The following is a 55503-nucleotide window of genomic DNA, read 5'->3' as shown; positions in this document are numbered from 1 at the left end:
CCTGGCGGCGTCGCTCAACACCGGCTGGGTTCACGCGTCAAGGGCCGAGTTGGAGGCCTTGGTGGCCAGGTTCGGCCTCAGATTCAGAATCTCCGTCCGCGAAGGCTTCCGTGTCATCCTCCTGCGGACTTCCACCAATGACGCGCTCCCCGGAAGCTTCGTGAAGCCCGGCATGGTGACACCCGTGTGGTGCACCGGATCCGGCCGCGCACTGCTCTGGGACCATGAACAGACGACCATTCAGGACCTGCTCAGCGACGTCAACTTCATAGGCGTCGGCGGCCCGGGCGCGGCGCATTCGCCGGCTGATGTCTGTGAACTGATGGAGCGGGACAGGCCCCGCGGCTTCATTGCGGCGGCTGAAGAATTCGAGCACGGCGTCTATGAACTGGCGGTGCCCGTCCGCAACCCGCAAGGAACGATTCTCGCCTCGCTCAGCGTCCTGGGCGCCCGGCCCCAGATTGAACCAAGTATCAAGCGCCTTGCCAAGGCCCTGACGGAAGCCGCGGACCGGCTGGGGTCCTGTGACCGCATTACCCGGGACAATGCCGGCCAAAAAGCGTTGCCCGGCTAGGCCTGCTCCTGCGGCAACGCGTGACCCAGCGCCGACTCAAGCCACTTTCCCCACGACACAAGAGCCGCGGCGCACAGCTCACGCCGCGGTGCCAGGCGCGTTTTGGGCCCGACGACCTGCAGCGCAGACACCACGTCGCCCTTGAAATCCCGGATCGGAACGGCCAGGGAATAGAGTCCGGGCTCGGCCTCCTCATCGACGATGGAGTACCCCCGCGCCCGCGCGTCGTGCAGCCGTGTCAGGAAGTCCTCGACGTCCCCCGGCGTGTTGGGTCCGTGGCGAACGAATGAAGCGGCCGCGAGCACGGTCCGGACCTCGGCGTCCGATGCCTGCCACAGAAGGGCCTGGCCGGCATCACTGCAGTAAGCGGGGTACGGCCGGCCCAGCCACGAGCCGACCATGTTGCTGCTGGCCGGTACGCGTTCGCCGATAGTCACCGTGCTGTCTCCGCTGAGCACCCCCAGGAAACAGCCTTCATCCGTCTCGCCGGCAAGGCCCTCCAAGGCGGTAGCGCCGTCGGTCTGCAGCCGCTGCTCCGTCAACATCTGGGCGTCCGTAAAGAGCGACCAGCCCAGTTCGTAAGACCGCTGATCCCGGCGTTCCAGAAAGCCTTCCTCTTGCGCTCCCCGCAGACTTCGCGAAACCTGGCTGCGGTCTTTGCCCAGGTCGGCAGCTATGTCAGCGACTGTTCCGCCGGGAAGGCCTCTTGCGTTGCGGGCGCCAACCGCAAGGACGGCCATAATTCCGCGTCCCATACTGGATGTCTTGGACATGGATCCGATTCTAGCCGCCGGACGGACCCGTCTTAGGAGATGGCAAAGACCCGAGCAGGAAAGCCGCTGCCCTGCAGGGGCTTCGGCCAAGTCGCAATAAGTGCAGCTCCCGCTTCGGGAAGTCCGTCCAGGTTCGCCAGCAGCTCGATCTGCCAGCGGTTCTTCGCCAGAACGTAGGTCTCCAGGCTGAAGTCCTGGCGGGAAGTGGCCAGTCCTGGATCGGTGTCCGTCTGTTCATGGCCGACAGCCGCAACCGACCGCTGTTCCAGCAGGAAGGTAAGAACTTCCTGGGACCAGCCCGGAGTGTGGCTGATGCCCTCGCCGTCCCTGTTTGCCATGGCGTCCGCGTCAGGCCAGCGTCGGCTCCACCCGGTCCGCAGGGCCACAAAAGAGCTGGCCGGGACGGTGCCGTTGCGGTTCTCCCACGCCTGAACATCTTCGATCGTGGGGCTGGCATCGGCATCGGCGCTGACTCGGTCCGTGATGTCCAGGACGACCAGAGGCAGGACCATGTCCTGCACGGGAATCTGGTCCAAGGTGCGGCCCCCGCGGATGAAGTGCGAAGGGGGATCAACATGCGTTCCCCACTGTCCGACGATCGAATAGCGGTGGGCGGTGAAACCGTCGCCCTTCTCGAGGTCGTACACGGCTTCCCGGATCTCGTCCGGGAAAGCCGGGAAGTGCGGCTGGCCAGGATGGAAAGCGTGCGTCAAGTCGGTAAACGTCCGTCCGGCAAGTAGCGGCTGCAGGTCGGCCCAAAGTCCGGTCGTGGTGGTTTCAATCATGACGCGGCCTCGTTCTCGAAGGCTGCCGCCAAGGTGGTGCTGGAGACGCCTATAGGGCCGGACAGTTCGATGACCGGCACTTCCCAAGGGTGGATTTCCACAATGCGGCGCACGAACCGGTCCACTGCAGCGTCATCCAGGGCAGCGTCGAAGTAGGTTGTGAGGACGAAGGTGGTCGAAATGGTCCGCTGGCCCACCTGCCCCAGCGTGGGATTGGCTCCCTCCGTCACGGTGAAGCCTTCGAAGCCCACGCCGGACTCAAAGACGTGCCTGTAATTTCCGAAATCGCCCAATTCCGGGGATGCGGCCAATGCCTGGAGCAGGGCCACGATGCCCTGGTCATCCTGGAAGGCCTCGGTTTCACCCTTCGCGAGCCGGGCAAAGCTCTCTGACGCTATGGGCCAATGCACGCGCAGCTTGCGTACGGACTTCATCTCAATGTTCAAGGGAATGCCTCTTCTTTGCCGTTCTAGCGGATTGTTTGACTGCCATCGTGGCATATAGTGATGATCATTACAAGCATTTGGAAATGCTTATTATGACCAACATAAAGGACTGGAGAATGCCCAGCAACGCAAAGCTGTCCCGCGCGCTCAACGCCGGTGAAGACCTGGTGGCGGACGGCGCGCTCGCCACTGAGCTTGAAGCGCGCGGATGTGATTTGGCGGATCCGCTGTGGTCGGCCAAGGTCCTTTTCGAACAGCCGGACCTGATCAGGCAGGTGCACCGCGATTACTTCCGCGCCGGCGCGGCTGTCGCCATCACGGCGAGCTACCAGGCCACGCCCCAGGGATTCAAACAGCGCGGCATTGGCGAGGCCAAAGCCCTGGAGTTGGTCGCGCTAAGTGTGCGCCTGGCCGACGAGGCGCGCCGCGAGCACCTGGACGAAAACCCGGATGCTGGCCCGTTGTTGATTGCCGGGTCGGTGGGTCCCTACGGCGCCTACCTCGCGGACGGATCCGAGTACCGGGGCGAATACGACCTCGGCAAGAGCGGTTTCATGGATTTCCACCGTCCCCGGATTGCGGCGTTGGTGGAGGCCGGAGTCGATTTTCTGGCGTGCGAGACGCTGCCCTCGCTTCCGGAGGCCGAGGCCCTCCTGGGCCTTGTGGAGGAGTTCGACGTCGAGTCGTGGTTCTCCTTCACGCTCCGGGATGGTGGGCATATCAGTGACGGCACGCCCCTGGCCGGTGTCGCCGGGCTCTGTGCAGGGCACCCGCACGTGGCAGCCATCGGGGTGAATTGTGTGCCGTTGGAGTTGGTTACACCCGCACTTGGGGCCCTACGGAGCGCCACCCGGACGCCACTGATCGCCTATCCGAATTCGGGGGAATGCTATGACGCGGTGAGCAAGACGTGGGATCCGGCCCCGGCGCCGGACGGCGCCGCGGGCTCCGGTAGCAACCAGCTTCCAAGCCTTGCGGCAGAGGCCCGCGCCTGGCGTGGCCTCGGTGCCCGGATTGTTGGAGGGTGCTGCCGGACGACGCCGCGGGACATTGCCGCCGTGGCAAGGCTGTCAGCGGTTCGCGTCAGTCGCGAAGTGGCGACCCCATAACGTTGAATCGAAACCCTCCGAACGTACCGGACAGTAGCGGGCGTGCGACCGTGATGGATGCCTGGACCTCCGGCAACGCGAGGGAAGACTGATGCGCCTCCTCGTTCTCCCACAGTTCCAGTACAAACACGGTGTCCGGGTCGTCGTCGTTCACTCCAACCTCGTAAGCAAGGCAGCCGATCTGTTGGAGGGTCTCGCTGCGCTGAGTCAGGTGGCGCACCAACTCGTCGCGCTTACCTGAGACAGCGCCGAGCGTTCCCACATTCGCAAAGGTCATAGCCCTACCGTAGTAGGACGCTGCGACTTTCACTCTGCCCGCAAAGCCGAACGCTGAGCGGGCAGAAACGTCAATCGTGCAGTCCTATTTCGGAACTTAGCGCCAATTCGGCTGCGTGGGACGGCGATCTACGGCTCCGGCACCCGCAGCACCCCCACGGCCGCCACCAAATACGGCGCCGGATCCGGATCCGTCCCGGCGGCCCACTGCATCCAGGCCTCGAACGTCGCCCCGATCAGCGCGGCGCACAGATACACAGCAACGTCGTCGCGGACGCCGGCCGAAACCAGATACGCCCGGGCCCGCTCCCGCTGCGGCGACAGGGACTCGTAGCTCCGGCTGGCCAGCTCGGGGTGTTCGGCGATCAGCCTCAGCCGGCCGCGCGTGACGGCCAGATCCGGCAGGACAGCAACTCCGGCGACAGCCGCCTCCCGCAGCGCTGCCAGGATGTCGCCGTCGGTCGAACCATCACCGCGGGCTGACGCCAGAACCCGGCCGGAGGCCTCGATTACCGGTTCCATGCCGCCCCAGACGAGTTCGGCCTTGCTGGCGAAATAGCGGTACAGGCTCTTGCGCCCGATCCCCGCTTCGCGCGCGATGTCCTCCATGGAGGTCTGCTCGTAGCCGCGCTCGGCGAACAGCCGCAGCGCGATGGCGGCCACGGCGTCGGGATCAATCGTCGCCGGCCGCCCGGCGGGGCGCGGAACGGCGGTCTTCACAGCATCCGAAGGCATCCCACCAGTATTCACCCTTCCATAATGACACAGAGTGTCATAACGTGGACCGCATCACCGTCAGCAACGTCTGGAAGGGCATCATGGGCACCGAAGCATCATGGCAGGAAGCCACCACCAACGGCCGATTCGCGGGCAAGATCGTCGTCGTCACCGGTGCCGCCTCGGGCATCGGCCAGGCCACTGCGCTGCGCATCGCCAAGGAAGGCGGCCGCGTCATTGCCGCCGACATCAGCAAGGAACGCCTGGATGACCTCGTGGCCGAGAACGCGGGCTTGGACCTGGTTCCCGTGGCCGGTGACATCTCCACCGAGGAGACCGTCGCCGCCGTCGTCGCAGCCGCCGGCGGACGGGTGGACGCCCTGGCGAACGTCGCCGGCATCATGGACAACTTCGCCCCGATCCACGAGGTGGACGACGACCTCTGGGACCGCGTCTTCCGGATCAACGTCACCGCTTTCATGCGCCTGACCCGCGCCGTGGTGCCGCTGATGCTGGACGCCGGCACCGGCTCCGTGGTCAACGTCGCCTCCGAGGCCGGCCTGCGCGGGTCCGCCGCCGGCGCCGCCTACACCGCGTCCAAGCACGCCGTCGTCGGCCTGACCAAGAACTCGGCCGTCATGTACAGGCCCAAGGGCCTGCGCTTCAACGCCGTGGCCCCCGGCCCCACCATCACCAACATCGTGGCCAACTGGGGATCCCAGCTCGCGGCCGAACGCCTCGGCCCGCTGATGCAAGCCACCGTCCCCACACCCGCCACCGCGGCGCAGCTCGCCGCCTCCATCACCTTCCTGCTCAGCGACGACGGCACCAACATCAACGGCGCCATCCTCGCCTCCGACGGCGGCTGGTCCGCGCTGTAAGCACCGCGCCAAACGCAAGCGGACGACGGCGGGAAGCCCCGCCGTCGTCCGTTACGTCCTGCCTCGGAGGCTCAGGGTAATTCGGGCATGTCCTTCAAACCTGTCGTGCTGGCGCAGCTCCAAATGGCGTGGTCGAGTTCTTTCTGCCCAACGCCGAGTTTCTCGGCAGCCGCCTTGACGAGGGAGGCGGCAAATTTTGAACTCACTCGTCGCTGGACCGCGCGCCCCACGAACTCAGTGATCCAAGTGTCTGCCTTCACGCCATCATGGCTCAGAAGCATTGTGAAGTATTCCCACGTAACAGGGCCGAGGCCCGACACTCCTGTGTACTGAGTCCTGTGATTAGCGTCGTCGGGACTCAGGTGCGCTGGCTCGGTGACCCCAATGGCAGCGAAGCGCTTTGCAGATTCCACGATGGCAAAAGCCTTGGTCTTTCCGGCATGCACTTTCTGGCGATTCAGAATCTTTTCGAGTGCAACCGGGTCCTGTCCCGCCAGGTGGCGCATCCGCTCTGAGGCGGCGACGTGCTCCGAGTGCTTCTCGTATCGCAGAACGGCGCCCCGGGCTCCCGTCCAGGACCCGTCTTGACGTTCCCTCCCGTATCGGAAACGGATCGACATGACCGCATCGACCAATGCCGAATCGATGCGCTTGTAACCGCCGGGCCATTTCTTCCAGGGCGTCGGCATAGCCGCGATAGCGATGAGGAGCCGGTCGAGGTCGGGAGCGGTCGCGTTCACAGGTAGCTCTTTACGCTCGCGCGGAGGGCTTCCGTGTGCTCGTAGATCTCTTCCAGCGAGCTAATGGGCACCCGTGTCTCTTCTTTGTTGTCGTCGAAAATGCCGATGTACTTCTGGGTACGGTTGAAGTGCAAGCGCGCGATCGGCTTGCGGTTGTTGTCGTCCAGCAGGACCGCGAAATAGGACTTTGCGTCCCTCTGCACCACCCGAGCGGGCTTGACCTCGCTGCAGACGATGGCCCGCACGATCTGATATCCCTCGATTTCCTCCAGTGTTGTCTCCAAGCCGTCTGCCTCGGCCAGATCCGCTTCGGCCACAGGTGCGCTGGTGACGGTGGCAGCCACTGTCACGTCCTCATTTTGCGGGAAGGCCGCGCCGCCGAGGGCCTTCTTCAGCCGCTCGTTGACCTGGTCGTTCAGGAACTGCTTGGACGCTTTGGTCACCAACGCGGTGAACTGCTCGCGCACCTTCTGGGTGTAGGGACCCGAATACACGCGACCGGTGAGGAACTTAACCCATTCGTCCTCCGGCTCCTTGAATTGAGCCGCCAGGGTCCTCTTGAGTTCACCGATGTATTTCAGTTCGCCGGCCGCGCTGATGATCGAGTCGAGATCAAATACGTCCTTGGACAGTTTTTGAAGCTCGGGTATGAGGGATTCGTCGATGTCGCTCAGGTCGAGAACAAGGAACGGCTTGGCGTCCATGCGGTTCGGAGCGTCGAGGTCTGTGAAGAACTGGTACACCTCGCCGTTCGTCAGGATTGCGATCCTAGCGTTAGTCACGGCAAAGTACCGGAAGAGCTGGGATGCGTGCTCGATTTTCACCGGTTCCGTGGACTTCTTGCACTCGATCAGGATCTGGACCTCACCGTCCTTGACGATCGCATAGTCGATCTTCTCGCCCTTCTTGAGCCCAACATCCGCGATGAACTCCGGAACGACTTCCATGGGATTGAAGACGTCATAGCCAAGAATTGTGGAAATGAAAGGCATGACGAAGGCATTCTTGGTTGCCTCTTCCGTTTGGATCACACCCCGCTGTTGGCGCACCTTTGCTGCCAAAGCCGAAAGTTTTTCTGCAAACTCCATTTGTCCCCCTAAGAATTGACTGTGCTGCCAACCGTAGCGCAGCCCTATGCCAATTTGATGAAACTGGCCCTGGGGTGAGATTAGGGCTGGGATCCCAGCTCGCGGCCGAACGCCTGGGCCCGCTGATGCAGGCGACCGTCCCCACGCCCGCCACCGCCGCGCAGCTCGCCGCCTCCATCACCTTCCTGCTCAGCGACGACGGCACCAACATCAACGGCGCCATCCTCGCCTCCGACGGCGGCTAGTCGGTGCTGTAGGGGAGCGGCGCCCAAAACGGAAGCAGGCAACGGCGGGATTGGTCACATTCTGCCGGTGGGTACGAGCAGGGCCCAGGACAGCGCTGGGGCGACAAGCACGACTGCGCCGGCGTAGATCATCAACTGGCGGTAGACGCGTTGCCGGTCCTTCTCGTGGGCGTTGGCCACCACCAGCGCACCGTCGGTGGAGAACGGTGAGACATCCACGACGGTGGCAGCGATGGCCAGTGCCGCTACCGTTCCGGAGGCGCTCAGCGAACTTGTGGCCAGCAGCGGACCGGCAAGCGGGATGAATGCGGTCAGCAAAGCCGTGGAGGAGGCGAAGGCTGAGCCGACGCCAATCACGTAACAGAGGACGAGTGCCACCAGCAGCGGTGCCCCCAAGGCCAGGGCTTGCTCGGCAAGTGTGTCGATGACGCCCACGTGCTGAAGCAGGGAGACGTAGGTGATCATGCCGGCCACCAGCAGGACCGTGGACCAGGAGATGCCGCCGATGAACGTTCGGTGTTCCTTGATATTCACCAGTGCCAGCAGGAGGCCGGCGCTGAGGGCGACAAATCCGATCGGCATGTGGAAACCCAGGGTGCACACAAGCATCACTGCGATCAGCGCGAGCGTGAGGACCTGCTGGCCGTGGGGACGACCGGTACGAGCAGCGTCCAGATCGACATGCTGGCCGCTTTCACCGTCGCGCAGCCTGCCCAGAAGGGCGAACACGACGATGGTCAGCCCGGTGAGGATGAGGTTGAGGGCGAAGCTGGCGGTGAAGAGTGCGCCTTGAGCGATGGGAAACCCGTTTTGCAGTGCGATGTCGTGTACCAGCACGCCGGCCACGGACAACGGAGAAAAACCGCCGGCGTGGGCTCCATTGATGATGAAAGCCCCCATGAGCACGGGATGGATGCGCGACTCGTAGGCGAATGTGATGGCCGCAGGTGCCAGGAGTGCGACGGCGGCGGGGGAGAAGGTGCCCATGGCCGTGAGTGCGGCAGCTAGCAGGAAGAACACCCAGGGAAGCAGCAGCGTCTTGCCCCTGACGAGGCGCACGCAGGCCTGGACGATGATTTCGATGGTGCCGTTTCGCTGGGCCATGCTGAAGAAGTAGGTGACGCCGATGATCGTCACAACGATGCTGGCAGGGAACTCATTAAGGATCTCCCTGTCGGACATTCCGAGCATGAAGTAGCCGACGCCGAAAGATGCCACCAGCCCCATCACCCCGATGTTCAGCGGCCATTTTGTGGCGACGACGAACATTAAGACGAGGATGACGAGCGGGATGATCTGGATAGCGGTCATGGTCGGCTCCGGTCGTGTGGTGGCCGCCGGGTTGAAGATGTCACCGCCCAGCAGAAGGGCGGCCAGTCCCAGGATCGCGAAACCGGCCACCGCCATCAGTAGGATACGGCGACGGGCACGACGCTTGGGACCCTCGTCCCTGGTCTCGCCCACCGGGGCAGTGGCGCGGTGCGCAGTCTTAGTCATGATGGTCTCCTGAGAGAGTAGCTCCCGCGAGGGAGGCGAGGGAGGCGTTTGAAACAGCGGGGCGGCCGTCGTTGCGATGAGTCGGCGATCCGGGTGACCGCCTTGGCCGCCCCGCTGCAGTCTGCGGGATTTAGCCGATGTAGCCGAAGATCCGGTTCCAGGTGGCCTGGTCTTCCTTACCGTGGTGGGCCAGATCCTCGGGCAATCCGCGGTGGGGGAGCCCGGTGTTCATGGCCGGCAGCTGGACATCCATCACCTTGGGAGCCGGGGCGGTCGAGTCGGCCGGGTATTCGCCGATCTGGGAGAAGACGCTGGCTCCGCGTTTGCTGAGGTTCCAGTTCATGAACAGCTGGGCAGCGGCTGGGTGCTGGGCCGTGGGGGTCATGCCCAGGAAGTAGTCGTAGAGCGCGAATCCCTCCTTGGGGACCACGAACTTCACTGGCGCGTTGTTGTTTGCCGCGATGTTGACGCTGCTGACCACGGCCGTGGCCACCTGGATTTCACCGCGAGACAGGCTTTCCTGCTGTGCACCGGAGGAATCGAAGATCCGTGGCTGCTGGGCTGCGTATCCCTTGAGGTAGTCCTCGCCGAGGGCGTCGAGTTGGAAGCGCACCAGGGATGCTGAGCTGCCGCCGGCGCCGACCTGAGTGGTGCCGATCTTTCCTTTCCACTTCGGATCCAGCAGGTCCTGCCAGGACTTTGGGGCGTCCGCCTCGCTGACCAGGGCTGTGTTGTAGGCAAAGGTGAAGGCCGGGTCGAAGACCCGGTAGAACTTCCCGGCGTCGTACTTCACGGTGGCATCCAACTGGTCGAAGTTGGGCACCTTGTGCGGCGTGAAGGCGCCGGCCTTGTTCATGGCTGATACCGACGAGAACTCGGAAGTGCGGATGACGTCGGCCCCCAGCTTGTTGGCGCCCTGTTCGCTGAGAACGCGCTCCAGCAAACGGTTGGGTACCAGCCGGACCAGGTTCACTTTGATGCCGGTGTCCTGCGTGAAGGCCTTGATGACTTCCTTCTCGCTGTTTTCCACGTAGCCGCTGTAGAGGCTGATGGACCCCTCGGCCTTGGCTTTGGTGAACAGCTCGCGGTCTGCCACGGTCTGCCCGTTGATCACGAGTTCGGAGGTAGTGGAGAGGGATTCGGCCTTGCTGACCAGGGTGACGGTCTTGGGGGCGCTGCAGGCACCGGCGGTGACCGCCAGTGCGGCGGCGGCCAGCACCGACGTCGTCGTCTTGAGGATGTTTTTCATCGTGCTTCTCCGTTGGTTGCGCGGGCGCCGAAGGCCTTCGCGATGACCACCAGGGCCAGGATGACCAGGATGTAGAGCAGGCTCGTCGATGCTGCGGAGCGCAGCGCGCCGTTGTCGTAGTTGTCAAAGACCACAATCGCCAGGAGCCGGGTGTTGGAGGTGAAAAGGAACAACGCGGCGGACAGTTCCCGCATCGCCAGCATCAGCAGCAGCAGGACGGTGGACATCACGCCGGTCTTCATCAGCGGCAGTGTCACATAGGTCACCGCACGGGCCCTGGTGGAGCCAAGAAGTACTGCGCTGTCCTCGAGGTCCTTGTCCACCTGCAGGATGCTGGCGGACATGCCCCGGTAGCCCTGGGGCAGGTAGATCGCGATAAAGGCAATGATCAGCACAACGATGGTTCCGTACACGGGAAGCGGCAATACCAGCCAGGTCCACAGCAGGCCCAGGCCCATGACGATCGCCGGGATGGCGAGCGGCAGCATTGCCACGAACTCCAGGCTCTTCCGGCCGGGGGTCTTGGTCCGGTACACGAGGTAGCTGAGGTAGAACGCCAGCGCGGCACCCAGGACTGCGACGCAGACGGCCACCAGCACGCTGTTCCGTGCCGCGTCCAGGAATGTGGCGGACTGGAGCGTCTGAAAGAGCGACCAGAAGGAAAGTGCGTCTTCGCCGAAAAGCTGGCCCAGGTTGGATACGTAGGGCGAGGATTGCAGTGAGGCCAGTAACAGCGCCACCACCGGCAGCACGATTGCCAGGGCGAAATACACCACAGCGAATGTCAGGCCCACGCCGCGGAGCTTCCCGATGTCCATCATTCGGGGCTTCATGCCCTTGCCGGAAACAGTGGTGAAGTTCCTTTTCATCACCACGCGCTGCTGGATTGCGGTGACGGCGATCAGGACGATGGTCAGGACGACGGCGACCGCCGCGGCCTCGTTGCCCCTGGCCGGTGCGGAGTTCATCAGGCGGTAGATGAAAGTGGGAAGCGTTTCAATCTGGCCGGGAGTGCCGATCATCTGGGCGACTGGAAAGTTTTCCATGGTCAGGGCAAAGATCAGTACGCCTGAACCGAGAATCGCCGGTGTGACGAGAGGGAACGTTACAGTGCTCAGGATCTTGCCGAGAGAGCCGCCGTGGACGCTGGCGGCTTCCTCCAGATCAGGGTTCATGAGGGCCATGGCGCCGTGGATGAGCAAGAACGCATAGGGGGCGTAGTACAACGCCAGAACGAAGACCAGGCCAGGCATCGTGTAGACATTGAAGAGGTTGCCCAGGCCGATGCCGCGGGTGAGCAGGTTTAGGTAGCCCGTGGCGGGTCCGGCCAGGAGCGACCAGGCAAGTGCGCCCACCAGCGAGGGCAGGAACATCGGTGCGATGCCGATGAAGTAGATGATGGCTTTGCCCCAGATGTTGGTCCTGGCCGCGAGGAAGGCCAAGGTGCCCCCGATGAACATGGCCAGCACAGAAGAGGATGTTGCCACCACCAGGGAATTAGTCAGTGCGACCATTGACTGGTGGGACGAGAGAACCTTGAAGTTCTCCAGCGTCAGGCCGCTGAGTCCGATCGAACCCGGCCGGGGTGTGGAGCTGCTGAATGCCGAGAAAAGGATCAGGGCCACGGGCATGAGGATCAGGATGGTCAGCAGGGCCAGCATCAGCCACGTGGGCATGGACTTCCTGAACTGGTGGCCGAGCTGGCCGCCCATCCGGCGTCGGGGCTGCGGGCCGGGCTTCACGGGGGGCGGCGTGGCCGGCCGCTGATCTGGCCGCTTGCGGAGGTCTGTGGTGGCGGCGGACATCAGGCCACCTCGGCGGGCAGGACCTGGATGTCGGACGGGCTCGCTGTGACCCAGACCCTGTTGCCTTTTTCGGCTGGCGCGCCGTCCCGACGGGAAACGAGGGCCTCGATGGCGGGGCCGCCGTCGAGCTCGATCAGGTAGCGCACGTTTGAGCCCTGGTAGCTGGCCACCGAGACCTCACCGGCCCAGTTGTTGGAGTAAGCGTCTGGCCGTTGAGCGGAGACAATGACGTCCTCCGGGCGGATGCAGGCCTTGACGGCGTCGCCGTCGAGCGTGTACTCGACGGTGGACAGTTCGAGGCTGTGCTCCGCCATCTTGTACGTTCCGGGGTGGCCGTTCTTGAGCACCGGGAAGATGTTGGTGACACCCAGAAAGTCCGCGATTGAGGCGCTGGCCGGGTTTTCGTAGATTTCGCCGGGGCTTCCCACCTGGGCGAGCTTGCCGTTCTGCATGAGGGCGATCCGGTCCGCGAGGGCCAGGGCTTCGCCCTGGTCGTGGGTGACGTAGACGCAGGTCAGGTTCAGCTTCTGCTGCAGCGCGCGGAGTTCGATCCGCAGGCGGTCCCGGAGCCGGGCGTCCAGGTTGGAGAGGGGCTCGTCCAGCAGCAGGACGCTGGGGCGCATCACCAGGCTTCGGGCCAAGGCCACTCGCTGCATCTGGCCGCCGGAGAGGAGGCTGGCGCCGCGTTTCTGGAACCCGTCCAGACCCACCAGGTGGAGTGCCTCATCGACGCGCTCTGCAATTTCCTTTCTGCCCAGTTTCTTCATTTGGAGCGGGAAGGCGACATTCTCGAAGATGGTTCGATGCGGCCACACGGCGTAGGACTGGAACACCATTCCCACGTTGCGTTTGTGGGAGGGAACATTGATGTTCTTTTCGCTGTCGAACACCACCTGGTCCCCGATGGTGATTCTGCCGCGGACAGGGGTTTCCAGTCCGGCGATGCAGCGCATGGTGCTGGTCTTGCCGCAGCCAGACTTGCCCAGCAGCACCAGGGAATGTCCGTCCTCGATTTCGGCGTTGACGCCTTGGACAGCGTAGGTATCGCCGTATTTCAGGTCGATGTTCTCCAAAGTGACTTTCATTGTCCGACTCCTTTGTCAGGTCTATTTGTGCGTAGTTAGGCGCTGGCCCGCACGGCGGCGGTCGCGCGGGTAAAGATGATGGATTCGCTGATGACGCGGGCGGCCCGTTCGAGTCCGATCCGGGCAGGTCGCCCGAACGGGTCGACAGTGGCGACGGTGGCGATGATGCCGGCCGCAGTGCCGATCCGGAGGTGGGTAACGGCGTCGGGAGCGGTCTGAATCGCGCCGCCGGCCAGGGCGGCGTTGACTACAGTGCCTGCGGTGATGGCAGCGGTGGCGATGCCGACGGCGGACGTCAGCCCGATTGCCGGGTGGGGGGCGTGCATGGACAGAGTCCGGATCGAGACGTCGTAGGCCGAGCCGCTGATGTGCTGGCCACTGGTGGTGAGGAAGTCCGCCGCGGGGCCGACGATCCCCACCTTGGGCACCGCATGGTCAACCGGGGAGCCGGCGGCCCGGAGCCCCATGCGCAAGGCGGCAGCGCTTCGGATTTCGGTGAGCAGGGGCACGAACTCTGAGAGTTCGGCCAGGCTCTCGGTTCCGGTGAGGCCCAGGGACTCGGCCGCCACCAGAACCATCGGTGCTCCGGCGTCGATCATGGAGACCAGATAGTTTCGGCCGTCTACGGAAAGTTCTTCGCGTGCGTGCCGGGTGGGCAGCGCAGAGCCGGTGCTGCCGCCTGCGGGGTCGAGGAAGGCCAGGGTGACGGGCACCCCTGTGGCCAGGGTGCCAGGGACTTGCGCCTCGCCAAAGACTGGCAGCTTTCCGTCCGGTGTGGCGACGTCGGCTTCGAGCCGTGTGCCGGTATTCAGGTTGCGCATGCGGACGAGGGTGGTTCCCGGTGTGGTCCGCACAAAACCGTGGCTCACCGCGTAGAGGGCAATGGCCGTCGCGCAGTTGCCGCAGTTGCTGCCCCATTCGACGCGGCCGTCGCCGATCCCGACCTGCGCGAAGAGGTAGTCAACATCAACGTCGTCATCGGGGGCGGCCGAGACGATGGCCGCCTTGGAGGTGGTGGACGTGGCCCCGCCGACACCGTCGATCTGGCGGGGGTCGGCGGCGTTGAAAGTGTCAATGAGGAGTGCCTCGACCTGGTCCCTCGACGCCGGGACGTCCTGGCCGTCGAACAGCCAGCATTTGCTGGTTCCGCCCCTGACCAGGGTTGCTGGGATTCTCAATGGATTCTCGATTCGAAAGTAGTTGTGGTCCGGGCCGTCCACGGCGCCTGTGTGGCCTCGGTCATATCTACTTTCGGCTCCTGCAGCGTTGAGCACAATGTTCATTTTCTTTATGTGGCTTAACTTCAACTACACTCTTGTCATGGAGCTTGATGTTCGCCGCCTTTTCCTGCTGGCAGAAATTGCCGAGTATGGATCCCTGACCGCGGCCGCCGAGGCGATGATGTACACGACGTCCGCGGTCTCCCAGCAAATGCGCCGGCTCGAGGCCGAGGCTGGGCAGACCTTGTTCGAACGGCATGCCCGCGGCGTGGTTCTAACGGACGCGGGGGCTGCCCTGGTGGCCAGGGCTCGGTCCATCCGGCGGGAGCTGGCCGGCGCCCAGTCCGATCTTGACGCACTAAGTGGGCTGCGAGCCGGCAGCCTGCGGATCGGGTCCTTCCCCACGGCCTCCGCCTCCATTCTGCCGTTGGTTCTGACCCAGTTCGCCAGGGAGCATCCGGCCGTTTCCGTGTCAGTTAAGAGCGCATTGAGGGACCCCCTGCGCGAACTGCTGCTGATGCGCGAGGTGGAGCTGGCCCTCCTTTGGGAATACGACTGGAGCCCATTCACGGACCCGGAAATCGACACCGAAAAGCTCGTGGACGATCCCACCGTCCTAGTCGTAGCGGGGAGCAGTGACGTGGGGCGCAGCGGCCCGGTGGATCTCAGCTCCCTCGCTGCGGCCCGGTGGATCATCCGTGCGGACGGGCACCCCGTGGCGGACGTGCTGACCAGAAGCTGCCACGCGGCAGGGTTCGCTCCAGACATTTCCTATGACGCCCACGACTATCAGGAAGCTCAGGCAATGGTGGCGGCAGGACTCGGTGTGGCCCTAGCCCCCCGGCTATCGCTCACAAATCTGCGGGACGACGTCAGGCTTGTTCCGCTCGATCCGCGGATTCCTGTCCCGGTCCGCCGGATTCTGCTCGGACAGCTTAAAGGGCGCACGTCGACGCCAGCCATGCTCGGCTTCCAGCAAACCCTGCGGGAGGCATCTCGTGCGATGCCTCAGACCTTCGGCCGACCGGGCCAGCTCGGCTCGGTCAACATCTGAATTCAAAAGCGGAGCGGCACCCAATGTACGCGGACGACGGCGGGACGTTCCGCCGTCGTCCGCCAGCTGTGAACCTACTGCGCCGGGCGTTCCTGGGGGACGGGGATCTCGAGTCTCACGATAAGGCCGGAGGTAGCTGCATTCTCTAGGGTGACGGTGCCGTGGACTGATTCTGCGGCGGCCGCGACGATTGCCAGACCCAATCCCGAGCCGGTCGCGGTGCCGCGCACGCTCTCGTCCCGCGAGAAGCGGTCGAAGGCGTGGGGGAGGAAGTCCGGGTCGATGCCAGGGCCGGTGTCGGTGATGACGGTGATGATGTGGGAAAGTTCCTGCGTGATGGTGGCGGTGATCTTTCCTTTCCCGTCGACGGCGCGGAGGGCATTCGAGAGCAGGTTATCGAGCACCCTCCCGTAGAGAAGAGCCGGCATCGGCGTCGGTGCGGCACGGTCTGTGTGGTCGGGTGTGATCAGCTCGATTTCGACGTCCCCACCCATGGCGCGGAGCCGCGCCCGATCGATGGCTTCCCCGGCCTCATCGACGAGGTCGCCCACGACGGTGGCCGACGTTGGCGGGCGTCCGGCATCCAGGCGCGAGAGTTCCAGCAGGCTTTCAACGAGTTCGGAGAGCCGGGTGGTTGCCCGCTCGGCGCCGAGGATATCGGAGTCAATGCTGCTGCGGTCGCCGGCGCGGAGCAGCTCAAGTTGCGCCTGCAGAACTGCCAGTGGTGTGCGTAGTTCATGGCTGGCGTCCGAGACCAGCTGCCGTTCCCGGGAGGCCGAAGCCCGGAGGGTCACTATGAGCCGGTTGAGGGTCGCGGCGAGGCCGGTGATCTCATCCCGTGCCGGACCCACGGGCAGCAAGTCCTCGGCGCCGGCCGCGACGATCGCTTCCGCGCTTCGGCGCAGTTGCGTGACCGGGCGGAGCGCAGCTCCTGTCAGAAGCCACGAGGCAGCGCCGAACAGAAGCGTGAGGGCGCCGAGGCCTGAGATCACCCCCGTAGTGAGGTTGTTGAGGACGAGATCAGATTCCTGCTGGTTGCGGGCCGAGATGATAGTCCAGTTTCCGGCGCCGGTCGGGACGGTTTCGACGGCGACCAAGTAGGTGGCCTCACCCGCAACGAGCTGCTGCGGGCCGGTGCTGGCTCGGTTGATAAGTGCCATATTCGAGGTGATGGCGGCCGGCAGCGTCGAAACCTGGCTGGTTCCGGCAGGATCGATGACTGCGACGAGCTGACCTTCACCGGGATGGTCGCGAGGTTCGTTCGGCTCCTGCTCAATGGCCGTTTCGAACTGGGTGGCGTCGCTTTGGAGTACTTCGAAAGCGGCGTTTTGCATAATGCCCTCGACCTGCTGCCGCACGACGAGGCCAACGGTACCGAAGAACAGGGCGGCCAGCAGCAGCGTGCCCATCGTGATCCGGGTACGGATGGAAAGCCTGGAAACCGCCTTCACAGCTCGCGCGCAAGCTGGAAACCGATTCCTCGTTCGGTGCGCAGGCTCACCCCGGTCGGGAGGGGATCGAGCTTGCGGCGGAGGTAGCTGATGTACTGATCGACGATATTCGAATCTGCGCGCTGAAGCTTTCCCCAGATCTCCGACAGAATCCTCTCCCGGGACACTGTCTCATCGACGTGTTGGGCCAAAAATCGCAGCAGCGCGAATTCCTTGGGGCTCAGCGGAACCATCTTCCCGCCCGCTCGGACGAGGTGGTTGTGGCCGTCGATGATCAGCTCACCGACCTCGATCCGGGGACTGAGCGCCAGGCTCTCCCGGCGACGGAGCGCCCGCAGACGCGCTGCGAGCTCGTTGAAAGCGAAGGGTTTGGTGAGGTAGTCATCGGCGCCGGAGTCCAGCCCTCGCACGCGGTCGCTGACGTCGTCCCGGGCCGTGAGCATCAGGATGATGAGCGCGGGAGACGCCTCGCGCAATCGGCGGCAGAGTTCGAATCCGGACATCCCCGGCAGCATCACATCGATTATCGCGACGCCGTAGTCCGTTTCCTGTGCTGAGATCAGGGCTGTCAGGCCGTCTTCGATCCAGCGTGCGTCGTAACCTTCGACGCCGAGGCCGCGGGCGAGGAGGGGCCCAAGTTCAGTGTCGTCTTCGACGACCAGCACTCGTACGGGACGGTCACAAGGTTCAGCCATGGAGCCATTCTCGCCGAAACGGGCACCGCGTTGTTGCCACGGTGTCCATCGACGTGTCTGTGAGGATTCTCAGACAGGGCACCCTTTTTCGCAGTTTCACCGGAGCATCGAATGGAAGGGTGCAGTTCATGAGCACCCGAGAGATGACATCGCCGCCCCCAACCAAGCTGCTGAGCAAGGTTCCTGAGATCACGATCTGGTTCTGGATCATCAAAGTCCTCTGCACGACGGTCGGCGAGAGCTTCGCCGACTTCATCAACGTAGCCCTGGGAGTAGGTCTGGTTGAAACAGCTGTCATCTTCACCGGAGTGACCGCCGTCGTACTTGCCGTGCAGATGAGGCTCCGAGGCTATCGCCCGGACGCGTACTGGCTCACGGTGGTTCTGCTGAGTATCACCGGAACGCTCTACACCGACCTGCTCACAGACCAGGCAGGCGTGCCACTCTGGATCAGCGCCAGCGTATTCTCAGGGATGCTGGCTGTGGTCTTCACCATCTGGTTCGTCAAAGAACGGACCCTCTCCATCCACAGCATCACCACCAGGCCCCGCGAAGCGTTCTACTGGCTAGCTGTCCTCGTGACTTTCGCCCTCGGCACGGCCCTGGGCGACTGGACGCTCGATCTCACCGGATGGGGACCCGGCGCGTCGATTCTGCTGCCCCTCATCCTCATCGGCATCGTCACCGCCCTCTGGCGATTCGGGGCCAACCCGGTACTCGCCTTCTGGATTGCCTACATCCTCACCCGTCCCCTGGGCGCGAATGTCGGAGACTGGCTCAGTCTCACAGCCCCCGAGGGCGGCCTGGGCCTGGGCACGCTCACCACGAGCATCATCTTCCTCTTGGCCATCCTCGCCACGGTTGTATATCTCTCAATCAGTAAAACCGACACAGTCGAACGCGCATCGGGCACGGCAACGCCTCCAGTGACCCCCGGACGTCGTCGGACCGCGTTGGGAATCCTGGCAGGTGTCGCGGTCGCCACCATCATGCTCCTCGCCTACACCAGCAGCCTCCCGCACAAGAGCGCTCTTGCCGACGAAGGCCCTGCAGCAGCCTGCCAGGCCGGCTCCGCCGCGCCGACCCAGCCCGAGGCCCAAGCGGCGGCGCAGGCAAACTTCCCTGCCTCGAACATGGCCGAGTTCCGAACCATCACCTCCGACACCCTGGCGTTCGTCAAGAAGGGCGACCAGGCCGCAGCCGCGGCCCGGGTTACCGATCTCGAGACCGCCTGGGATGACAACCAATCTGCGCTGAACGCTGCCGACTGCACCGCGTGGACCTACATCGACAAGCAGATCGATCCCGTCCTGTCCGCTGTCCGCTCGCCCAACCCCAAGCCGGCGACCGAACAGACTGCCCTGAAGAACCTCCTTGCAACGCTCGGAGGTGCCTGAGCAGCCCGCCGGTCCCCACGGGACGGTTGTGGCACCCCGGACCTGCGCCCGATCAAGCCCACCGTCCGGCCCTACCGGGATAACGCTGGACGGCCTATCGTGGTCCCTGCCATCAGCCCGAGGGAAAGGAACGACGATGTTCACCCTGCAGATTAGCTACCCGGTCCGGGACTACGACGCATTCAAGAAAGTCTTCGACACCGATCCCGCAGGCCGCGCCGCCTCGGGCGCCCGGTCTGTCCGCTTGTTCCGGGATGCCGAGGACCAGAACAGCGTGGCCGTGCTCCTTGACTTCGACACCAAGGACGCCGCGACCGGCTTTCTGGACAAGTTGCGCAGCCAGGTGTGGGACAAACCCGAGGTGATAGGGCAGCTGATGACGGCAGCGCCGACCGCCAGGATTCTGGAAGAGGTGGGCCGCGAGGGCCAGGGCGCGGGCTGACCGCCGACTTGTCCGGCCGCCGGATGAGCTAGCCGCAACTTCATGCTGTCCCAGGACGACGGCGGGACGTCCCGCCGTCGTCCGATTCCATGACCTCATTCCGCGCCCCGTCCGTGCCGTCCCCTCTGGGGGCCTTGAACTATATTCGGACAAGCGAAAGGATCGGACTGCCTTGCAGGCACAAGGAAGGCGCACATGGAAGGCGGACTTCTGAATGGCGGGAATGCCGCCAGCCACGGTGGACGTGAGTAACGCGGTAGTCCAGCGCCTCGTCTGGGACCAGCGGCCCGACCTCGGCGATTGTCCGATAGCGCGGGTTGCGAACGGCTGGGACAACGCAACCTTCCGGCTCGGTGACGGCCTGGCCGTCCGGCTGCCGCGCAGGGCGGAGGCCGTTCCGCTGGTACTGCATGAGCAGCGCTACCTTCCCGACATAGCTCGCCGCTCCCCGGTTGCGGTTCCGGTCCCCGTTCATGCCGGCAGGCCGACGTCGGACTTTCCATGGCCCTGGAGCATCGTGCGGTGGGTCCCGGGAGCTGCTGCGGCCGACGTCGGCCCGGCAGGCCGAGGGCCAGCGGCTAAAGGCCTGGCCGATTTCCTGCTGTCCCTTCACGTGCCGGCCGAAACCGGCGTCCCGGTGAACCCTTTCCGGGGTGTGCCGCTGACAGAGCGTGACGCTGTGCTGGTGGAACGGCTCGGGGACCACGAACGCTACCCGCAGGCGGCAGCGCTGAGGGCAGTGTGGGCGCAGGCCTGTGCCGCCAGAGCCTGGGATGGTCCGGCGATGATGCTCCACGGGGACCTCCACCCCGGCAACATCCTGCTGGCGGACCGCGGCTCCCTGGCGGGCGTCATCGATTTCGGCGACGTCGGGGCAGGGGACCCGGCTGTCGATCTTGCGGTGGCGTGGCTGATGTTCGACGCCGGCAGCCGCCGCCGCTTCATGGGCGCCTTTGGCTCCGCGGTGGACGGGGACATCTGGATGAGGGCGCGCGGTTGGGCCCTCCTCCTGTCCACCGCGATGCTGAGCAACTCCGACGACAATCCGCGGATGTTCGCCGTAGGAAAGTTCGGGATCAGGCAGATCCTGGCTGACGGACTTAGCCTGCAACTCTGACGCCGGCGTTAAATGTCAGTGGCTCCCATCATGCTGGGGGTATGGACGGCAAAGCAGCTGCACAGACATTGGAGGCCATGGAGGCCTCCCTTGCCAGGTTGGCTGCATTTGCCGGTCGCGGAGCCGGGAACGCGGCCTCGGCTGGCGCTGACCCTCTTCGGGATGAAGCGGACGCGTGCCTGGACGGCATGGCTGAGGTGGCCAGCGTGGAAGCCAGGCTGGCCGCGCTGAAAGTGCACTTCGCCGCCGGGTATGCCCGCGCTTCCGCCGCCATGACGGGCCCAGCCGCCTCGCCGCAGGAGCGCACCGCCCAGGAAATGGCGCTGACAGCAGAGGTGGCCTGCGTCCTGACCGTGAGTGAAAGATTAGCGGCGGCGCTCCTGGCGGAGTCAGCCACCCTGACCACCGGGTTGCCCCTGACGTTGGCTGCGCTGCGGGCAGGGAGCATTTCTTGGCAACACGCGCGGGTGATGTGTGATGAAACGTCCGGCCTGGACCCTGCCGGGGCGGCTGCTTTGGAGGCTCATTTCCTGGACCCCGAAGCTCCCTTTGCCGCGCGCGGCTGCCCGGCGGGGGAGCTGGTGCCGGGTAGGTTCCGGGCCAAGGCGCGCAAATGGCGTGAGCTGCACCATCCTGTAAGCATCGAAGCGCGGCACCGCAGGGGTGTGGAGGACCGCCGGCTGGAATATGTGCCGGACCGGGGCGGCATGGCCTGGCTCTCGGCCTATGTGGCTGCGGACGTGGCGGTGGGTGTATGGTCCCGTACCACGGAAGCGGCCCGTGCCCTGCAGGAGCCGAATGAATCCCGGACCCTGGCCCAGCTCCGTGCGGACGTCGCCGCCGACTGGCTGCTGGCGGGGGTGGCGGAAGGAGCTCCGTCACCCAAGGCGCAGGTCCTGGTGACCGTGCCGGTGCTGTCTCTTTTGGGCGCGGCCACGGAACCGGCCACGCTGGACGGGTATGGGCCCGTTCCGCCGAGCATCGCCCGCCGGCTTGTGGGGGATGGCGCCGGATCGTTCCTACGGGTGCTGACCGATCCGCGCAGCGGAGCACCGCTGGAGATCGGACGGACCAGCTACCGGGTTCCGAAGGCGATGCACCAATGGTTGCGCCTTCGGGATGGCCGGTGCCCTTTCCCGGGTTGTAATAACCATTCCCTGGATAACGAAGCGGATCACGTTTTGGCTTGGTCCGAAGGAGGCGGCACCGGCATTACCAACCTGGGCCAGCCATGCCGTCGGCACCACCGGCTCAGACACACCACAGCGTGGAGGCCGGTTGACGCGACCCGGGACCAGCCACCCGGCTGGATCTCACCCGCGGGACGCTCCTATCCCAGCGAACAACAAGACTGGGAACCACCACACTGGCCGCAGCACCTCGGCCACGAGGATGAAGGCCGGGAGTTGGAACCGCCCGACTGGCCGGACGAACTTGCCGGCGCCGTCGGACCTGGAGAAACCGAACTGCCATTACCCGTGGATCCCTTTCCTGACTGGGCACTGTTCATCGCGGCGTAGGATCGGCGCTCCAAGTTCCTGCCGTTGCCCTCTGCCCTCCATCCACCGGGCTCCCTGGCCTGGCACCCTCCGCCGAGCCTTGGTAACTTTTGATGGTTATGAGCTAACTTAGGTATAAAACAGGCGGAATGCTTGCTACTCTGAAATCTGCACCTAAAGAGAGTGAGCAACGATGCTTCTCGAAAGAGACCTCATACAGTCCGTCGGCTTCCGCAACATAACGGACGGCGGGCGTGTAACCGGCTTTCAGTTCCGGGTCCGGATGCCTTCCTACCGGGGCATGGCCGCGTCCCTCATCGAAGGCATCGCCGTTCGCATTGGCAACATCGTCGACGTCGGACCTGACGTTCCGCGTTGGACTTTCGGTGAGCGGACCTACACCCTGCAGCAGCTCTGGGACAGCGACGGCGTGCGCTGGCCCTTGGACGAAGCTGCCGTGGTCACCGTTCCCCTCGATGGCGGCCTGCCGCAGGGCGTCCACGAACTCTCCATCGAGCTGCGGTTGCGCATGTCCTACATCCCGCTGGAGCACCAGCCCACCGTGCACCGGACCAGCCGCAAGGTGACGCTAGCGCCGGAAGGCGGCGAAGGCTCCTTCCGCTACGGCGTTTCCCTGTACAGCTTCATGGGCGACTACGGCACGGTCATGGATCTGGAAACGGCGTTGGCCGCCGTCGCGGATGTAGGCGCCACCGGCGTCGAGATCCTCGGAGAGGGCCACATCCCCAACTATCCGGAACCGTCCCCCGCCTGGATCGACAACTGGTTCGGCCTTCTGGAGAAGTACTCGCTGGAGCCCACGAACTACGGCTCCTGGATTGACACCCGTCTTCACCCGGGACGGACCATGACCGTTGCCGAGGGTGCTGATGCCCTGCAGCGGGACCTGCGGCTTGCCAACCAATTGGGCTTCGGCTTGGTGCGCCCTAAGATCGGCGTCGTGTCCAGCGACCTGGTCCCGGACCCCATCTGGACCGAGTCCGTGGAACGCTCCCTTGATCTGGCCCACGAGCTGGGGATCATCATCTGCCCGGAGATCCATTCGCCAACGCCCATCAAACACCCCGTTGTCGAGGACTACATCGCACTCATCGAACGGACCGGAACCAAGAACTTCGGACTCCTCATCGACACCGGAATCTTCCAGGATCGGCCCATCCCTCTACGCGAAGGGGAGACCCGCGAGACACGGCCCGCCTTCCTTGACGGCATCGGCGTCGATCCCGCCGACTTCGCGGACATCGCGAAGTACGTTGTGTTCGTTCAGGCCAAGTTCCACGACATCAACGAGCAGCTGGAAGACCAACAGATTCCCTGGTTGCCCGTGCTCAAGGCCCTCAAGGACACCGGCTACACCGGTTATCTCTCCAGTGAATACGAAGGCGAACGCACGCCGTGGCGCGCCATCGAGCAAGTGCGGCGCCAGCACGCCCTGATCCGCCGCGTCACCGGCGAACTCAGCTGACCCATCCCCTCTCGCAGCAAAGGGAACAACAATGCCAAACGGCCTTCTTGACGATGCAAGCCTCCGTACCCACCCCGACGGCCTCGCGCTGGCCCTGACTCTTCCGTGGTACCGGAGCCTGTGGCTCTCCTCGGTCTCCAGCCTGCGGCTCACCGTCGACGGTCATGACATCCGCGCCGAGGACCTGGCCCTGGAACTGAGCGGTGTCCGCTACGGGCTTACGGACCTGCCCGCCCAGAGCGAAACTCTCTGGTACCTCCAGGAACATCCCTTGCTCATCGCCAAAACGGAGCACCCTGTTGCCTTGGGCGAGCAGCACACCATCCAGCTCATCGGTGAGCTGCGGCTGCCCTACATGCAGATTGCCCCCGGCCAGGACGGCGGCCCCGGCATGTACGTCCCCAACTTCGTCAACCAGACACTGGAGCTGACCGCCACGGACAGGGCGGCGGCGGCACCAGCACTGACCACGACGGTCACGCCGCCCCCGCCGAAAGCCGAGGACGATCCGTTCTCGCTGGGGCTCACCCTGTACTCGGCAAGTGCCGAATTCCGGGCCGGCTGGTACGACTTTGACGGGCTGCTGAACCGTGTGGCCGAGCTGGGCATCGGCCCCGGGATCGAGATTGTGGCATCCCAGGTCCTGCCTACCTATCCCAACGTGACTGATGACTTCGCGCGCTCGTGGCAGAAGGCCTTCGACAAGCACGGCTTCACCGCCAGCTCCTTCGGTGCCAACCTGGACATGGGACGGCGCCGGGACCGTGATATGACGCCGGACGAGGAATACGAGTTCACCGAGACGCTGTTCCACGGCGCCAAGAAGCTCGGTTTCCCGCTCGTCCGCATCCAGAGCGCCAAACCCGAACTGCTTCGCCGGCTCCTGCCGCTCGCCGAGAACCTGGAGCTCAGGCTTGCCTACGAGATCCACGCGCCGCTGGGGCCCAACTCACCGGAAATCATGAAGGTCCGCGACGTTTACGCGGAGCTGGATTCACCGCTGCTGGGGTTCGTGGCCGACTTCTCCTCAACCATGCACAGCATGTCTCCCACGCTCCTGCGCGCGGTCCGCCGTGCTGGGCTTGACGACGAAGCCGTCGAAAGGCTGCAGGCCATCTGGGCCACCGACGCCCCGATGCGGGTGCGGCAGGAGGAGTTTATTGCGTACCTGCGCGGACGGGACTTCGATCCTGCCCGGCTTGGGTCCTTCGCCCACCTGGCCTTCAATATGCACGGCCACGTCAGCCCCAAGGAGTGGGCTGACATCATGCCGCAAATCATGCACGTCCACGCAAAGTTCTATGACATTGATGAGCAGGGCAACGAGCCCGCCATCGACTATCCGGAACTCGTCCGCGTATTCGTCGAAGGCGGCTACCGAGGCTACTGGTCCAGCGAGTGGGAAGGCCACGCCTTCGCCGAGCTCGGCGAGGTGGATCCGCTGCTACTGGTCCGCCAGCAGCACGACCTCATCCGAAAGAGCATGCGGACGGCGTTGGCCTCAGCCTGATCCTGGAAACCGCCTATCCCTTGGTGCCCGCCCGGTTATCCGGCGGGCATCGAGGCTTTTAAGTGGCTTCCTTCGTCGCAGCCGCTGCCACGATGTCCCCGGCCTCTTTGAAGAGGCCCCGCATCCACTCGTGCTCGGAATCGCGGTTGTGCACGGGGTGCCACCATAAAGCATTCACCAGCGGCGTGGCATCGAAGGGCAGCCGCAGGATCCGCACACCGCCCACCCGCAATGCGAACGGGACGAGCGCCGCCTGGATGAGCGCGATCCGGTTAGTCCCCACCACGAAATGAGGCAGCGACTGGAAACTTTCCACCACCACGTCCACGCGCGGCTCAATACCCAGCTGCTGGATCTGGCGTTCCGCCGAGGTCGAGGCCGAGCGGGTCTGGTAAGTCATCACCCAGGGAAGCTCGGCGATGTTCTCCATGGTGATCTGCTCACCGACGGCTTCGTTGGACGAGGAGACCACGGCCACCCACCCGTCCCGCCACAGGTCCAGGTAGGGGAGCCCGCTGAGGAACCCATGGGGAATCACCATGCCGTCCACGGAGCGGAGGCGGTTGGCCGCATCCTCCACCACCATCGGGTTGTGGAGCATGAACCGGAAGCGGACCCCTGGCGCCCGCTCGGCTGCAAGCTCGGAAGCAACCCGGCCGATGGTAGTGAATCCGTAATCCGAGCCGTAGATGGAGAACTCGCGTTCGGATTCCGTGGGCTCCCAGGTGGCTTGGCTTTCGAAGACGCGGCGTGCGGCCTCGAGCGCGGTGGTGGTGTGCTCCGCGAGCCGCAGGGCGAAGGGGGTGAGCTCGTAAGCATTTCCGCGACGGGCCAGGAGCGGGTCCCCGAAGTGGGATCGGAGCCGGGCGAGCGATGCGCTGAGCGCTGGCTGGCTGAGGTGCAGCCGTTCGGCCGCCCTGGTCACGCTCCGTTCAGTAATGAGGGCATCCAGGGAGATCAGCAAATTCAGGTCTAGCCGGGAAAGCAGGACATGGTTCGTCACGGCGGGCATTCCTTCAACGGTGAACTAGATTGCCCACTGTATCAGTGGCATCGATGCTTTGGGCGGTGCACATCATGCTCTTCTATGCAAAGAGGCTTTTGCGACCCCCGTCAAACTTATGTCTGTCATCGACAAGACTTATGTGCTTTTTCGGCACATCTCCTGCATACTGATGAGTGACCGGGGTCACGGCTCCCGGAAATTCTTCGACAATGAAGTCAGAAAGGCTGGACATGACACAGCACCGTCGCTATTCGGCTCTGAAGGTCGGCGCCCTCGCCGTCCCGACGATCGCAGCCCTCGTCCTCACCGGCTGCTCGGCCCCCGCCGGCAGCAGTTCCCCTGCAGGTGGCCCTCAGGAATTTTCCCTGTCCTTCGCCACGTCCAACACTGTTGAGAGCCCGTACCAGGTGCTGGCTGAGAAGTACATGAAGTCGAATCCGAACGTCAAGATCACGTTCAACCCGCAGCCCAATGACTCCTATGACCAGACCCTCCGCACCCAGCTCCAGGCCGGAAACGCGTCTGACGTCGTAGTGACCTCGCCGGGTTCCGGCACCGGCCGGAGCATCCTGCCGCTCGTTCAGGCAGGCTTTCTTGAGCCTCTGGATGACGCCGCAAAGGTACTTGTTCCCAAGGGCAGCGAGACCCTCTTCGGAGCCGACGGAAAGGTCTACGGCCAGGCTGCGGAAATCACGGTGGTTGGCCTGGTGGCCAACGAGACGGCCGCCAAGGCAGCCGGCATTGCAGATTTCCCGTCAGATTTTGCGGCCCTTGAAGATCAGTGCAAGTCACTCGCATCGTCCGGCAAGTCGTTCATCGCCTTGGCCGGCTCCGCTGCTCCCAACACCGGCCTGATGGCCATGTCCCTCGCAGCGTCACGGGTCTACGCGGAAGACCCGAAGTGGAACGAAAAGCGAACCGCCAACCAGACCACCTTCGCTGGCTCGGACGGCTGGAAAGCATCCCTCGAGGCAGTCACCAAACTCAATGACGCGGGCTGCTTCCAGAAGGGCGCTGCAGGTGCCGGCTTCGATGCCATCACCAAGGGCATGGCCAGCGGAACCTCGGTTGCCGGTTTCATCCCCGGACCCAGCTGGAAGCAGCTGAAGTCCGCCGCTGCCGAGTCCGATTTCGATGTGCGCGCGCTGCCGGCAGAAAAGAGCTCGGGTAAGGGTTTCGTCTTCGCCAGCGCGAACTACGCGTTTTCCATCAACGCGGCGTCTAAGAACAAGGATGCCGCCAAGGCGTTTCTCGACTGGGCGGCCCAGGCAGAGCAGACCAAGGGCTTCGCAGAAATCGATGGCGCCCTGCCGGTTACCGGCCTGGACAGCTACGACTTCAGTGGCAGTGCTTACAAGAACGTCGGCGACCTCATCAAGGATGGAAAGTACGGTCCGCTGCCGAATAGCCAGTGGTCCAACTCCGCCGTGTATGACGCGCTCGCCACCGGCGTCCAGGGCCTCATCACCGGCCAGAAGACTGCTGACCAGGTACTCCAGGCCATGGATACAGCCTGGGGACAGTAACAGTTTTCACATCACTTAAGTTCGGATGACTCAAAGGGACAAGCAAGGATAACCATGACTGCGACGATTCAAACAAAAAGCGAAGCAGCTGAAGCACCCCGGCGAGGCAGGCGCACCCCGGGGGCGGGCCCAATCGCCCGTCCCCGGGGCCGGGCCCTAGAGTTCGGACATTGGTGGTGGGCTCTGCCGGGGATTGTCCTGGTCATTGCCATCCACTACGTGGCAACGGGTGTCGGCGGATTCTTCGCCTTCACCAACTGGACAGGCATCGGCTCGTTCAAGATGGTGGGGTGGCAGAACTTCGAAACGATTTTCAAGGACCCCACTAGGCTCGGTGCCCTGCTCAATACCCTCTTCCTGGCCTTCGGCTCGGTCTTGCTCGGGAATGTAGCCGGACTCGTCATCGCCCTCGGGCTGAACCGGATCATCAAAACCCGCTACATCCTCCGGACCCTCTTCTTCATGCCCGTGGTGCTCAGTCCGCTGGCCACGGCCTACGTCTGGAAGTACATCTTCGACTTCGACGGGCCCATCAACGTCTTCCTCACCTCAATCGGTGCCGGTGACCTCGCCAAACCCTGGCTGGCGGACCCGCAGTGGGCTATCTGGACGGTGCTGGTGGTACTCGTCTGGGGCTCCACCGGCTTCGCCATGGTGATCTTTATGGCTGGACTGGCCGGCGTTCCGGTGGAGGTCGAGGAGGCAGCCGCCATCGACGGCGCCAACCTGTGGCAGCGCTTTCGGAACGTCACGCTGCCAGCCATCCGCCCCGCCGTCGCCATTGCAACCACGCTGGGAATCGTTCAGGGGCTTCGGGTCTTCGATCCCATCATGGCCTTGACCAGTGGAGGGCCGGCCGGTGCAACCGAAACGCTTGCCACCCAGGTCTACAAACAGGCATTTGCACTTGGAAACTTCGGTGGCGGTGCCGCCCTGGCACTAGTGCTCGCCGCCATCATTTTGTTCTTCGCCGTTATTCAGCAGCGGCTGACGCGATCGAACCCCGAGGACTGAAAATGTTCCGCTACACCAAGCTCACCCTGCTCCGCGAAATTGGCCTTTGGGCTCTCGCGCTGGTCTTCCTCGCACCGTTCTACTTCCTGGTGACTACCGCCCTGAAGCCCGACAGCGAGATGTACACATCGTCACCCTTGGCCCCGCCGAAGAACCCGGACTTCAGCAACTTCGTGGCTGTTCTGACGGCCACAGGTAACTCCAACGTTGTGATGGGGCTTGTGAACAGCATCATCATCACCGCGGGGAGCATCGTCGGACTCATCGCCCTTGGTTCCATTACCGGATACGTCATCTCCCGCAGCACGCGACGCTGGAGCAAGGGCGCGTACTACCTCTTCCTGATTGCCATCATCCTTCCCGGACAGCTCGGCGCCGTGCCCCTCTACATGGGTGCGCGCGCCATGGGGCTCACTGGCTCGGCATGGGGCCTGATCATCCTGTACACCGGTATGCTCCTTCCGCTGTCGATCTTCCTGTATGCCAACTTCTTCCGTGGCCTTGGCACCGACTACGAGGAGGCAGCAACTATCGACGGTGCCAGCAAGACTCAGGTCTTTTCCAAGGTTGTCTTTCCCATGATGGCTCCCGCCACAGGAACCGTCACCATCTTCGCCGGGCTCATCGTATGGAACGACTTCTTCACCTCGCTGATCTTCCTGGGCGGCTCTGCGAACCAGACGCTGCCCGTGGCGATGTACTACTACATCGGCTCCCTGGTCTCTAAGTGGAACTCGATCTTCGCGATAGTGATCGTCTCCATGATTCCCATCCTTGCCCTGTTCCTTTTCGCGCAGAAGCGGTTCATCCAAGGCTTCTCCGGCGGCCTGAAGGGCTGACCCGGGATGGGTGACAACCGCGCAGCGTTCCAGCGTTTCGTGGAGATCTTCTACACCCAAAAACGGGTGCGTGAAGCCTTCGACTTCCTTGTGGCCGGCGACTACCGGCAGCACAACCCGACCATTCCTGACGGGCCTGAGGCGGCAGTAAGAATGCTGACGCCGAAGTTCGACGGATCGCCAGACGCCCGGTTCGAGGTTCAGCGCATCCTGGTGGACGGTGACCTGGCTTTGGTGCATGTACGCGCTTCAGGTCCCGGGCGTCCGGACGCCGCCGTCGCCGACATTTACCGCTTCGAAAACGGGCGAATTGTTGAGCACTGGGACGTGCTTCAACCGGTTCCGGAGCATCCGGTCCACGACCACCCCATGTTTTAGACCACCCTTGCAACTCTCCAGGAGACACCCATGTTCCAGCTTTCGCCCAATATCGACCTTTTGTTCGCCGAAACAGGCGAAAGTGCCGCGGACCGGGTCCGTGCTGCAGCCGCCGCCGGCTTTGACGCCGTCGAGATGTGGGGCCCGACGGGCAAGGACATTCCGGCCCTCAAGGACGCACTCGAGGAAACCGGAGTCCAGCTCACCGCCCAGTTGGCGGAGCCGCGCATGCAGTTCATGATCCCGCCTCGCAACCACGAGCCCTTCTACGAGGGGCTGGACGCCGGAGTGGCGGTGGCGCAGCAGCTCGGCTGCCCACGCATCGTCGTGGGCAGCGGCACCGGCTTCGGCGGACGCAAGCGGCAGGACCAGCTTGACGAACTGATCGAGATCTTCACCCGCGGCGTCGCGCATATCGAGGGTTCCGGCATCACCCTAGTCCTCGAGCCGGTGAACGTCAGGGTGGATCACCCTGGGGCGCTCCTTGACCGGACCTCGGAAGCCGTTTATGTCGCCCGCGGCGTGAACTCCCCGAACTTCGGCGTCCTCTACGACCTGTACCACTCCACCGTCGAGGGCGAGGACGTGGCCGCCGAGCTCGCCAACGCCGGCGATCTCATCAAGTACGTGCAGATCGCTGACGCGCCCGGCCGCGGGGAACCCGGCTCGGGATCCATCGACTGGACCGCCCGGCTCGCAGACCTGCAGAACAGCGGCTACGGGGGCCCGGTCGGGCTTGAGTACTACCCGACGATCGACTCGGCAAAGTCCCTGCGGCGCATCCAGGAACTGGTGGCGGGGCGGTGAGCAGCAACCGGTACCCCGACGCCGTCGATGTGGCCATCGTTGGCAGCGGCCCGACGGCGTCGACATACGCACGGATCCTCAGCGAGGACGCGCCCGGCACTACCATCGCCATGTTCGAAGTGGGCCCCACGGTCAGTAACCCGCCCGGGGCGCACGTTAAGAACATCGAGGATCCCGAGCGCCGTAGCCTTGCCCAGCGGGCATCGGAAGGCCCGGGAGCCGGTGCCGAAACGGTGAACTCGCCCGGCGCCGTCAAAAGCGGAGAGCGCCGCGCCCGGCCCGGCACCTACTTGCTGCCGGATGGCTACGCGTTCCCCGGAGAAGACGGGATGCCCGTTGCCGCCATGTCCAGCAATGTAGGCGGCATGGCGGCCCACTGGACCGCCGCCTGCCCGCGCCCGGGCGGGCAGGAGCGCATCGCGTTCCTGCCCGATCTAGAGCAGCTTCTTGATGACGCCGAGCGACTGCTGGGGGTGACCACCAACGCCTTTGACGGTGCCCCGTTCTCAGACCTCGTCCGCGGACGCCTTGCAGCCGCTGTGGATGACGGCCGGGACCGGGCCCAGCGCGCCCAGCCCATGCCGCTCGCCGTGCACCGCCGGGAGGACGGCGGCCTCGTATGGTCAGGTTCCGACGTCGTGATGGGGGACGTGACCCGGGAAAACCCGCACTTTGAACTTCTTGACGAGTCGCTGGTGACCCGTGTGCTCGTCGATGACGACGGCAGGGCTGCCGGCATTGAAGTCCAGGACCGGCGCAGCGGTGAAATCCATCAGGTGGCTGCCCGTTACGTTGTGGTGGGGGCGGACGCCCTGCGCACGCCGCAACTGCTGTGGGCCTCTGGAATCAGACCCGCAGCCCTGGGCCGCTATCTCAACGACCAGACGCAGATAGTGTTCGCGAGCAGGCTGCGTGACGTTAAGGTCGAGCAGGGCCCGGCGGCTGCGGACGGCGCGCTCAGCGAGCAAAGCGGCGTGGCGTGGGTTCCGTACACTGACGAAGCGCCGTTCCACGGCCAGATCATGCAGCTGGATGCTTCCCCTATCCCGTTGGCTGAGGATGACCCCATCATCCCGGGGTCGATCGTCGGGCTCGGCCTGTTCTGCGCGAAGGATCTCCAGCGGGAGGACCGGGTGGCGTTCGACGACGATGCCCGCGATTCGTACGGAATGCCCGCCATGCGCGTCCACTACCGCCTCACGGAACGGGACCATGAGGTGCTGGAACGCGCCAAGCAGGAGATTGTCCGCCTGGGCAAGGCGGTGGGTGAACCGCTCGACGAGCGCCCCTTCGTCCTCCCGCCGGGATCGTCGCTCCACTACCAGGGCACAACGCGCATGGGCGCGGCGGACGACGGCGAGAGCGTGTGCTCTCCGGACAGCCAGGTGTGGCAGGCTCCCGGCCTCTTCGTCGCCGGCAACGGCGTCATACCCACGGCCACCGCGTGCAACCCCACCCTCACGGCAGTGGCGCTCGCGGTGCGCGGTGCGCGGCGGATCGCGGAAGAACTCGCAAGCGCTTTACTTATGTCCGAATCAGACAATAGACTGACTAAATAATGAAGAAGTGGCTACCGGCCGCTTCGCCTAAGTGCAGGCAAGGCATGCCGCAGACAAGGAGGTCTCGATGATCGCCGACCGCATGATCGAGCAGGGAACACTCACTACCAAGGACGGCCGCACCGCCGTCGAAGTCCGCATCCCCTGGTACCGCGCCCTTCCGGGCTCGTGCATCGCTGGAGCTGCACTGACAGTGGACGGCGTTGCAGCCCCCGAGGGCTCACTGAGCTGGACCATGAACAACCGCACGTTCAGCTTCGAGGAACTCGTGGACGAGACCGGTGAATGGTGGTTTCCGCTGGACTCTGCAGTCCTTTCCGGCGACCTTCCCGTCCCGGACAGCCAGACCGAGCACGAGGTCAGGGTGGACCTGAAGCTCTACATCCCCTACATCATCACCGACCACGGCGTGCTGCACATCGAAGAGCACGACACCAAGACCATGAAGGTGGCACAGCGATGACCAGCCTCGGCACGCCGATCCAGGGCGTCACCCTTTACAGCTTCACCCGGGCCTCCCATGCCCGGCAATACAACCTCGATGGCCTGATCCGCAAAGTGGCGGCCGAAGGCTTCGGCCCGGGCCTTGAAGTCATCGGGTTCTCCAGCCTGCGCGGCTTCCCGGACCGGATCGACGACAACTTCGTAGGGCAATTCCGCGATCTTGTGGCAGAGGTGGACCTGGTTCCCACATCGTTGGCAATCAACGTAGACACCGGCATCCGCCGTGACCGGCTCATGAACCACGACGAACTCGTCGAATACATGCGCAAGCAGATCGAAGTGGCCGCCAGGCTCGGCTTTCCGATCGCCCGGGTCCAGATCTCCCTGACGCCGGATGCCATGGAAAGCCTGCTGCCCGTGGCCGAGAAATACGGCGTCACCCTGGCCCTCGAAGTCCACGCGGACCAGCACGGCGCCCACGAGCGAGTCCTTGCCCTGCGCGACCGCTACGAGAAACTCAATTCCCCCCTTCTCGGCTTCACCGCCGACTGGGGTGCCACCGTCACAGGTTTTGCGCCCTCCCTGCTCGAGGCCTACCGCCGCCGCGGTGCTTCGGAGGAACTGCTCCGGCAGGTGGTCGACCTGTGGAACGGTTTCTACGCCGAAGGCCCGCCCAACACCCAAAAGCTTCACGGTGAGCGCTTCGGTGCCTTCATTGGCCTGGCCGCCCGCAACGGCCGGCCAGATCTTGGAATTGACTTCGCCATCAACGGAACCGGGCTTTTCGGTCCCGCGCCGCTGGACACCTGGCTGGAAATCATGCCGTGGGTACGCCACGTGCACGGCAAGTTCTTCGGCATCGATGAGAACGGTGAAGAGCCCTCGGTGCCAGTGCGGGACTTGGTCCGGCAACTCGTGGAGAACGGCTACTCCGGTGCAATCTCCAGCGAATACGAAGGCTGGCACTGGAACAACTGGCAGGACCCGTTTGACATCATCCGCGGCGAGCAGGCCGTCCAGCGTTCGGCTGCAGCCAATGCCGGTTCTGCCATGATCACTGACGCCTCCGAAGCGCGCCGCATCCTCAACAGCCACCTCGCCCAGCCCGTCCGCGGCTGAAACAGAAGGAAAATAACATGTCAGAAGGCATCGCAGGCTCGGGCATCGAGCTTGGCATCACTCTCTATTCGCTCACCTCAGAGTTCGCGGCCGGACTCTATACGCCGGAGACGCTGATCAAAGCGGTCGCGGACGAAGGCCTTGGCCCCGGGGTTGAGTTCAACATCGCACAAATGCTGCGCACCTACCCCGACGTCGACGACGACTTTGTCCGACTGTGGCGCGACAGCATGGACCGCTACGGCCTGACGCCCAGCGCCGTGGGGACCAACCTGGACATGGGCCGCCGCAAGGACCGGGACATGACGCCCGACGAGGAATACGACTTCTTCGCCGCGCAGCTGCGCACAGCCAACCGGCTCGGTTTCCACCGAGTGGTGATCCGCTCCGCGGGCAAGGAACTGCTCCGGCGGCTGCTTCCCCTGGCCGAGCAGTACGACCAGAAGCTCGGCTACGAAATTCACGCACCTCAGGGTCCAAACGACCCCAAGATCCTGCAGATCCGGGAAATGTACGAGGAACTGGGAAGCGACAGGCTGGGCTTCACCGCCGACTTCAGCTCCACGATGCACAGCCTGTCACCCACGCTGTTCCGGACCTTGAAGCAGATGGGGCTGCCAGATGAGCACCTCGCGGTTATGCAGGAAGTCTGGCGCAAGCCGCTGCCCATGCAGGAGCGAAACCAGGAGTTCGAGAATTACCTGCGGGCCAACAACTTCGACCCCGCACGACTGGGACCCTTCACCCGCCTGGCCTTCAACATGCACGGGCTTGTTCCGCCGGAGGAGTGGCTGGACATTATGCCCCAGATCTTCCACGTCCACGCGAAGTTCTACGACATCGACGAGAACGGCAACGAGCCCGCGATGGACATTTCCCGCATCGTCCGGCAGTTCGTCAAGGGCGGCTACCAGGGCTTCCTGTCCAGCGAATGGGAAGGACACGCCTTCGCCGACCTTGGCGAATCCGACCCGATTGACTTGGTCAAGAAGCAGCACACGCTGATGCGCCGTGCCATCGAGGAATCCGTCGTTCCGGCCTAAGGAGAAACCCATGACTGGCATCAAACGCCGGCGAGTGGAAGATCTGGAAATTCTGGTGCTACGAGCTCCTCCGGGCGCCGTTCGAGGAAAACTGGATCAGCTTCGCGGAGAAGAACCAGCATGCCTTCGCCTTGGACCTCATGTACTTCGGCGATGACGGCAAGCCGGTCTTCATGCCGCCAGCCGATGAACCCGTGCCGGCGGAGTACCACCCCTACAACCAGTCAACACGGCAGACGCTGGACCCCGCGCCGCCCGTTCCCCACGACACCTTCATCGATACCTTTAAGTAAGGAAAGCCATGGCAACTCACAATTCCCTGTTCCAGGACACCAACGTCCGCAGGCACCCCGAGGGCATCGCCGTGTCGGTGCAGCTGCCCTGGTACCGCAGCCTCTGGCTGTCCGCCGTTGACGACGTCGCGGCAACAATCAACGGCTTGGAGATCCCCAAGGAATCCCTCCGCTTCGAACTGCAGGGTAAGTCCTACTCCATCGCGGAGCTTCCCGAGCAATGGGAAACGCTGTGGTTTGTCGCGGACAGGCCCGATGTGATCATCCCGCTGGACCGCGTCCCCGACGAAGGCGAGGAGATCGACGTCGAGGTCATCCTCACCCTTCGCCTGCTCTACATGCAGATCGCACCCATGCGCTACGTCGGCAACCGGGTCGCGGTTGAGCGCAAGGTAGTGATCGCATGAAAACACTCCGCGTGGCCATGATCGGCTACGGCTTTATGGGTGCTGCCCACTCCCAGGGCTGGCGGACGGCGCCGCGGGTTTTCGATCTGCCTGCAGAGCCTGAAATGGCGGTTATTGTGGGCAGGAACGCCGACGCCGTGGCTGCCGCTGCCGACAAGTGGGGCTGGGCGGAGTCAGCCACAGACTGGCGCGAGGTGATCGCACGGGATGATATCGACGTCGTCGACATCGTCACCCCCGGTGACTCCCATGCTGAAATCGCGATCGCCGCACTTGAGGCGGGGAAGCACGTTTTGTGCGAGAAGCCGCTGGCCAACACGGTGGCGGAGGCCGAAGCGATGGCCGAGGCCGCCGAACGGGCAGCTGCCCGGGGCATCCGGGCGATGGTGGGGTTCACCTACCGCCGCGTTCCGGCCGTCACTTTCCTGCGGAACCTCATTGCTGAAGGCGCCGTGGGGACGATCAACCACGTACGTGCCTCCTACAGGCAGGACTGGCTCGTGGATCCCGAGATGCCGCTGGCCTGGCGTCTGCAGAAGGAACACGCCGGTTCCGGGGCGCTGGGGGACATCGGTGCCCATGCCATCGACCTGGCCCAGTTCGTGACCGGGCTGAACCTCCAGAAGGTGTCCGGCGTCATCGACACCATCGTGAAAGAGCGGCCCCTCCTGGATTCCGGATCGGGACTTTCCGGCACCGGCGGTGTCGGCAAGGGTCAAGTGACCGTGGACGACATCGCCATTTTTACCGGCCGCTTCGAATCCGGAGCGCTGGCGTCGTTTGAGGCCTCGCGCTTTGCCACCGGCCGGAAGAACGCGCTGGAAATCGAGGTCTCAGGGGACAAGGGTGCACTGGCCTTTGACCTGGAGGACCTTAACAGCGTCCAGTTCTACGACCGCACGGCACCCGCGGGCCGCCAGGGTTTTCGGAAGATCCTGGTTACGGAAGCGGAGCATCCCTACGTTTCGGCGTGGTGGCCCGCAGGCCACATGCTCGGCTACGAGCACGGGTTCTCTCACCAGGTCAAGGACCTCGTGGAGGGCATTGTGGCTGGCACCGACCCGCACCCGTCGTTCGCTGACGGGCTGAGGGTGCAGCGGGTGCTCGACGCCGTCGAGCGCAGTTCCAACAATGATTCTGCCTGGACGCGCGTCGCTGCCGGCGTTCCCGTGCTGGCCGGCTGAGGAGGGGACGCACGTGGCACGACCTATCACTTTGTTCACCGGCCAGTGGGCCGACTTGCCGTTCGAGGAGGTGGCCCGGCTCGCCGGCGAGTGGGGCTACGACGGGCTTGAGATCGCCTGCTGGGGTGACCACCTGGACCCCTGGCGCTGGGACGACGACGCCTACGTCCAGGGGAAGCTGGACATCCTTGAACGCCACGGCCTCAAGGTGTGGACGATTTCCAACCACCTCAAGGGCCAGGCCGTCTGTGACGACCCGATCGACGAACGGCACCGCGGCATCCTGACGGACGTTGTGTGGGGCGACGGCGATCCTGAAGGGGTCCGCCGCCGTGCCGCCGAGGAACTGAAGAACACCGCCCGGCTCGCCGCCAAGCTGGGAGTCAAGACGGTGACCGGCTTCACCGGATCGTCCATCTGGAAGTATGTGGCGATGTTCCCGCCCGCCTCCGAAAAGATGGTCGACGCCGGCTACCAGGACTTTGCGGACCGGTGGAATCCCATTCTCGACGTCTTTGACGAGGTCGGCGTGCGCTTCGCACATGAGGTGCACCCGTCCGAAATCGCGTACGACTATTGGACAACGCAGCGCGCCCTCGAGGCGATCGGTCATCGCGAGGCCTTTGGGCTGAACTGGGATCCGAGCCACATGGTGTGGCAGGACATCGACCCGGTGGGATTCCTGTGGGATTTCAAGGAGCGCATTTACCACGTCCACTGCAAGGACACGAAGAAGCGCCTGGCCAACGGCCGCAACGGCCGGCTCTCATCCCACCTGCCCTGGGCCGACCCGCGGCGCGGCTGGGACTTCATCTCCACTGGCCACGGTGACGTCCCATGGGAGGACGCGTTCCGCATGCTCAATGCCATCGACTACCGCGGCCCGCTGTCCGTGGAATGGGAAGACGCCGGCATGGATCGGCTGGAGGGTGCCCCCGAGGCGCTGGCGTTCGTGCGCCGGCTCTCCAACTATGAACCGTCCGCGGCAGCCTTCGACGCCGCCTTCAGCACGAAGTAGCACAGCATGGATTAGTACACGTCAGAACGGCCGGACCCGAAAACCCGGGGCCGGCCGTTCTGCTTTGATGAGGCCGGGCGTTTGATCAGATCACTGCCCGGTCCTGCGCTGACTCGGCCCGGGCTGACTCCGCCAAAGCAGTCTGGGCAAGCGCCAGATGCCTCCGCGTCATGTCTGTGGGGTCATCCTGCAGCCACTCGTGGCCGCCCCACTCGCTAGTTAGCGTGCCATTGAAACCGTTCCTGCCGAGCAGGCTGCCGAGGTCATGCAGTGGCTGCGAAACCCGGCCGCCGTCGTCGTCCAGGTCCCAGAACTTCAGATGGAAGGCGCCCACCAAGGGAAAGATGCCTTGCAGCTCCGCGGCGTCGCTGCGGCCGAAGCGGATGAGCAGGTTCATAAAGAGTGTGTGAATGCGCGGCGGAACCTTCCCTGCGCGGAGCAGTGCCATCGCGGCGTCGAGGGTTGTCAGATCCCGCCAGTCATTCTCCAGGCGCACCAGAAGGTCCGCAGGCACGCCTCCCCGGCGCAATTCTTCGAGGTAGGTCACGGGAAGGGCAGGCATTAGCATGCTGATGTCCACGAGCACCCGCACGTGATCATCCGCAAGCCCGGCTATCCCATCCAGGGCCGGTGCAACGGCCGGGTTGTTGGGCGTCTGCTGCCCTTGGATTTCTTCGTACAGGACCAGGTCGAGCTCGTGCAGCAATGGTTGTACCAGCGCGAGCAGTTCGGTGCCCGCCTGCCCGATCGGCAGCCGCACCCCAGAGGCTCCGACCCGGTGTGCCGCATGGAGCTGGGGGACCAGGAAGTCCAGACGCTCCTGCAACGACCGTCGGTGGGTTGCTGACGTGAAGTCATCAAGGCTGGCACCAACGATGCTGACGCGTCCCCCCTTTGCGGCCAAGGAATCACGCAGTTCATCCACCTCCGCGTCCTGCGGAGCGGGGAAGGACCGCCACAGCAGCCCTGGTTCGAGTTCAATTGTTTTCGTTACGGAGTCCGCTATGCCAGTAACAATGTCCTGGGCAGCCCGGCGGGCGGCGGTGATCTCTGGAGTCCAGTTGAATGAACTGGCGCAGAGGGTCCAGCTTGCAGGAATTTCGGGGGCCATGTGTCGCCTTCCCATTTATGCTTGTTAATGACAAACTTATGTCACTTTTAGGATAAAGGATGGAAGTCATGTTGCAAACCGCTTTGCGCGACGATGCGCTGACGGCCACACCACTGGGTTTTGAGATTCGCGTGGGCCTTCCCTGGATCCGCTCGATGCCCTTGTCGGGCCTGACCGGCCTGGCGGTTGAGATCGACGGCGTTCCGCTGGACGCAGGGGCATTGACAGTGGTTCTGGGCACCCGAAACGTAGGGGTAGCTTCACTGCAGGCAGAGACCGGCTGGTGGTTCGTGCAGGACAGGCTGGTCCTGTGCGGCCGCCGGGAACTCCATGACGGCCTTCATGCCGTCGCCGTCGACTTCCAGTTGCTGGTGCCCTACCTGCAGGCACGTCCGGGCTCTCCGCTGGTTCTGCCCTTCCACTTGGAGGCCCGGCTGGATCCAGGCCGCGCAACGCTGCCCAGCGTGTCCCGCGACGTGGCTTGAGTTGCCCAGGCCACGTCCGGGCAGTCACTATTTCTGTCCGCGGGCCATCCAGCCGTGATCGGGTGCGGCTCCCCGGTATGCACCAGGAAATCATTGTTCGGCGCACGCCGGGAAGTGAAAAACAGGAATAAGTGCGGGTTGAACTTATGCGGGAACGGCGGTCCGTTCCGGTGATGGCCGGCCCTCTGAGAACCAGCGCGGGAAGGTGACATCGAACAGTTGCTCGCGGGCCAATTCTGCTCCACCGCGTAGCGGTTCGCGCTCATCATTGACGGACAGCGTGATGGTGAGGTCCCGGGTAGCGAGCGGCAGTGACAGTTCGTAGACGCGCTGGCGGACTTCGGCAAGGAACACCTCACCGGCGGAACCCATGGCGCCGCCGATCACAATGACTCCGGGATTGAACATGTTCACCAGCGCTGAAATCGTCTCGCCCGCTACGCGGGCTGACTTCTGGACGAGCGTGATGGCGAGGGAGTCGCCGTCGTGGGCTGCCAGGGTGATGTCCTCGAGCGTCAGTGCTCCCTTATTCGCCCTCGGTGCCAGGGAGCTGCTGGCGCCTTCCTTGATGGCCTGTTCGGCATCCCGGACGAGGGCCCAGCCGCCGGCAACCGCTTCCAGGCAGCCGATCTTGCCGCAGCGACATTGTGCGTCGGAATCGGAAACCCGGACGTGTCCGATGTCGCCCGCGGCCCCGTTGGCACCACGGTGAATCCTGCCTTTGGACAGCAGGCCCGCTCCGACTCCTGAGCCGATCTTGCAGTAGATGAGGTCCGCCAGGGAGTCGCGCCGCCGGGCACGTTCGCCGAGGGCAAGCAGGTTGGAGTCGTTATCTACCCATACCGGTGCATTGAAGCGTTCCTCGAAGGGAGTGCGGACATCGTAACCGTTCCACCCCGGCATGATCGGAGGCGCCACCGGCTGCCCCGAGGCGAAGTCCACCGGGCCGGGAAGCCCCACCACCACACCCCATACGGGCACCTTGGCGTCTTTCTTCAGGATGTCGTCAATCAGGGACATCACCGCGTCGATGGTCTTCTCCGGACCCAGCGCGATATCCCAGGTGCGGTGCGTGTGTTCCAGGATGTCGCCGTCGAGGGCCGCTACGCCAACCCTCATATGAGCCGCTCCGAGGGCGCAGATCACGATCCGTCCACGCTCCGCGCGGAAGCGCAGGGTCCGGGGCGCGCGGCCCCCGGACGAGGCCCCGAACTCGCCATCCCCGAGGAAGCCCATCTGGATGGCCTGATCCACGCGCTGACTAACGACGCCTCTGCCCAAGCCGGTGACCTTGCCGATTTCAGGGCGCGTGGTGGCCTCGCCTGTGCGCACCAGGTTGACGATCCGCAGGAGGCTCGTTACTTCATCCGTCTGTGCTCCAAAGCGGAGGGTGGAGTCTGTCGTCATGGCAACAATTCTCACACATCGGAGCCGACTAAAGCGCTGTTAGACATGACTATAGCCAGAACTTTCCCAACTTATGAATAATAGATACATAAGAGGGAGGGCAACGATGCCTTGGAACGTAGGGATTATTGGAGCAGGGCCGGGCGTCGCGGCTCTGCATCTTCCGGTGCTGGGACGGCTGGCGGAGCTGTTCAGGGTGGTGCATGTCGCCGATGCGGGAAGCGGGCGTGCCCGGGTTCTCGCTGAGCAACTTGGTGCCGGCTGGTCGGAGGGAGAGGACGGCCTGCTGGCGGACCCGGAGGTGGAGGTTGTGGCCGTCTGCAGTCCGCCTGCTGAACATGCCCGCCAGATCCTGGCGACGGTGGCTGTGGGCAAGCGCGCCATCTTCTGCGAGAAACCGTTGGCCACCAGCAGGGCAGAGGCCGAAGAAGTCATAACGGCGTGCCGGTCCGCAGGCACCATCCTCCTGGTGGGGACCAACCATCTGTTTGATGCGGCATGGGGGCGCGCAAGGCACCACCTTGTCGCCCTCGAGGGCCGGGTCCAGACTATCTCCGTCACACTCGCACTCCCGCCGAATGACAGGTACCACCGGCTGGTCGCCGAGGGCGGTCCCTTCCAGGTTGCCCCGCGGGGGCGTCCCGACCTGGAGAATCCGGCAGTGGCGGCCGGCGTCTTGCGGCAGCTGCTAACGGGCCTTGCAATCCACGATCTTCCCGCCGTGAGGGACATTGCTCCGGGCGTCGACGAAGTGGTTTACGCGCGGGTCGCTCCGCCCATCGGCTACGTGGTGGGATACCGGGCCAGCGGGGTCCTGGTCCAGCTGGCACTCACCATGGTTCCGCACGGACCGGATGGCCTGTGGCGGATGAGCATCGCCACCTCCCACGACCGGATCGAGGTTAATTTCCCACCCGCCTTCGTCCATGCCGGAAGTGCCGCCACCCGTGTACGAAGCGCGGACGGGCTTTGGACGGAGTACCCGCGGGACCCGGAGGACGGCTACGTGGCGGAGTGGCGCCTACTTGCATCGCTGCTTGAGGGTGTGGCCCCGGTTGAGTACGACGAACTGCTGGCGGACTCGCACTATGCAATCGACCTCGCCGACGCTGCCGCCGCGAAAGTTCTGGAAGGGACGCTCCGATGAGTTCAGGAGATCGCGGGTACGGCGTCTTCACTGCACTGCCTTCCTTTGGGGCTGCTGTTGCAGAACTTCCTCTCAGTGCTGCCCTCACGGAGGACATCGGCGGTGCGGTGGTGGTAGTGCCTGGATCTGGCGATTGGTGGCAGGGCATGCTCGCGGCCCGGGCCGCGGGAGCATCAGCGGTAGTGATTGCAGACCCGGCGGTGCTCCCGCGGGAGGCCTTGGAATCCGACCCGTGGCCAGGTGACATTCCCGTGATCGTTGAGCGCCCCCGCCTGCGCCCCGATGTTGTTGCGGATGCCGCCCGAGCACGACGGGGCAGTCCGGCCCGGATGCTCACCCTTGAGTGTGCCGCTCCGGCTGCGGACCTTGATGCGGTAATCCGTGACGGCTTTGGCTGGGCCCGGTTCCTGGGCCAGGGGCCGTTGACGCTTCGATCCAGCATTGCCACCGCGCACAGCAGGATCGCACTCCTGGACTCCGAGGACTCCGCCGGGGGGTCCGTTCCGATCACGCTTGGGGCGACGTCAGTGGGGGGCCTTCACTCCGGGAGCCTGCTCCAGGTGTTGGCCCTCGGCGAGGTGAGGACGGAAGTAACAGTGGACCAGCCTGCCGGACTGATGCGCCTGGAGACGTCAACCGAGGACGGAACACTGAGGGCCCCGGACCGTTATGAATCGTCAGCCCGCCTGGGGTTGCGCAGGGCGCTTGAAGCTTGCGCCTCCGGTGAGGCCGTTGCCGATCTGGGGCACCTGCTCGAGGACATGGCCCTCACTTGGAGTCTGCTCCGCCCATAGGGCGGTTCCAACTCATGTCTAATCCCGGCATTCTTTTGTTGCTTTCAGACTAAAGTGAGGTACTATTGGCAGTGGCGTCGGGGTTCCTTCCGGACCCGTTCTCCGTGGTGATGGTACGGCGGAGGCACAACACGTCGCGTCGATGGCCCGATCGTTCGGGTAGATCACTATGCCACTTTCGCCTTTAAGACTTCGTCTCCTTGTTGTTTCCCTCCTCACGGTGTCCTTTCTCGGGGCCCTGGACCATACGGTGGTGTCCACATCCCTAGCCACCATTGCCGGTGAGCTCGGCGCGCTCAAGCTCATGAGCTGGGTTGTGGTGGGATACACGCTAGCCAGCACCGTGCTGCTGCCCGTGCTCGGCAAACTGGGTGATGTGCTGGGAGCCCGCCGGATATTCCTCGGCTCATTGGTCATGTTCCTGGCCGCCTCACTGGCCTGCGGTTTCGCCCAGGACATGGCGTGGCTCATAGCCGCACGTGTCCTCCAGGGGATGAGTTCTGCCGGGCTTCAGCTGATGTCCCAGACCATCATTGCCCGGGTCACCACGCAGCGGGAACGGCCGCGCTACATGGCAATTATTGGCGCGGCTTTCCCGATCGCGATCCTCGTTGGACCCGTGCTCGGCGGCGCCATCACCGACTACTGGGGCTGGCAGTGGGTCTTCTGGATCAACATCCCAGTGGGTGCGGCAGCGCTGGGCCTCGCGCTTATCGCGGTTCCACACCTGGAGCCGGGTCCCATGCCACGCCACTTCGATGTTGCCGGAGCGGCCATCTTCACCAGCGCCCTGGTGGCCCTCGTGCTCGCCGTAACGTGGGCTGCTGAACGGAGCGCCGGCCCTGCCACCGTTGCCGCGCTGGCAGTCAGCATCGCGGGCTTTGTTGCCTTCTTTTTTGTCGAGCGGCGCGCTCCCGAGCCCATCGTGCCGCTCCACTTCTTTGCCAACCGGACCATTGCGGCTGGCACTGCCTTGTCGGCGATCATCGGCGTCGGCCTCTTCTCCATCACTGCCTACCTGCCCACATACTTCCAGATGGCGTACCAAACCAGCGCCACCGTGTCCGGCCTCGTCCCCATCGCAACTGTGTTTGGCATGCTGATCAGCAACCTGCTGACCGGATGGCTGGCCAGCCGGACCGGGCGTTACCGGATCTTCCCGGTCCTGGGAACGTCGCTGGGAGCGGCCGGTCTCTTTGTGATGGCCGTGCTGCCCGCCGGGCTTCCGCTGTGGGCTCCCATGATCGTTATGGGGGTTGTTGGAATCGGTACCGGAGCGTTTATGAGCCTGATCGTGGCCGTGGTCCAGGGGGCTGTTCCGGCCGGCCAGACCGGCACCATCACGGCAACCATCAACGTGGTGCGGCAAGTGGGATCAACCGTGGCGACGGCGATCATCGGCGGAGTCATCGGCTTCGGTGTCGCAGCCCTTCTGCCGTCAGGCCTTGACGCCTCCACACTGACCCCGCAACTGGTCCACGCGGCGGACCCTGCCGTCCAGGCCACCGTCGCCCAGATTTATGGCGCGGTCTTCACACCCATCTTCATCGCCTTGGCGGTTACCTATGCCGTCGGAATTATCGCGGCGCTCCTGCTCCCGCATGGCCGGCTCTCCGACGAACCCGTTCCCGCTCCCCAAGCAACTTCCGAATCCCTTTCGGCCTGATCTCAAAGGAGACATCATGTCCAACCCCACTATCGCCATCGTCGGCAGCGGGCCTATCGGCTCCACCTACGCACGGGTGCTCCTCGAGGAGGTCCCGAACGCCCGGGTGGTGATGTTAGAAGCCGGGCCGCAGCTGACGGAAGTTCCCGGTGAAAGCGTCCGGAACATTCCCGACCCTGCCGAAAAGGCCCGCGCGCGGGAAATGTCGCAGGGGCCGCAGGCCGGTGCCTACCGTGAGTCGCTCGGCATCCCGGCCGGAACCGTCACCGAGGGAATGTTCACCGCACGCCAGGGCACCCACCTACTCGACTTCGGCGGCGCCGGCTCCGCCCACGCCTCATCTTTCCCCGCAGCGGCTGCGGCCACCAACGTCGGCGGCCAGGGTGCGCACTGGACCTGCGCGACGCCGGCGCCCGCCTTCAGCGAGAAGATCCCCTTCATAGCGGATGACGAATGGGACGCGCTCATCGACGATGCAAAGCAGCTGCTGCACGTCCACAGCGCCGCCTTCGCCGATTCCGCGGTGGGTGAAGCCGTCAGGTCCCTCCTTGACGAAGAGTTCGGCGCGGAACTGCCGCAAGGTTACGGCGTAGGCACCCTTCCGGTTGCCGGGGATCCCCAGCCTGACGGCTCCGTGCGCTGGGCAGGGGCCGACGTCGTCCTTGGACCGCTCATCGATAAGGACAGCCCGCTCTCGAAGCAGTTCGAACTCCGTGACCTCACCCTGGTCCGCCGCGTGGAACTGGACGGACACCGGGTCACCGGAGTCACTGTCCAGGACCTCCGCACGGGGGAGACGTCATTTGTGGCAGCAGACATCGTTGTGGTGGCCGCAGACGCTTTCCGCTCCCCGCAGCTCCTGTGGGCCTCCGGTGTACGGCCGAAGGCACTCGGGCACTACTTGACGGAGCACCCGGTCGTCATCTCCACGGTGGCGCTTGACGCCGAAAAAATGGGGCGGTACGCCACCGAAGAGGACCTCAAAGCCGAACTGGCCCGGCGTGCTCAGAACCCTGCTGACCCCGTCGCCGCCGTGAACCGCATTCCGTTCTCTGAGCCCGAGCACCCCTTTTCCGTCCAGGTAATGTACACCGAAACCACGCCCTTCCCGATGGAGCCGGGAACCCCGTACTCCGAGAACCGCTGGGGCTACGTCAACATGGGCTACGGGATGCGCAAGCACCCCCGCTACGAGGATGCTGTCACCTTTGACGACAACGAGCCGGACTACCGGGGATTCCCGAACATGACCATTGGGTACGCGCTCACCGAGAGGGAAGACGCGGAAGTCGCCCAGGCCACGGAGCGGCTCCGCCGTGCCGGGAAAGCCCTCGGCGTCTTCGTTGCCGAGCCCCGCCTGATGCCGAACGGCTCCAGTCTGCACTACCAGGGCACCATGCGCCTGGGCGAGACCGATGACGGTACGTCTGTTGCGGATCCCTGGTCGCGCGTATGGGGATACGACAACCTGGTGGTGGGCGGAAACGCGCTCATCCCGACCGCGACTGCCATGAATCCCACGTTGATGAGCGTTGCCATTGCGGTCCGCGGTGCCCGGATGGTTGCTGAGAAGCTTGGTCCGCAGACCGCCTAGGTCGGCTGCTCGTTGGGGCTCAGACGCCCGCCGGCTGTGCTGGGCTGGCCTCAAGGCACGGATAACCTGTGGGTATGAAGAACCTGGACCTCAACCTGCTGCCCCAACTGCAGGTCCTGTTGGAACTACGGAACGTCTCCCGGTCGGCTGAGAGGCTCCAGCTCAGCCAGCCGGCCACCAGCGCGGCCATGGCCAGGCTCCGGCGCCATTTCGACGACGAACTCCTGGTCCGCAACGGCCGTACCTATGACCTCACGCCCTTTGCGCAGTCCCTGGTCCCGCTGGTTGATGAAGCAATGCTTCACATCCAGCGGGCCACGCGCGTGCGGTCCGGCTTCGACCCCGCAACGAGCGAGAGGGAGTTCATCATCGCGGCCTCGGACTACGCGGCAGCGCTCATTGTGGGGCCGCTGCGGGGGATCCTGCGCGAGGAGGCACCCGGCGTCTCGGTGGACTTCGTGCCCACAGCCAAGTCCGGGATCCAGGGCCAGATGGCTGACTATTCGAAAATTGACCTGCTCGTGGGGCCCACGGGCTACCAAATGCAGGGCGCCAGCAAGCAGCTCTTCCGGGACAGTTTCGTGGCTGTGGCTGACGCCGTAAACCCCCTGCTCCAGCACCCCCGGCTCACCTTGGCGGACCTGACTACAGTGCCCCACGCCGTCGGCTATTTCGGGGAGGGAATCAGCACCCCGGCGGACAAGCTGTTCGAGTCGCGGGGCCTGCAGCGCCGGGTGGCGGCTGTGGTGGCCGGGTTCCTGTCCCTGCCGCTCCTGGTGGAAGGGACCGACCTCGTGGCGCTTGTCCCGCGGATGCTTGCGGCCCGGGCCCAGCGTGGTGCGGGGATCGTGGTGCTGGAGTTCTCCGAGGGAACGGAAGCGTCTCTGGTGGAGGCCATGTACTGGCATCCGTCGCAGGCGGAGGACCCTGCGAGTGTGTGGCTGCGTTCCGTGGTCCAGCGCTCCTGCGCCCGGCTGCACGAACTCTTTCCCGTCACGGCCTACCCGGTGACTATCCACGCGGCGGATACCACCTAGAGCCAAAGTGCCATTCCGCGCCCGGGCCATTCCTGCGAGAGTCGAAGAAACGCACTTTTCGAAGGGACCCCCTATGCCTGTCTCCAGCCAGCGCCTGGCCGGCAAAACCGCCGTCATCACCGGAACGGCCAGCGGCCAGGGCAGGGCGGCGGCGCTTGCCTTCGCCGAGGCGGGCGCCGAGGTGGTGGGCTGCGACATGGACGACGACGGCGCCGCAGCGACCGTCGCGGCGGTCACCGCGGCCGGGGGCCGGATGAGCAGCAGCCGGGTTGACCTCACGGATGAGGGCGCCGTGGCCGCATGGGCTGAGGACGTGCGCGCCAACCACGGTCAGGTCCACATCCTGTATGCGAACGCGGCCGTCACCCGCTTTGCCCCCCTGGAGCAGCTCACGTTTGCCGACTGGAAGTGGAACGTTGAACACGAGATGGATGTCGTGTTCCTGCCGGTCAAGTACTTCTGGCCGCAGCTGATCCGGGCGCAGAACGCGGCCATCGTCCTGGTGGGTTCCACGGCAGGAGTCACCGGTTCCATGACCAATGGCCGGTTGGCCCACACGGCCACGAAGGGAGCCGTCGTGGCCATGACCAGGCAGCTCGCGGCCGAAGGAGCGCCGCACGGGCTGCGGGTTAATACTGTCAGCCCCGGAATGATCCGCACCGCCGCCACGGAGGGCAACCTCCTGGCCGCCGACCACCCCATGCGGTCCATCGCAGGCAGCATTCCGCTGGGCCGGATCGGCGCGCCGGAAGAGGTGGCCAGATGCGCGCTGTTCCTGGCCTCCGACGAGGCGTCGTACGTGACGGGCGCGAACCTGATGGTCGACGGCGGCTGGTCGGCCGTGCTGCCGGGCTAGTTGGAACCGTACGCCACCTCAGCGCATGGCCTCGGAAACAGACTTTGCTCCGCCGTGGCCTGACTGGCCGCCGTCCACCGGTATCTCGGCACCGGTCACGAAGGACGAGAGCGGGCTGAGGAGGAACAGCACGACGCCGGCCACCTCCTCCACGCTTCCCGTGCGGCCCAGCGGGGTCTCTGCCAGGGTGGCCTGCCTGAATTCCGGCTTTGCGCCCGCCGTCATGGGTGTTTCGATGAAGCCCGGGTGGACGGTGTTCACGCGGATCCCGCGCGGGCCGAGTTCCATGGCCGCCACCTGGGAGAGGCCCCGCAACGCCCACTTGCTGGCGGTGTAGGCCACCGGATAGTGCGCGGTCAGGCCCGCCACGGAACCCACGTTTACAATCGCGGAGCCCCTGGCCATCAGCGGTGCGAGGGCCTGGATGCCGAGCAGGGCTCCGGCAACGTTCACCTCATAGACGCGCTGAAGGTCAGCCACAGAGGCATCCAGCAACCGGCTCCGCTGGGTGATGCCGGCATTGTTGACCAGCCCGTCCACCTGCCACCCCTGGGACTGGATCCAGGAAGCTAGATCTGCCCATCCGGAAGCATCGGAGACATCCAGCTGCCGGTACACCAGCGCGCCGGCGGAACCCGACGGCACGGCAGCCAACTCGGCCGGCACGTCCGCCGACAGGTCTGTAGCAATGACGCGGGCCCCGGCCTCCACCAGCATGCGCGCCTCGGCAGCGCCCTGGCCCTGGCCGGCGCCGGTGACCACCACGGTCCGGCCCTCGAGCTGAAGGGAGACCACCCTATGTACCGGAAGGAACCACTGAGGTAGCCCGGTTGCGCGGACGCTGCCGGGCTGGCACACGGGTTAAGGCGTTGCGGCGTTCACCCACTGTGTTTTCGATGCTGCCGATGCCTTCCACCGTCATGCGGACCACGTCGCCGGTCTTGAGCGGCGGTGGAGTCTTAGAACCGTTGCGCCCCCAGAGCTCCGCGAGGCAACCGCCGCCGCACGTGCCGGAGCCCAGCACATCGCCCGGGCGCACCACGGAATCCTGCGAGGCGTACGCCACCAGCTCGGCGAAGGGCCAGGCCATGTTGGAGAGCAGGTCCTGGCCGATGGGCTCGCCGTTGACCTCGACCGACATGGAGATCGGCAGGAACCCCTCGGTGTCGTGCAGGTCCTCAAACTCGTCGGCGGTGACAATCCAGGGGCCCAGCGTATTGGCGAAGTCCTTGCCCTTGCACGGGCCCAGGCTGACTTTCATCTCCCGGCGCTGCAAGTCCCGCGCCGACCAGTCGTTGAGCACGGTGTAGCCGAAAATGTGCCTGTGCGCCTCTGCTGCAGTCAGGTTCCGGCCGCCGCTTCCGGGAACGCGCCCGACGACGGCGGCGACTTCCGTTTCAAAGTCAAGGTCCTCGCAGCCCGCCGGGATACCAATCACCTCGCCGGTGCCAGTCACCGTATGCGGGTTCGTGAAGTAGAAAGTGGGTGCCTCGTACCATTCGGGCGCCACACCGGCCACGCCGTCGATGCTTTTCCGCACCCCTTCGACGTGCTCCTCGAAGGCCACGAAATCCCGAATGGTGGCGGGCAGAAGCGGGGCGAGCAGCTGCACGTCTGCCAGCTGAACGGCCGGGACCGAACCGATGGTTCGCCGGGCAAGACCCAGCGTTTCGTCCAGCCCGGCGTCCAAAAGGGTCTGGACGCCCTGGCCTGCGGGCAGGGCGTAGCAGTTTCCGTTGTCCACGAAGCCGGACTGTGTCCCGCCGTCGTGGTTCCAGCGTGCAATCTTGACCATGAAAAGGGTTCCTTAGGCTGTGCGGCGGGCGGCGAGGACTGAGGCGGGCGTGATGCCCAGGGCAGCGGCGTTGCCGGCCAGCACCCTGGCCTCGTCCTCGGGAGGAAGCAGTGCCTCGATTACCTCCGACACGGGGCGGTCGGAGCCCATGTCGAACGGGTAGTCCGAGCCGAGCAGCACCTGCTCCGGGCCCGCGGCGGCCACGAGGGCCCGCAGTTCAGCCGGGCTGTGGACCAGCGAATCGAAGTACAACTTCTTCAGATACGACGACGGCGGCTGGGCGCAGCCATGTGCTTCCGGCCGGACGCGCCAGGCGTGGTCGGAGCGGCCCAGACTGGTGGGAAGGTAGCCGCCGCCGTGCGCGGCCAGAACCAAGAGGCGCGGGTGCCGGTCCAGGACCCCGCTGAAGATCAGATGGGACAGGGCCACCGCGTTCTCGGCTGGCTGGGAGACGGTGTTGGCGAGGTAGAAGCGGTCCAGCCGTTCATCCAGCGAGCAGCCGAACGGGTGCAGGAACACCAGAGCGCCCAGCTCCTCAGCCCGGCTCCAAAACGGTTCCAGCCTCGGATCGGAAAGCTCAACGGTGCTGCGCTCCACGTCGGCCGGAGTGGCAGCGAACGAGCCGATTTCCACACCAAGCAGCCCGCACTCCAGGACGGCGTGCTCCAGGGCTTCCACCATCAACGCGGGATGCTGGAGCGGCACCAGGCCAAGTCCGTTGAGCCGCTCCGGGGCCAGGTCCACGAACTCCCGCACCGCCTGGTTGGCGGTCCTGGCCACCTGCAGGGCCACTTCTTCTCCTGCGAAGTAGTAGAAGTGCGACGGCGAAGGCGATACCAGCTGGACATCCACGCCCTGGGCATCCATGTCAGCCAACCGCCGGTCCAGGTCCGTCAGCTGCGGCCAGCGCTCCTTGATCATCCGTCCCGACGCGGCCATGGATTCGGGTCCGTTGCGGCGCACTTCCAGGGCTTGCTGGGCACCGAACCCCTCGGGATCAGCCTCGGCCACCAGTTGCTGCAGGGCCGGAAGCAGGATGTGGGCGTGGACGTCCACGGTGGGGGTTGGTCCTTCAGCACGGGGGGTGTTCATGCGGGTTCCTTCAGCATCGTGGAAAGGGAGTGCATCAGGCCGGGCACGTCGGCGTCGCGGACGCCGTCGAGCATCCACTGGCCGAGCTGGACGGAGGCGGTGACTACGGCCTTTGCCCGGTCCAGGCGCCGGTCGGTGAACTCCTTCCACAGGGTCTCCGTGATGTCGTCGGCCTTGATCAGCAGCTCAGCCAGCACGGCCGCGTCTTCCAGCGCCATGGCAGCACCTTGTGCCACGGTGGGCGGGCAGCTGTGGGCGGCATCGCCGATGATGACGGTGCGGCCGCGGTTCCAGGGCCCGTCGACCAGGTGGGTGGTGAACCAGGTGTAGTTGATGCGGGCACTCTGGTCCAGATTCGCACGGATTTCGTTCCACGGGCCGCCGTAGGCTGCGGCGAGCTCCGCCATGATGCGGGGGCCGTCCTCGTGCTTGCGCTCCTGGGCTTTTTCCACCAGGTAGGCATAGATGGTGTCGGGGCCGGTGGGGCAGTAGCCGGCGATGAAACAGGGGCCGCCGTAGGTGAGGTCCGTGCGGACCACGTCCTCGGGCCGCTCCACGAACGCCCGCCAAATGCCCATGCCTGTGGGCGCGGGCTCAACGTCGATGCCGATGGCCTGGCGGACCGCGGAGTGCAGACCGTCTGCGCCGATCAGGAGGTCGTAGCGGGCGGTGGCGCCGTCGGCGGTGCTGACGGTGACTGAACCGTCGTCGTCCGTTATTCCGGTGACGGTCTTTCCGTAGCTGATCTGTGCACCGGCCTGCTGGGCCCGATCGCGGAGGATGGCGGTGAGGTCGGGGCGGTACATGCCGAGTGTTGCAGGGAGGTCATCGCCGCCGGTCCGGATGTCCTCAAGGACCGCGACGACGGTGCCGGCGGGGTCCGGGGCGCGCAGGCCAAGGGTGCTGAACGCGTAGCCCTTCGCCTCGATCTGCTCCCACACGCCGAGCTGGCGGAAGACCCGCAAGGCGTTCCCCTGCAGGGTGATTCCGGATCCGAGAGTCTGCGGGGCTTCCGCCTTCTCCAGGACTTCCACACGGATTCCGGCGTCGGCCAGCAGGATGGCTGCGGTCAGTCCCGCGGCTCCCGCCCCGACGATTCCGACGTTCTGTACTGCTGCCATCGCTGACTCCTTTGTATTGACGGCGTAACTGCTTCGGTTGAAGTTGTGCTGAAAGCTACCGGAGGGCGATTACCGGAGGGCGATCGGGTTGACGGGCGACCCGACGGCGCCGGTAATGGGAAGCGGTGCCGCGGTGAGCAGGAAGTCGTACCTGCCGTCCGCTGCGCACGCTTCCGCGAGGCCGTCCGGATCCCACATCTCGCCCAGGAACAGCCCGAGGTTGGGGATGGCGATCTGGTGGAGGGGCTGGAAGGCGGCGTCGAACTCGTTGGGCCGGACCTCGAAACCCCAGGTGTCGGTGGCGATCCCGGCAATTTCGCTGCGGTGCAGCCAGGGCGCGGCGCTGAACGACAAGCCTGGGGCTGAGCCGCCGGCGTAGTCGCCCCAGCCCTCGCGGCGCACCCGGGTGTACTGGCCTGTGCGGATCACCACGATGTCGCCCCGGCCCACCTTTGAACTGGGCCCCTGCAGGTCAATGGTCCGCTGGAGGTGTTCCGGGGTGATGGCGAAGCCGTCTGGCAACTCGCCGTCGTTCCGTCCAAGTTCCGGTCCAAGCGCTCGGCCGAGGTCCAGCAGAACCCCCCTGGTGACGATCTTCGCCGCGGCAGTTTCGATTCCGGTGACCAGGTCGCCTTCGGAGGTGACCACATCGCCGGCGGCACGGCCGTTCCAGGCTTTGCCCTGGTCGAAGATGTGGCCCAGGCCGTCCCACTGCGTGGAGCACTGCAGCGGCATGGCAATGACGTCGTCAGCACCGCCGAAGCCGTGCGGGAACCCCTGGTTGCCCCGCTCGGCGTCCACGCCGGTGTCGGTCATGGTGTGGACGGGGTTGGTGCGGCGGCGCCAGCCCTTTTGCGGCCCGTTGGTGTCGAACGGCTGGGACAGCGAGAAGGCCTCGCCCGTTTTCACCAGGGCTGCTGCTTCGATGCGCTTGGCCGCGTGGATGAAGTTCAAGGTTCCCAGAACGTCATCGTCACCCCAGCGGCCCCAGTTGTTGTGGGCCTCGGCCATGGCCCGGATGCTGCCGAGCGGGTCCGCTCGCCGGATCACCGGGGAATCGGTGGTGGCCGAGTCCCCGGTTCCGGTGATTGGTGCTGATTCCTGCGTGGTCACGGCTGGCTGCTTTCAGTTTGAACTTCGTCCCTGCAGTGGATCAGCTGGGTACCCAGGCCCGTAATGGTGCCTTCCATGACGTCGCCATTCTGGAGCAGCCGGCCCCAGTGCTGGCCATTGCCGGCGGGGCTTCCGGTGAGGACCAGGTCGCCCGGACGCAGCGGCGTGATCTGCGAGGCCTCGCTGACCAGCTTGGCGACGCCGAAGATCATGTCCTGAGTGGACTCGTCCTGCATGGCGTTGCCGTTGAGCTTCAAAGTCACCTGGACATCCTGCGGGTCGCCGAAGAACTTGGCCGGCACCAGCAACGGTCCGGTGGGCAGGAAGCCGGGGGCATTCTTGGCGCGGTACCAGTCCGAGCCGATAGCCGGCATGTCCTTCCGGAAGACGTACTCGCGGGTGGTGATGTCGTTGACCATGGTGTAGCCGAACACGTGCTCCAGGGCTTCCTCGGGGGTGACCCGGAAGGCCGTCCTGCCGATGACTGCCGCCAGTTCCAGCTCCCAGTCATGGGACTTGCTGTAGGTGGGCAGGGTGAGGTCATCCGTGGCGGACGCGATCGCCGTCGGCAGTCCGATGAAGAAGTACGGCGTGCCCTGGCCCGCCCGCTTGTCCATCATGGCCGCGGTCTTGGCCCGCACCTCGTCTTCGTCCTGGCCCGGTTCGCGGTGTGCGGCGGCGAGGTCGATCACGTGCTTGCGGTAGTTCGCGCCGGTCTGCAGCACCTGGACGGGGTCCACCGGGGCAAGGAGTTCGACGTCGGCCAAGGCCACGCCGGTGTCCTCGCCGGCAGAGGCGGCCAGGGTATCGAGCTGGTCCTCGGCGGTGTTCCAGTGCTCGATCAGGGAGTTGATGTCCCCGTCCAACGGCAGGACCCGTTCGCCGACCAGCAGGCCCGCGCGGGCCTTGCTGTCACCCGATTCGTGGAACCGAATGAGTGAGTATGTTGCTTCTGCCATGACGCTTTAGCCCCGTCCCTGCTTGGCGTAGGGGTTCAGGAGGGCGTCCTTCATCTCGGGGGAAGCACCTTCTTCGGTGGCGGTGAAGCCCTCGGCCGGCGGGAAGGACTCGGTCATCGAGTGCGGCATGGCGCCGTTCTTGTAGAAGTTGTTCGAGCCCTCGGACGGCTTCCAGGTGCTTGCTTCCCAGTCCGGGACGTAGTTCCGGTAGCCGCCGGAGTTCAGCTCCACACGCAGGCCGGACGGATCGCGGAAGTACAGGAAGTTCTGCTCGCCCACGCCGTGGATGGAGGGGCCGTATTCCATGGCGGTGCCATTTTCCATCATGACGTCCGCGGTGCGCAGCAGGTCCTCGGTGGCGTCCACCCAGAAGGCGATGTGGTTGACGCGGCCGGCACGGCTGGAGGTGTCCTTGACGACGCCAAGGTCGTGTGATTTCTCGTTGGTGGTCAGCACGGAAAAGACGGTGATGGGTGCTTCGTCCAGGTCCACGAAGGCCATGACGCGGAAGCCGAGGGCTTCGTGGTACCACTTGGCGAAGCCGCGGACGTCGGAGGCCGCCACCGTGACATGGTCCAGGAAGCGGGGGGCGGCGGCGTGGCTGCTGCGGCGTTCCGGCCGGTCCGGGTAGGTGGACTCGAACCCGGCTTCGGCGACGAACTTTTCGACGTCGTAGAACAGGCGCATGTGGTGGCCGTAGGGGCCGGTGAATTCATAGGCCTTGCCGTAGCCGTGCCCGCCGGCGGTCCAGGTGCCCTGAACCCCGGTTGCCTCGACGCGCTGGGCTGCTGCTTCAAGGGCTTCCTGGGAGTTGGTCCGCCAGGCCATCCGGCCCAGGGTGGCTTCCGGCCCTTCGGTGATGACCAGGCTGTAGCGGTAGTAGTCGCCCCAGCAGCGCAGGTAGACGTTGCCGTCCACCCGGTCAATGATGCGCATGCCGAACTTTTCCTCGTAGAACTGTGCCGAGGCTTCGACGTCCGGGGTGGTGATTTCGAGGTGGGCAAGATGGGAGAGGGGAGTTTCCACGTTGAATTCCTTCTAAGTGCCGATTGCTGTGAGGTCCCTGCAGGTCTAGTAACCAGACTGAGGCAACACGGCTATTCGGTGAAGGGGCGTTTCCTGATGTCAACTATTCGTTTGGCAGATAGCTGATCTCATCAGGTCCCCCGCGGTCACAGCCGAGGCGATATTCGCCGCTTCCCGGGCGCTCCGTATCCGTTAAGATGCGCCGGCGTTGCCTCCGGCGCGACCTCTGGCGCGACCAGGGAAGGCCGGATCGGCCCGGACGGGGCAGCCCGCCGCTCCCCGCATCTACTCTTCGACAACCCCGCCTGTCGATACTCCGCTCAGGGTGTCGATGTAGTCCAGCGTTTTAGGACTGACATGCCGCACGGCCCCAAGCGCCTCCCGCAGATTGGCTCTGTTGGCGGGGTCGCTGAGCCGTCCTCGGAGATCCATTACCGTCTCGATGCCCTGACTCTCCAAGACCCGCGTCAAGTCCTCCACCTGGGCGAGGCGGCCAGGCGACGGCCAGCTGATAACTTCGGA

General features: G+C 64.7%; 55 protein-coding genes and 1 pseudogene (2 of these 56 running past the window's edge). 31 read left to right on the top strand and 25 right to left on the bottom strand.

The window, feature by feature from the left end; all coding sequences use genetic code 11:
* Positions 1–574, top strand: the 3' portion of a protein-coding gene (locus AC1DKQ_RS15590) for an IclR family transcriptional regulator (RefSeq protein WP_476885243.1). 227 nt of this gene lie to the left of the window's left edge; only the last 574 of its 801 coding nucleotides appear in the window; the start codon falls outside the window, past its left edge; it ends in the stop codon at positions 572–574.
* Here the strand turns inward: AC1DKQ_RS15590 and AC1DKQ_RS15585 are convergent.
* From AC1DKQ_RS15585 to AC1DKQ_RS15575, 3 genes are read right to left on the bottom strand one after another with little or no spacing between them, the layout of a single operon-like run.
* Entirely contained in the window at positions 571–1347 is a 777-nt protein-coding gene (locus tag AC1DKQ_RS15585; protein WP_476885244.1) for an IclR family transcriptional regulator, read from the bottom strand. The two genes, AC1DKQ_RS15590 and AC1DKQ_RS15585, sit on opposite strands and share 4 nt — an antisense overlap.
* 32 nt (positions 1348–1379) lie before the next feature.
* Positions 1380–2132 carry a cyclase family protein gene (locus AC1DKQ_RS15580; RefSeq protein ID WP_476885245.1) on the bottom strand — a complete coding sequence of 251 codons (753 nt, stop codon included), beginning with the start codon at positions 2130–2132 and terminating at the stop codon, positions 1380–1382.
* A complete protein-coding gene (locus AC1DKQ_RS15575) occupies positions 2129–2578 on the bottom strand; it encodes a hypothetical protein (RefSeq protein WP_476885246.1) in 450 nt (149 codons plus the stop codon). The genes AC1DKQ_RS15580 and AC1DKQ_RS15575 overlap by 4 nt, the downstream gene beginning before the upstream one ends.
* Positions 2579–2694: 116 nt before the next feature.
* Between AC1DKQ_RS15575 and mmuM the strand changes: the two genes are divergently transcribed.
* Positions 2695–3687, top strand: coding sequence for a homocysteine S-methyltransferase (mmuM, locus tag AC1DKQ_RS15570; RefSeq protein WP_476919514.1), 993 nt, complete (start codon positions 2695–2697; stop codon positions 3685–3687).
* Here the strand turns inward: mmuM and AC1DKQ_RS15565 are convergent.
* Both AC1DKQ_RS15565 and AC1DKQ_RS15560 read right to left on the bottom strand, forming a co-directional pair.
* On the bottom strand, positions 3662–3964 hold the full coding sequence (locus AC1DKQ_RS15565; RefSeq protein ID WP_476919513.1) for a putative quinol monooxygenase: 303 nt from the start codon (positions 3962–3964) through the stop codon (positions 3662–3664). The genes mmuM and AC1DKQ_RS15565 overlap by 26 nt on opposite strands.
* Positions 3965–4092: 128 nt before the next feature.
* Positions 4093–4698: a TetR family transcriptional regulator gene (locus AC1DKQ_RS15560; protein ID WP_476885249.1), complete on the bottom strand. Its 606-nt coding sequence runs from the start codon at positions 4696–4698 to the stop codon at positions 4093–4095.
* Between the two features lie 83 nt (positions 4699–4781).
* Here AC1DKQ_RS15560 and AC1DKQ_RS15555 point away from each other — a divergent pair, with 83 nt between their 5' ends.
* Positions 4782–5561 carry an SDR family NAD(P)-dependent oxidoreductase gene (locus AC1DKQ_RS15555; protein WP_476885366.1) on the top strand — a complete coding sequence of 260 codons (780 nt, stop codon included), beginning with the start codon at positions 4782–4784 and terminating at the stop codon, positions 5559–5561.
* A gap of 71 nt (positions 5562–5632) precedes the next feature.
* Here AC1DKQ_RS15555 and AC1DKQ_RS15550 read toward each other — a convergent pair whose 3' ends face one another.
* Complete coding sequence (locus AC1DKQ_RS15550) at positions 5633–6301, bottom strand: hypothetical protein (RefSeq protein WP_476885250.1); 669 nt, start codon at positions 6299–6301, stop codon at positions 5633–5635.
* The gene (locus AC1DKQ_RS15545; protein WP_476885251.1) at positions 6298–7389 is read right to left on the bottom strand and encodes a type I restriction endonuclease; all 1092 of its coding nucleotides are present in this window, start codon (positions 7387–7389) and stop codon (positions 6298–6300) included. Before AC1DKQ_RS15545 ends, AC1DKQ_RS15550 begins: the two co-directional genes overlap by 4 nt.
* A 110-nt stretch (positions 7390–7499) precedes the next feature.
* Between AC1DKQ_RS15545 and AC1DKQ_RS15540 the strand changes: the two are divergent.
* Positions 7500–7634: pseudogene (locus tag AC1DKQ_RS15540) on the top strand (short-chain dehydrogenase); the annotation flags it as partial.
* A gap of 54 nt (positions 7635–7688) precedes the next feature.
* Here the strand turns inward: AC1DKQ_RS15540 and AC1DKQ_RS15535 are convergent.
* From AC1DKQ_RS15535 to AC1DKQ_RS15515, 5 genes are all read right to left on the bottom strand, one after another.
* Entirely contained in the window at positions 7689–9131 is a 1443-nt protein-coding gene (locus AC1DKQ_RS15535) for an SLC13 family permease (protein ID WP_476919512.1), read from the bottom strand.
* A 130-nt stretch (positions 9132–9261) separates the two neighbouring features.
* Positions 9262–10380: an ABC transporter substrate-binding protein gene (locus AC1DKQ_RS15530; RefSeq protein ID WP_476919511.1), complete on the bottom strand. Its 1119-nt coding sequence runs from the start codon at positions 10378–10380 to the stop codon at positions 9262–9264.
* A complete protein-coding gene (locus AC1DKQ_RS15525; protein WP_476919510.1) occupies positions 10377–12185 on the bottom strand; it encodes an ABC transporter permease in 1809 nt (602 codons plus the stop codon). Before AC1DKQ_RS15525 ends, AC1DKQ_RS15530 begins: the two co-directional genes overlap by 4 nt.
* Positions 12185–13270 (bottom strand): ABC transporter ATP-binding protein, encoded by a 1086-nt coding sequence (locus AC1DKQ_RS15520; protein ID WP_476919509.1) that lies wholly within the window; start codon positions 13268–13270, stop codon positions 12185–12187. Before AC1DKQ_RS15520 ends, AC1DKQ_RS15525 begins: the two co-directional genes overlap by 1 nt.
* A 35-nt stretch (positions 13271–13305) precedes the next feature.
* Positions 13306–14448 (bottom strand): PrpF domain-containing protein, encoded by a 1143-nt coding sequence (locus tag AC1DKQ_RS15515; protein WP_476919508.1) that lies wholly within the window; start codon positions 14446–14448, stop codon positions 13306–13308.
* Between the two features lie 142 nt (positions 14449–14590).
* On the opposite strand from AC1DKQ_RS15515, the gene AC1DKQ_RS15510 reads away from it, so the two are divergent.
* On the top strand, positions 14591–15544 hold the full coding sequence (locus AC1DKQ_RS15510) for a LysR family transcriptional regulator (protein ID WP_476919507.1): 954 nt from the start codon (positions 14591–14593) through the stop codon (positions 15542–15544).
* Positions 15545–15618: 74 nt separating this feature from the next.
* Here the strand turns inward: AC1DKQ_RS15510 and AC1DKQ_RS15505 are convergent, their stop codons facing one another.
* Both AC1DKQ_RS15505 and AC1DKQ_RS15500 read right to left on the bottom strand, forming a co-directional pair.
* Positions 15619–16995: a sensor histidine kinase gene (locus tag AC1DKQ_RS15505; protein ID WP_476919506.1), complete on the bottom strand. Its 1377-nt coding sequence runs from the start codon at positions 16993–16995 to the stop codon at positions 15619–15621.
* The gene (locus AC1DKQ_RS15500) at positions 16992–17690 is read right to left on the bottom strand and encodes a response regulator transcription factor (protein WP_476919505.1); all 699 of its coding nucleotides are present in this window, start codon (positions 17688–17690) and stop codon (positions 16992–16994) included. Before AC1DKQ_RS15500 ends, AC1DKQ_RS15505 begins: the two co-directional genes overlap by 4 nt.
* 128 nt (positions 17691–17818) lie before the next feature.
* On the opposite strand from AC1DKQ_RS15500, the gene AC1DKQ_RS15495 reads away from it, so the two are divergent.
* The 6 genes from AC1DKQ_RS15495 to AC1DKQ_RS15470 all read left to right on the top strand — a co-directional run bounded on the left by AC1DKQ_RS15495 (position 17819) and on the right by AC1DKQ_RS15470 (position 25141).
* Positions 17819–19087: a COG4705 family protein gene (locus AC1DKQ_RS15495; RefSeq protein ID WP_476919504.1), complete on the top strand. Its 1269-nt coding sequence runs from the start codon at positions 17819–17821 to the stop codon at positions 19085–19087.
* 136 nt (positions 19088–19223) lie between these two features.
* Positions 19224–19529 (top strand): hypothetical protein, encoded by a 306-nt coding sequence (locus AC1DKQ_RS15490; protein WP_476919503.1) that lies wholly within the window; start codon positions 19224–19226, stop codon positions 19527–19529.
* Between the two features lie 244 nt (positions 19530–19773).
* Entirely contained in the window at positions 19774–20646 is an 873-nt protein-coding gene (locus AC1DKQ_RS15485) for an aminoglycoside phosphotransferase family protein (protein ID WP_476919502.1), read from the top strand.
* 41 nt (positions 20647–20687) lie between these two features.
* Positions 20688–22166 carry an HNH endonuclease signature motif containing protein gene (locus AC1DKQ_RS15480; RefSeq protein ID WP_476919501.1) on the top strand — a complete coding sequence of 493 codons (1479 nt, stop codon included), beginning with the start codon at positions 20688–20690 and terminating at the stop codon, positions 22164–22166.
* A 172-nt stretch (positions 22167–22338) separates the two neighbouring features.
* Positions 22339–23631, top strand: coding sequence for a C-glycoside deglycosidase beta subunit domain-containing protein (locus AC1DKQ_RS15475; RefSeq protein WP_476919500.1), 1293 nt, complete (start codon positions 22339–22341; stop codon positions 23629–23631).
* A gap of 31 nt (positions 23632–23662) precedes the next feature.
* Positions 23663–25141, top strand: coding sequence for a C-glycoside deglycosidase beta subunit domain-containing protein (locus AC1DKQ_RS15470; protein WP_476919499.1), 1479 nt, complete (start codon positions 23663–23665; stop codon positions 25139–25141).
* A 58-nt stretch (positions 25142–25199) separates the two neighbouring features.
* Here the strand turns inward: AC1DKQ_RS15470 and AC1DKQ_RS15465 are convergent, their stop codons facing one another.
* The gene (locus AC1DKQ_RS15465) at positions 25200–26144 is read right to left on the bottom strand and encodes a LysR family transcriptional regulator (protein WP_476919498.1); all 945 of its coding nucleotides are present in this window, start codon (positions 26142–26144) and stop codon (positions 25200–25202) included.
* Positions 26145–26377: 233 nt separating this feature from the next.
* Here AC1DKQ_RS15465 and AC1DKQ_RS15460 point away from each other — a divergent pair, with 233 nt between their 5' ends.
* The 13 genes from AC1DKQ_RS15460 (at position 26378) to AC1DKQ_RS15400 (ending at position 37778) form a co-directional block, all read left to right on the top strand.
* A complete protein-coding gene (locus AC1DKQ_RS15460) occupies positions 26378–27673 on the top strand; it encodes an ABC transporter substrate-binding protein (protein ID WP_476919497.1) in 1296 nt (431 codons plus the stop codon).
* Positions 27674–27727: 54 nt separating this feature from the next.
* Complete coding sequence (locus AC1DKQ_RS15455) at positions 27728–28687, top strand: carbohydrate ABC transporter permease (RefSeq protein ID WP_476919496.1); 960 nt, start codon at positions 27728–27730, stop codon at positions 28685–28687.
* Positions 28688–28689: 2 nt separating this feature from the next.
* The gene (locus AC1DKQ_RS15450; protein ID WP_476919495.1) at positions 28690–29526 is read left to right on the top strand and encodes a carbohydrate ABC transporter permease; all 837 of its coding nucleotides are present in this window, start codon (positions 28690–28692) and stop codon (positions 29524–29526) included.
* A 6-nt stretch (positions 29527–29532) separates the two neighbouring features.
* Positions 29533–29904 (top strand): nuclear transport factor 2 family protein, encoded by a 372-nt coding sequence (locus tag AC1DKQ_RS15445; protein WP_476919494.1) that lies wholly within the window; start codon positions 29533–29535, stop codon positions 29902–29904.
* A gap of 30 nt (positions 29905–29934) precedes the next feature.
* Entirely contained in the window at positions 29935–30711 is a 777-nt protein-coding gene (locus AC1DKQ_RS15440; protein ID WP_476919493.1) for a TIM barrel protein, read from the top strand.
* Entirely contained in the window at positions 30708–32270 is a 1563-nt protein-coding gene (locus AC1DKQ_RS15435; protein WP_476919492.1) for a GMC oxidoreductase, read from the top strand. Before AC1DKQ_RS15440 ends, AC1DKQ_RS15435 begins: the two co-directional genes overlap by 4 nt.
* A 67-nt stretch (positions 32271–32337) precedes the next feature.
* Positions 32338–32733: a C-glycoside deglycosidase beta subunit domain-containing protein gene (locus tag AC1DKQ_RS15430; RefSeq protein ID WP_476919491.1), complete on the top strand. Its 396-nt coding sequence runs from the start codon at positions 32338–32340 to the stop codon at positions 32731–32733.
* The gene (locus AC1DKQ_RS15425; protein WP_476919490.1) at positions 32730–33833 is read left to right on the top strand and encodes a sugar phosphate isomerase/epimerase family protein; all 1104 of its coding nucleotides are present in this window, start codon (positions 32730–32732) and stop codon (positions 33831–33833) included. The genes AC1DKQ_RS15430 and AC1DKQ_RS15425 overlap by 4 nt, the downstream gene beginning before the upstream one ends.
* A 17-nt stretch (positions 33834–33850) precedes the next feature.
* Complete coding sequence (locus AC1DKQ_RS15420; RefSeq protein WP_476919489.1) at positions 33851–34876, top strand: sugar phosphate isomerase/epimerase family protein; 1026 nt, start codon at positions 33851–33853, stop codon at positions 34874–34876.
* 131 nt (positions 34877–35007) lie between these two features.
* Positions 35008–35169, top strand: coding sequence for a hypothetical protein (locus tag AC1DKQ_RS15415; RefSeq protein ID WP_476919488.1), 162 nt, complete (start codon positions 35008–35010; stop codon positions 35167–35169).
* An 8-nt stretch (positions 35170–35177) separates the two neighbouring features.
* On the top strand, positions 35178–35576 hold the full coding sequence (locus AC1DKQ_RS15410) for a C-glycoside deglycosidase beta subunit domain-containing protein (protein ID WP_476919487.1): 399 nt from the start codon (positions 35178–35180) through the stop codon (positions 35574–35576).
* Positions 35573–36760, top strand: a complete 1188-nt coding sequence (locus tag AC1DKQ_RS15405; RefSeq protein WP_476919486.1) for a Gfo/Idh/MocA family protein — start codon at positions 35573–35575, stop codon at positions 36758–36760. The genes AC1DKQ_RS15410 and AC1DKQ_RS15405 overlap by 4 nt, the downstream gene beginning before the upstream one ends.
* Positions 36761–36773: 13 nt before the next feature.
* The gene (locus AC1DKQ_RS15400; protein WP_476919485.1) at positions 36774–37778 is read left to right on the top strand and encodes a sugar phosphate isomerase/epimerase family protein; all 1005 of its coding nucleotides are present in this window, start codon (positions 36774–36776) and stop codon (positions 37776–37778) included.
* Between the two features lie 85 nt (positions 37779–37863).
* Here AC1DKQ_RS15400 and AC1DKQ_RS15395 read toward each other — a convergent pair whose 3' ends face one another.
* Complete coding sequence (locus tag AC1DKQ_RS15395; protein WP_476919484.1) at positions 37864–38889, bottom strand: restriction endonuclease subunit R; 1026 nt, start codon at positions 38887–38889, stop codon at positions 37864–37866.
* Positions 38890–38957: 68 nt separating this feature from the next.
* On the opposite strand from AC1DKQ_RS15395, the gene AC1DKQ_RS15390 reads away from it, so the two are divergent.
* Complete coding sequence (locus AC1DKQ_RS15390; protein ID WP_476919483.1) at positions 38958–39374, top strand: C-glycoside deglycosidase beta subunit domain-containing protein; 417 nt, start codon at positions 38958–38960, stop codon at positions 39372–39374.
* Between the two features lie 144 nt (positions 39375–39518).
* Here the strand turns inward: AC1DKQ_RS15390 and AC1DKQ_RS15385 are convergent, their stop codons facing one another.
* The gene (locus tag AC1DKQ_RS15385) at positions 39519–40781 is read right to left on the bottom strand and encodes an ROK family protein (protein WP_476919482.1); all 1263 of its coding nucleotides are present in this window, start codon (positions 40779–40781) and stop codon (positions 39519–39521) included.
* 106 nt (positions 40782–40887) lie between these two features.
* Between AC1DKQ_RS15385 and AC1DKQ_RS15380 the strand changes: the two genes are divergently transcribed.
* The 6 genes from AC1DKQ_RS15380 (at position 40888) to AC1DKQ_RS15355 (ending at position 47875) form a co-directional block, all read left to right on the top strand.
* Positions 40888–41928 (top strand): Gfo/Idh/MocA family protein, encoded by a 1041-nt coding sequence (locus AC1DKQ_RS15380; protein WP_476919481.1) that lies wholly within the window; start codon positions 40888–40890, stop codon positions 41926–41928.
* Entirely contained in the window at positions 41925–42722 is a 798-nt protein-coding gene (locus tag AC1DKQ_RS15375; RefSeq protein ID WP_476919480.1) for a hypothetical protein, read from the top strand. Before AC1DKQ_RS15380 ends, AC1DKQ_RS15375 begins: the two co-directional genes overlap by 4 nt.
* A gap of 169 nt (positions 42723–42891) precedes the next feature.
* Positions 42892–44388 (top strand): MFS transporter, encoded by a 1497-nt coding sequence (locus AC1DKQ_RS15370; protein ID WP_476919479.1) that lies wholly within the window; start codon positions 42892–42894, stop codon positions 44386–44388.
* A 16-nt stretch (positions 44389–44404) separates the two neighbouring features.
* Positions 44405–45982, top strand: coding sequence for a GMC oxidoreductase (locus tag AC1DKQ_RS15365; RefSeq protein WP_476919478.1), 1578 nt, complete (start codon positions 44405–44407; stop codon positions 45980–45982).
* 74 nt (positions 45983–46056) lie between these two features.
* Positions 46057–47019, top strand: a complete 963-nt coding sequence (locus AC1DKQ_RS15360) for a LysR family transcriptional regulator (protein WP_476919477.1) — start codon at positions 46057–46059, stop codon at positions 47017–47019.
* Between the two features lie 73 nt (positions 47020–47092).
* Complete coding sequence (locus AC1DKQ_RS15355; protein ID WP_476919476.1) at positions 47093–47875, top strand: SDR family NAD(P)-dependent oxidoreductase; 783 nt, start codon at positions 47093–47095, stop codon at positions 47873–47875.
* An 18-nt stretch (positions 47876–47893) separates the two neighbouring features.
* On the opposite strand, the gene AC1DKQ_RS15350 is transcribed toward AC1DKQ_RS15355, so the two are convergent.
* From AC1DKQ_RS15350 to AC1DKQ_RS15315, 8 genes are all read right to left on the bottom strand, one after another.
* On the bottom strand, positions 47894–48670 hold the full coding sequence (locus AC1DKQ_RS15350) for an SDR family NAD(P)-dependent oxidoreductase (RefSeq protein WP_476919475.1): 777 nt from the start codon (positions 48668–48670) through the stop codon (positions 47894–47896).
* A 1-nt stretch (position 48671) separates the two neighbouring features.
* On the bottom strand, positions 48672–49670 hold the full coding sequence (locus tag AC1DKQ_RS15345) for a fumarylacetoacetate hydrolase family protein (RefSeq protein ID WP_476919474.1): 999 nt from the start codon (positions 49668–49670) through the stop codon (positions 48672–48674).
* Positions 49671–49682: 12 nt separating this feature from the next.
* Positions 49683–50762 carry an amidohydrolase family protein gene (locus AC1DKQ_RS15340; RefSeq protein ID WP_476919473.1) on the bottom strand — a complete coding sequence of 360 codons (1080 nt, stop codon included), beginning with the start codon at positions 50760–50762 and terminating at the stop codon, positions 49683–49685.
* The gene (locus AC1DKQ_RS15335) at positions 50759–51883 is read right to left on the bottom strand and encodes an FAD-dependent oxidoreductase (protein WP_476919472.1); all 1125 of its coding nucleotides are present in this window, start codon (positions 51881–51883) and stop codon (positions 50759–50761) included. The genes AC1DKQ_RS15340 and AC1DKQ_RS15335 overlap by 4 nt, the downstream gene beginning before the upstream one ends.
* Positions 51884–51952: 69 nt before the next feature.
* Positions 51953–52996 (bottom strand): cyclase family protein, encoded by a 1044-nt coding sequence (locus tag AC1DKQ_RS15330; RefSeq protein WP_476919471.1) that lies wholly within the window; start codon positions 52994–52996, stop codon positions 51953–51955.
* On the bottom strand, positions 52993–53955 hold the full coding sequence (locus tag AC1DKQ_RS15325) for a fumarylacetoacetate hydrolase family protein (protein ID WP_476919470.1): 963 nt from the start codon (positions 53953–53955) through the stop codon (positions 52993–52995). The genes AC1DKQ_RS15330 and AC1DKQ_RS15325 overlap by 4 nt, the downstream gene beginning before the upstream one ends.
* A 6-nt stretch (positions 53956–53961) precedes the next feature.
* A complete protein-coding gene (locus AC1DKQ_RS15320; protein ID WP_476919469.1) occupies positions 53962–54981 on the bottom strand; it encodes a VOC family protein in 1020 nt (339 codons plus the stop codon).
* A 285-nt stretch (positions 54982–55266) separates the two neighbouring features.
* Positions 55267–55503, bottom strand: the 3' end of a protein-coding gene (locus tag AC1DKQ_RS15315; RefSeq protein WP_476919468.1) for a hypothetical protein. The gene runs 240 nt beyond the window's last position; 237 of the gene's 477 nt are visible here — the last part of the coding sequence; its start codon lies beyond the right edge, outside the window; the stop codon is at positions 55267–55269.

This window comes from Arthrobacter sp. 05L421 (assembly GCF_056397785.1).
This window is presented reverse-complemented; position numbering and strand designations above follow the sequence as displayed.

What these genes read in the sequence shown, in the direction of transcription:
- AC1DKQ_RS15555 (WP_476885366.1), top strand. Translation starts at nt 4,782, where the DNA reads ATGGGCACCGAAGCATCATGGCAGGAAGCCACCACCAACGGCCGATTC.
- AC1DKQ_RS15490 (WP_476919503.1), top strand. Translation starts at nt 19,224, where the DNA reads ATGTTCACCCTGCAGATTAGCTACCCGGTCCGGGACTACGACGCATTC.
- AC1DKQ_RS15325 (WP_476919470.1), bottom strand. Translation starts at nt 53,955, where the DNA reads ATGGCAGAAGCAACATACTCACTCATTCGGTTCCACGAATCGGGTGAC.
- AC1DKQ_RS15395 (WP_476919484.1), bottom strand. Translation starts at nt 38,889, where the DNA reads ATGGCCCCCGAAATTCCTGCAAGCTGGACCCTCTGCGCCAGTTCATTC.
- AC1DKQ_RS15495 (WP_476919504.1), top strand. Translation starts at nt 17,819, where the DNA reads ATGAGCACCCGAGAGATGACATCGCCGCCCCCAACCAAGCTGCTGAGC.
- AC1DKQ_RS15545 (WP_476885251.1), bottom strand. Translation starts at nt 7,389, where the DNA reads ATGGAGTTTGCAGAAAAACTTTCGGCTTTGGCAGCAAAGGTGCGCCAA.
- AC1DKQ_RS15390 (WP_476919483.1), top strand. Translation starts at nt 38,958, where the DNA reads ATGTTGCAAACCGCTTTGCGCGACGATGCGCTGACGGCCACACCACTG.
- AC1DKQ_RS15470 (WP_476919499.1), top strand. Translation starts at nt 23,663, where the DNA reads ATGCCAAACGGCCTTCTTGACGATGCAAGCCTCCGTACCCACCCCGAC.
- AC1DKQ_RS15580 (WP_476885245.1), bottom strand. Translation starts at nt 2,132, where the DNA reads ATGATTGAAACCACCACGACCGGACTTTGGGCCGACCTGCAGCCGCTA.
- AC1DKQ_RS15355 (WP_476919476.1), top strand. Translation starts at nt 47,093, where the DNA reads ATGCCTGTCTCCAGCCAGCGCCTGGCCGGCAAAACCGCCGTCATCACC.
- AC1DKQ_RS15405 (WP_476919486.1), top strand. Translation starts at nt 35,573, where the DNA reads ATGAAAACACTCCGCGTGGCCATGATCGGCTACGGCTTTATGGGTGCT.
- AC1DKQ_RS15345 (WP_476919474.1), bottom strand. Translation starts at nt 49,670, where the DNA reads ATGGTCAAGATTGCACGCTGGAACCACGACGGCGGGACACAGTCCGGC.
- AC1DKQ_RS15560 (WP_476885249.1), bottom strand. Translation starts at nt 4,698, where the DNA reads ATGCCTTCGGATGCTGTGAAGACCGCCGTTCCGCGCCCCGCCGGGCGG.
- AC1DKQ_RS15360 (WP_476919477.1), top strand. Translation starts at nt 46,057, where the DNA reads ATGAAGAACCTGGACCTCAACCTGCTGCCCCAACTGCAGGTCCTGTTG.
- AC1DKQ_RS15500 (WP_476919505.1), bottom strand. Translation starts at nt 17,690, where the DNA reads ATGGCTGAACCTTGTGACCGTCCCGTACGAGTGCTGGTCGTCGAAGAC.
- AC1DKQ_RS15420 (WP_476919489.1), top strand. Translation starts at nt 33,851, where the DNA reads ATGTCAGAAGGCATCGCAGGCTCGGGCATCGAGCTTGGCATCACTCTC.
- AC1DKQ_RS15340 (WP_476919473.1), bottom strand. Translation starts at nt 50,762, where the DNA reads ATGAACACCCCCCGTGCTGAAGGACCAACCCCCACCGTGGACGTCCAC.
- AC1DKQ_RS15460 (WP_476919497.1), top strand. Translation starts at nt 26,378, where the DNA reads ATGACACAGCACCGTCGCTATTCGGCTCTGAAGGTCGGCGCCCTCGCC.
- AC1DKQ_RS15370 (WP_476919479.1), top strand. Translation starts at nt 42,892, where the DNA reads ATGCCACTTTCGCCTTTAAGACTTCGTCTCCTTGTTGTTTCCCTCCTC.
- mmuM (WP_476919514.1), top strand. Translation starts at nt 2,695, where the DNA reads ATGCCCAGCAACGCAAAGCTGTCCCGCGCGCTCAACGCCGGTGAAGAC.
- AC1DKQ_RS15565 (WP_476919513.1), bottom strand. Translation starts at nt 3,964, where the DNA reads ATGACCTTTGCGAATGTGGGAACGCTCGGCGCTGTCTCAGGTAAGCGC.
- AC1DKQ_RS15475 (WP_476919500.1), top strand. Translation starts at nt 22,339, where the DNA reads ATGCTTCTCGAAAGAGACCTCATACAGTCCGTCGGCTTCCGCAACATA.
- AC1DKQ_RS15525 (WP_476919510.1), bottom strand. Translation starts at nt 12,185, where the DNA reads ATGTCCGCCGCCACCACAGACCTCCGCAAGCGGCCAGATCAGCGGCCG.
- AC1DKQ_RS15365 (WP_476919478.1), top strand. Translation starts at nt 44,405, where the DNA reads ATGTCCAACCCCACTATCGCCATCGTCGGCAGCGGGCCTATCGGCTCC.
- AC1DKQ_RS15535 (WP_476919512.1), bottom strand. Translation starts at nt 9,131, where the DNA reads ATGACTAAGACTGCGCACCGCGCCACTGCCCCGGTGGGCGAGACCAGG.
- AC1DKQ_RS15375 (WP_476919480.1), top strand. Translation starts at nt 41,925, where the DNA reads ATGAGTTCAGGAGATCGCGGGTACGGCGTCTTCACTGCACTGCCTTCC.
- AC1DKQ_RS15520 (WP_476919509.1), bottom strand. Translation starts at nt 13,270, where the DNA reads ATGAAAGTCACTTTGGAGAACATCGACCTGAAATACGGCGATACCTAC.
- AC1DKQ_RS15440 (WP_476919493.1), top strand. Translation starts at nt 29,935, where the DNA reads ATGTTCCAGCTTTCGCCCAATATCGACCTTTTGTTCGCCGAAACAGGC.
- AC1DKQ_RS15585 (WP_476885244.1), bottom strand. Translation starts at nt 1,347, where the DNA reads ATGTCCAAGACATCCAGTATGGGACGCGGAATTATGGCCGTCCTTGCG.
- AC1DKQ_RS15430 (WP_476919491.1), top strand. Translation starts at nt 32,338, where the DNA reads ATGATCGCCGACCGCATGATCGAGCAGGGAACACTCACTACCAAGGAC.
- AC1DKQ_RS15425 (WP_476919490.1), top strand. Translation starts at nt 32,730, where the DNA reads ATGACCAGCCTCGGCACGCCGATCCAGGGCGTCACCCTTTACAGCTTC.
- AC1DKQ_RS15385 (WP_476919482.1), bottom strand. Translation starts at nt 40,781, where the DNA reads ATGACGACAGACTCCACCCTCCGCTTTGGAGCACAGACGGATGAAGTA.
- AC1DKQ_RS15530 (WP_476919511.1), bottom strand. Translation starts at nt 10,380, where the DNA reads ATGAAAAACATCCTCAAGACGACGACGTCGGTGCTGGCCGCCGCCGCA.
- AC1DKQ_RS15510 (WP_476919507.1), top strand. Translation starts at nt 14,591, where the DNA reads ATGGAGCTTGATGTTCGCCGCCTTTTCCTGCTGGCAGAAATTGCCGAG.
- AC1DKQ_RS15480 (WP_476919501.1), top strand. Translation starts at nt 20,688, where the DNA reads ATGGACGGCAAAGCAGCTGCACAGACATTGGAGGCCATGGAGGCCTCC.
- AC1DKQ_RS15410 (WP_476919487.1), top strand. Translation starts at nt 35,178, where the DNA reads ATGGCAACTCACAATTCCCTGTTCCAGGACACCAACGTCCGCAGGCAC.
- AC1DKQ_RS15455 (WP_476919496.1), top strand. Translation starts at nt 27,728, where the DNA reads ATGACTGCGACGATTCAAACAAAAAGCGAAGCAGCTGAAGCACCCCGG.
- AC1DKQ_RS15445 (WP_476919494.1), top strand. Translation starts at nt 29,533, where the DNA reads ATGGGTGACAACCGCGCAGCGTTCCAGCGTTTCGTGGAGATCTTCTAC.
- AC1DKQ_RS15450 (WP_476919495.1), top strand. Translation starts at nt 28,690, where the DNA reads ATGTTCCGCTACACCAAGCTCACCCTGCTCCGCGAAATTGGCCTTTGG.
- AC1DKQ_RS15380 (WP_476919481.1), top strand. Translation starts at nt 40,888, where the DNA reads ATGCCTTGGAACGTAGGGATTATTGGAGCAGGGCCGGGCGTCGCGGCT.
- AC1DKQ_RS15335 (WP_476919472.1), bottom strand. Translation starts at nt 51,883, where the DNA reads ATGGCAGCAGTACAGAACGTCGGAATCGTCGGGGCGGGAGCCGCGGGA.